The sequence below is a fragment of the Desulforadius tongensis genome, from assembly GCF_016907915.1.
GTDB lineage: Bacteria > Bacillota > Desulfotomaculia > Desulfotomaculales > Desulfohalotomaculaceae > Desulforadius > Desulforadius tongensis.
The window spans coordinates 1-57671 of record NZ_JAFBCW010000011.1; the positions used below are offsets into that span (position 1 = coordinate 1).

The 57671-nt window shown below is 43.7% G+C and carries 57 protein-coding genes, 2 tRNA genes and 1 pseudogene (1 of these 60 running past the window's edge); 18 read left to right on the plus strand and 42 right to left on the minus strand.

Annotation, left to right across the window (positions count from 1 at the left end; genetic code table 11):
- Window positions 1-115 precede the first annotated feature (115 nt).
- The 7 genes from JOC37_RS05795 to JOC37_RS05825 form a co-directional block, all read right to left on the minus strand.
- Window positions 116-1555 carry a TrkH family potassium uptake protein gene (locus JOC37_RS05795; protein ID WP_204617040.1) on the minus strand — a complete coding sequence of 480 codons (1440 nt, stop codon included), beginning with the start codon at window positions 1553-1555 and terminating at the stop codon, window positions 116-118.
- Window positions 1556-1557: 2 nt separating this feature from the next.
- Complete coding sequence (trkA, locus tag JOC37_RS05800; RefSeq protein WP_204617042.1) at window positions 1558-2910, minus strand: Trk system potassium transporter TrkA; 1353 nt, start codon at window positions 2908-2910, stop codon at window positions 1558-1560.
- A gap of 226 nt (window positions 2911-3136) precedes the next feature.
- Window positions 3137-3212 (minus strand) — tRNA-Val (locus tag JOC37_RS05805).
- A gap of 122 nt (window positions 3213-3334) precedes the next feature.
- Complete coding sequence (locus JOC37_RS05810) at window positions 3335-7780, minus strand: FAD-dependent oxidoreductase (RefSeq protein ID WP_204617043.1); 4446 nt, start codon at window positions 7778-7780, stop codon at window positions 3335-3337.
- A gap of 510 nt (window positions 7781-8290) precedes the next feature.
- Window positions 8291-10273: a ferrous iron transport protein B gene (gene feoB, locus JOC37_RS05815; RefSeq protein ID WP_204617045.1), complete on the minus strand. Its 1983-nt coding sequence runs from the start codon at window positions 10271-10273 to the stop codon at window positions 8291-8293.
- 82 nt (window positions 10274-10355) lie between these two features.
- Entirely contained in the window at window positions 10356-10568 is a 213-nt protein-coding gene (locus JOC37_RS05820) for a FeoA family protein (RefSeq protein WP_204617048.1), read from the minus strand.
- Window positions 10569-10762: 194 nt separating this feature from the next.
- Entirely contained in the window at window positions 10763-11482 is a 720-nt protein-coding gene (locus tag JOC37_RS05825) for a polysaccharide deacetylase family protein (protein WP_204617049.1), read from the minus strand.
- Window positions 11483-11717: 235 nt separating this feature from the next.
- On the opposite strand from JOC37_RS05825, the gene JOC37_RS05830 reads away from it, so the two are divergent.
- Window positions 11718-12416, plus strand: a complete 699-nt coding sequence (locus JOC37_RS05830; RefSeq protein WP_204617051.1) for a hypothetical protein — start codon at window positions 11718-11720, stop codon at window positions 12414-12416.
- A gap of 124 nt (window positions 12417-12540) precedes the next feature.
- Here JOC37_RS05830 and JOC37_RS05835 read toward each other — a convergent pair.
- The 7 genes and pseudogenes from JOC37_RS05835 to JOC37_RS13450 form a co-directional block, all read right to left on the minus strand.
- Window positions 12541-13193 (minus strand): annotated as a pseudogene (locus JOC37_RS05835) (IS256 family transposase); the annotation flags it as partial.
- A 163-nt stretch (window positions 13194-13356) separates the two neighbouring features.
- Window positions 13357-15093 carry a phosphoenolpyruvate--protein phosphotransferase gene (gene ptsP / locus JOC37_RS05840; protein ID WP_204617053.1) on the minus strand — a complete coding sequence of 579 codons (1737 nt, stop codon included), beginning with the start codon at window positions 15091-15093 and terminating at the stop codon, window positions 13357-13359.
- Between the two features lie 15 nt (window positions 15094-15108).
- Window positions 15109-15375: an HPr family phosphocarrier protein gene (locus JOC37_RS05845; protein ID WP_204617055.1), complete on the minus strand. Its 267-nt coding sequence runs from the start codon at window positions 15373-15375 to the stop codon at window positions 15109-15111.
- A gap of 27 nt (window positions 15376-15402) precedes the next feature.
- Complete coding sequence (dhaM, locus tag JOC37_RS05850) at window positions 15403-15795, minus strand: dihydroxyacetone kinase phosphoryl donor subunit DhaM (protein WP_204617057.1); 393 nt, start codon at window positions 15793-15795, stop codon at window positions 15403-15405.
- 84 nt (window positions 15796-15879) lie between these two features.
- On the minus strand, window positions 15880-16509 hold the full coding sequence (dhaL, locus tag JOC37_RS05855; RefSeq protein WP_204617058.1) for a dihydroxyacetone kinase subunit DhaL: 630 nt from the start codon (window positions 16507-16509) through the stop codon (window positions 15880-15882).
- A 59-nt stretch (window positions 16510-16568) separates the two neighbouring features.
- Window positions 16569-17567, minus strand: coding sequence for a dihydroxyacetone kinase subunit DhaK (gene dhaK / locus JOC37_RS05860; protein WP_204617060.1), 999 nt, complete (start codon window positions 17565-17567; stop codon window positions 16569-16571).
- A gap of 178 nt (window positions 17568-17745) precedes the next feature.
- Window positions 17746-19773 carry a sigma 54-interacting transcriptional regulator gene (locus JOC37_RS13450; RefSeq protein ID WP_204617062.1) on the minus strand — a complete coding sequence of 676 codons (2028 nt, stop codon included), beginning with the start codon at window positions 19771-19773 and terminating at the stop codon, window positions 17746-17748.
- Between the two features lie 320 nt (window positions 19774-20093).
- Between JOC37_RS13450 and JOC37_RS05870 the strand changes: the two genes are divergently transcribed.
- Together JOC37_RS05870 and thiI are read left to right on the plus strand one after the other, a co-directional pair.
- Entirely contained in the window at window positions 20094-21266 is a 1173-nt protein-coding gene (locus tag JOC37_RS05870) for a cysteine desulfurase family protein (protein WP_204617064.1), read from the plus strand.
- Window positions 21259-22467, plus strand: a complete 1209-nt coding sequence (gene thiI, locus JOC37_RS05875) for a tRNA uracil 4-sulfurtransferase ThiI (protein WP_204617065.1) — start codon at window positions 21259-21261, stop codon at window positions 22465-22467. Before JOC37_RS05870 ends, thiI begins: the two co-directional genes overlap by 8 nt.
- 215 nt (window positions 22468-22682) lie before the next feature.
- Here thiI and JOC37_RS05880 read toward each other — a convergent pair.
- Window positions 22683-22757 (minus strand) — tRNA-Arg (locus JOC37_RS05880).
- A 224-nt stretch (window positions 22758-22981) separates the two neighbouring features.
- Here JOC37_RS05880 and JOC37_RS05885 point away from each other — a divergent pair.
- Window positions 22982-23761, plus strand: a complete 780-nt coding sequence (locus tag JOC37_RS05885) for a cell wall hydrolase (protein WP_204617067.1) — start codon at window positions 22982-22984, stop codon at window positions 23759-23761.
- Window positions 23762-23843: 82 nt separating this feature from the next.
- On the opposite strand, the gene JOC37_RS05890 is transcribed toward JOC37_RS05885, so the two are convergent.
- Window positions 23844-24548, minus strand: a complete 705-nt coding sequence (locus JOC37_RS05890; RefSeq protein ID WP_204617069.1) for an endonuclease/exonuclease/phosphatase family protein — start codon at window positions 24546-24548, stop codon at window positions 23844-23846.
- A gap of 85 nt (window positions 24549-24633) precedes the next feature.
- Window positions 24634-25398 carry an SIR2 family NAD-dependent protein deacylase gene (locus tag JOC37_RS05895; protein ID WP_238480785.1) on the minus strand — a complete coding sequence of 255 codons (765 nt, stop codon included), beginning with the start codon at window positions 25396-25398 and terminating at the stop codon, window positions 24634-24636.
- A 90-nt stretch (window positions 25399-25488) separates the two neighbouring features.
- Between JOC37_RS05895 and JOC37_RS05900 the strand changes: the two genes are divergently transcribed.
- On the plus strand, window positions 25489-25941 hold the full coding sequence (locus tag JOC37_RS05900) for an N-acetyltransferase (RefSeq protein ID WP_204617189.1): 453 nt from the start codon (window positions 25489-25491) through the stop codon (window positions 25939-25941).
- A gap of 65 nt (window positions 25942-26006) precedes the next feature.
- Here JOC37_RS05900 and JOC37_RS05905 read toward each other — a convergent pair whose 3' ends face one another.
- The 7 genes from JOC37_RS05905 to adhE all read right to left on the minus strand — a co-directional run bounded on the left by JOC37_RS05905 (window position 26007) and on the right by adhE (window position 32180).
- The gene (locus tag JOC37_RS05905) at window positions 26007-26429 is read right to left on the minus strand and encodes a zinc ribbon domain-containing protein (protein ID WP_204617071.1); all 423 of its coding nucleotides are present in this window, start codon (window positions 26427-26429) and stop codon (window positions 26007-26009) included.
- A 50-nt stretch (window positions 26430-26479) separates the two neighbouring features.
- A complete protein-coding gene (locus JOC37_RS13455; protein ID WP_204617073.1) occupies window positions 26480-27328 on the minus strand; it encodes a methyl-accepting chemotaxis protein in 849 nt (282 codons plus the stop codon).
- A 233-nt stretch (window positions 27329-27561) separates the two neighbouring features.
- Window positions 27562-28095, minus strand: a complete 534-nt coding sequence (locus JOC37_RS05915) for a rhomboid family intramembrane serine protease (RefSeq protein ID WP_274380923.1) — start codon at window positions 28093-28095, stop codon at window positions 27562-27564.
- Between the two features lie 139 nt (window positions 28096-28234).
- Window positions 28235-28531: a hypothetical protein gene (locus tag JOC37_RS05920; protein WP_204617075.1), complete on the minus strand. Its 297-nt coding sequence runs from the start codon at window positions 28529-28531 to the stop codon at window positions 28235-28237.
- Window positions 28532-28653: 122 nt separating this feature from the next.
- Window positions 28654-28872 carry a hypothetical protein gene (locus JOC37_RS05925; protein WP_204617077.1) on the minus strand — a complete coding sequence of 73 codons (219 nt, stop codon included), beginning with the start codon at window positions 28870-28872 and terminating at the stop codon, window positions 28654-28656.
- A 78-nt stretch (window positions 28873-28950) separates the two neighbouring features.
- The gene (locus JOC37_RS05930; protein ID WP_204617079.1) at window positions 28951-29205 is read right to left on the minus strand and encodes a hypothetical protein; all 255 of its coding nucleotides are present in this window, start codon (window positions 29203-29205) and stop codon (window positions 28951-28953) included.
- Window positions 29206-29570: 365 nt separating this feature from the next.
- Entirely contained in the window at window positions 29571-32180 is a 2610-nt protein-coding gene (gene adhE / locus JOC37_RS05935; RefSeq protein WP_204617081.1) for a bifunctional acetaldehyde-CoA/alcohol dehydrogenase, read from the minus strand.
- A gap of 248 nt (window positions 32181-32428) precedes the next feature.
- Here adhE and JOC37_RS05940 point away from each other — a divergent pair, with 248 nt between their 5' ends.
- Entirely contained in the window at window positions 32429-32704 is a 276-nt protein-coding gene (locus JOC37_RS05940; RefSeq protein WP_204617193.1) for a zinc-ribbon domain containing protein, read from the plus strand.
- A 125-nt stretch (window positions 32705-32829) separates the two neighbouring features.
- Here the strand turns inward: JOC37_RS05940 and JOC37_RS05945 are convergent, their stop codons facing one another.
- The 5 genes from JOC37_RS05945 to JOC37_RS05965 all read right to left on the minus strand — a co-directional run bounded on the left by JOC37_RS05945 (window position 32830) and on the right by JOC37_RS05965 (window position 34708).
- Window positions 32830-33027 (minus strand): hypothetical protein, encoded by a 198-nt coding sequence (locus JOC37_RS05945; RefSeq protein WP_204617083.1) that lies wholly within the window; start codon window positions 33025-33027, stop codon window positions 32830-32832.
- 1 nt (window position 33028) lies between these two features.
- Window positions 33029-33211 (minus strand): cap-binding protein, encoded by a 183-nt coding sequence (locus JOC37_RS05950; RefSeq protein ID WP_238480786.1) that lies wholly within the window; start codon window positions 33209-33211, stop codon window positions 33029-33031.
- A 14-nt stretch (window positions 33212-33225) separates the two neighbouring features.
- Complete coding sequence (locus tag JOC37_RS05955) at window positions 33226-33732, minus strand: hypothetical protein (RefSeq protein ID WP_204617087.1); 507 nt, start codon at window positions 33730-33732, stop codon at window positions 33226-33228.
- Between the two features lie 20 nt (window positions 33733-33752).
- Window positions 33753-34211, minus strand: a complete 459-nt coding sequence (locus JOC37_RS05960) for a hypothetical protein (protein ID WP_204617088.1) — start codon at window positions 34209-34211, stop codon at window positions 33753-33755.
- 149 nt (window positions 34212-34360) lie between these two features.
- The gene (locus JOC37_RS05965; protein WP_338017344.1) at window positions 34361-34708 is read right to left on the minus strand and encodes a hypothetical protein; all 348 of its coding nucleotides are present in this window, start codon (window positions 34706-34708) and stop codon (window positions 34361-34363) included.
- A 194-nt stretch (window positions 34709-34902) separates the two neighbouring features.
- Between JOC37_RS05965 and JOC37_RS05970 the strand changes: the two genes are divergently transcribed.
- The 5 genes from JOC37_RS05970 to JOC37_RS05990 all read left to right on the plus strand — a co-directional run bounded on the left by JOC37_RS05970 (window position 34903) and on the right by JOC37_RS05990 (window position 40563).
- Window positions 34903-35091 (plus strand): indolepyruvate ferredoxin oxidoreductase subunit alpha, encoded by a 189-nt coding sequence (locus JOC37_RS05970; protein ID WP_204617092.1) that lies wholly within the window; start codon window positions 34903-34905, stop codon window positions 35089-35091.
- A 548-nt stretch (window positions 35092-35639) separates the two neighbouring features.
- Window positions 35640-37193 carry a [FeFe] hydrogenase, group A gene (locus JOC37_RS05975; RefSeq protein WP_204617094.1) on the plus strand — a complete coding sequence of 518 codons (1554 nt, stop codon included), beginning with the start codon at window positions 35640-35642 and terminating at the stop codon, window positions 37191-37193.
- Window positions 37194-37219: 26 nt separating this feature from the next.
- The gene (locus JOC37_RS05980; protein ID WP_204617096.1) at window positions 37220-38002 is read left to right on the plus strand and encodes a 4Fe-4S dicluster domain-containing protein; all 783 of its coding nucleotides are present in this window, start codon (window positions 37220-37222) and stop codon (window positions 38000-38002) included.
- 54 nt (window positions 38003-38056) lie between these two features.
- Window positions 38057-39196: an NrfD/PsrC family molybdoenzyme membrane anchor subunit gene (nrfD, locus tag JOC37_RS05985; RefSeq protein ID WP_204617097.1), complete on the plus strand. Its 1140-nt coding sequence runs from the start codon at window positions 38057-38059 to the stop codon at window positions 39194-39196.
- A 113-nt stretch (window positions 39197-39309) separates the two neighbouring features.
- Window positions 39310-40563 (plus strand): BaiN/RdsA family NAD(P)/FAD-dependent oxidoreductase, encoded by a 1254-nt coding sequence (locus tag JOC37_RS05990; RefSeq protein ID WP_204617099.1) that lies wholly within the window; start codon window positions 39310-39312, stop codon window positions 40561-40563.
- On the opposite strand, the gene JOC37_RS05995 is transcribed toward JOC37_RS05990, so the two are convergent.
- A complete protein-coding gene (locus JOC37_RS05995) occupies window positions 40560-40805 on the minus strand; it encodes a hypothetical protein (protein ID WP_204617101.1) in 246 nt (81 codons plus the stop codon). The genes JOC37_RS05990 and JOC37_RS05995 overlap by 4 nt on opposite strands.
- A gap of 24 nt (window positions 40806-40829) precedes the next feature.
- Entirely contained in the window at window positions 40830-40991 is a 162-nt protein-coding gene (locus JOC37_RS06000; RefSeq protein WP_204617103.1) for a hypothetical protein, read from the minus strand.
- Between the two features lie 53 nt (window positions 40992-41044).
- Between JOC37_RS06000 and JOC37_RS06005 the strand changes: the two genes are divergently transcribed.
- Window positions 41045-41422, plus strand: a complete 378-nt coding sequence (locus JOC37_RS06005; protein WP_204617105.1) for a hypothetical protein — start codon at window positions 41045-41047, stop codon at window positions 41420-41422.
- 160 nt (window positions 41423-41582) lie between these two features.
- On the opposite strand, the gene JOC37_RS06010 is transcribed toward JOC37_RS06005, so the two are convergent.
- The 8 genes from JOC37_RS06010 to JOC37_RS06045 form a co-directional block, all read right to left on the minus strand.
- Window positions 41583-42680: an ABC transporter ATP-binding protein gene (locus JOC37_RS06010; RefSeq protein ID WP_238480787.1), complete on the minus strand. Its 1098-nt coding sequence runs from the start codon at window positions 42678-42680 to the stop codon at window positions 41583-41585.
- A 20-nt stretch (window positions 42681-42700) separates the two neighbouring features.
- The gene (locus JOC37_RS06015; RefSeq protein WP_204617109.1) at window positions 42701-43567 is read right to left on the minus strand and encodes a carbohydrate ABC transporter permease; all 867 of its coding nucleotides are present in this window, start codon (window positions 43565-43567) and stop codon (window positions 42701-42703) included.
- A 16-nt stretch (window positions 43568-43583) separates the two neighbouring features.
- The gene (locus JOC37_RS06020; RefSeq protein WP_204617111.1) at window positions 43584-44549 is read right to left on the minus strand and encodes an ABC transporter permease subunit; all 966 of its coding nucleotides are present in this window, start codon (window positions 44547-44549) and stop codon (window positions 43584-43586) included.
- Between the two features lie 61 nt (window positions 44550-44610).
- Window positions 44611-46023 (minus strand): sugar ABC transporter substrate-binding protein, encoded by a 1413-nt coding sequence (locus JOC37_RS06025; protein ID WP_204617113.1) that lies wholly within the window; start codon window positions 46021-46023, stop codon window positions 44611-44613.
- Window positions 46024-46189: 166 nt separating this feature from the next.
- Window positions 46190-47200 carry a CapA family protein gene (locus JOC37_RS06030; protein WP_338017345.1) on the minus strand — a complete coding sequence of 337 codons (1011 nt, stop codon included), beginning with the start codon at window positions 47198-47200 and terminating at the stop codon, window positions 46190-46192.
- 159 nt (window positions 47201-47359) lie between these two features.
- A complete protein-coding gene (locus tag JOC37_RS06035) occupies window positions 47360-47686 on the minus strand; it encodes a rubredoxin-like domain-containing protein (protein ID WP_204617115.1) in 327 nt (108 codons plus the stop codon).
- 14 nt (window positions 47687-47700) lie between these two features.
- Window positions 47701-48234 (minus strand): rubrerythrin, encoded by a 534-nt coding sequence (gene rbr / locus JOC37_RS06040; protein ID WP_204617117.1) that lies wholly within the window; start codon window positions 48232-48234, stop codon window positions 47701-47703.
- A 76-nt stretch (window positions 48235-48310) separates the two neighbouring features.
- Window positions 48311-48739 carry an RrF2 family transcriptional regulator gene (locus tag JOC37_RS06045; RefSeq protein ID WP_204617119.1) on the minus strand — a complete coding sequence of 143 codons (429 nt, stop codon included), beginning with the start codon at window positions 48737-48739 and terminating at the stop codon, window positions 48311-48313.
- A gap of 189 nt (window positions 48740-48928) precedes the next feature.
- Here JOC37_RS06045 and JOC37_RS06050 point away from each other — a divergent pair, with 189 nt between their 5' ends.
- The 3 genes from JOC37_RS06050 (at window position 48929) to JOC37_RS06060 (ending at window position 51185) form a co-directional block, all read left to right on the plus strand.
- Complete coding sequence (locus JOC37_RS06050; RefSeq protein WP_204617121.1) at window positions 48929-49723, plus strand: amidohydrolase family protein; 795 nt, start codon at window positions 48929-48931, stop codon at window positions 49721-49723.
- A 33-nt stretch (window positions 49724-49756) separates the two neighbouring features.
- Window positions 49757-50590, plus strand: coding sequence for a nitrilase family protein (locus JOC37_RS06055; RefSeq protein ID WP_204617123.1), 834 nt, complete (start codon window positions 49757-49759; stop codon window positions 50588-50590).
- 130 nt (window positions 50591-50720) lie between these two features.
- Window positions 50721-51185: a CBS domain-containing protein gene (locus JOC37_RS06060; protein WP_204617125.1), complete on the plus strand. Its 465-nt coding sequence runs from the start codon at window positions 50721-50723 to the stop codon at window positions 51183-51185.
- 57 nt (window positions 51186-51242) lie between these two features.
- Here JOC37_RS06060 and JOC37_RS06065 read toward each other — a convergent pair whose 3' ends face one another.
- Window positions 51243-51578 carry a cupin domain-containing protein gene (locus JOC37_RS06065; RefSeq protein WP_204617127.1) on the minus strand — a complete coding sequence of 112 codons (336 nt, stop codon included), beginning with the start codon at window positions 51576-51578 and terminating at the stop codon, window positions 51243-51245.
- A 201-nt stretch (window positions 51579-51779) separates the two neighbouring features.
- Between JOC37_RS06065 and JOC37_RS06070 the strand changes: the two genes are divergently transcribed.
- Together JOC37_RS06070 and JOC37_RS06075 are read left to right on the plus strand one after the other, a co-directional pair.
- Window positions 51780-52163, plus strand: coding sequence for a 4Fe-4S dicluster domain-containing protein (locus tag JOC37_RS06070; RefSeq protein ID WP_204617129.1), 384 nt, complete (start codon window positions 51780-51782; stop codon window positions 52161-52163).
- Window positions 52160-53887, plus strand: coding sequence for an aldehyde ferredoxin oxidoreductase C-terminal domain-containing protein (locus JOC37_RS06075; protein WP_204617131.1), 1728 nt, complete (start codon window positions 52160-52162; stop codon window positions 53885-53887). Before JOC37_RS06070 ends, JOC37_RS06075 begins: the two co-directional genes overlap by 4 nt.
- Window positions 53888-53936: 49 nt before the next feature.
- Here JOC37_RS06075 and JOC37_RS06080 read toward each other — a convergent pair whose 3' ends face one another.
- On the minus strand, window positions 53937-54419 hold the full coding sequence (locus tag JOC37_RS06080; protein ID WP_204617133.1) for an iron-sulfur cluster assembly scaffold protein: 483 nt from the start codon (window positions 54417-54419) through the stop codon (window positions 53937-53939).
- A gap of 289 nt (window positions 54420-54708) precedes the next feature.
- Here JOC37_RS06080 and JOC37_RS06085 point away from each other — a divergent pair, with 289 nt between their 5' ends.
- A complete protein-coding gene (locus tag JOC37_RS06085; RefSeq protein ID WP_204617135.1) occupies window positions 54709-57096 on the plus strand; it encodes a [Fe-Fe] hydrogenase large subunit C-terminal domain-containing protein in 2388 nt (795 codons plus the stop codon).
- 36 nt (window positions 57097-57132) lie between these two features.
- On the opposite strand, the gene thrC is transcribed toward JOC37_RS06085, so the two are convergent.
- Window positions 57133-57671, minus strand: partial view of a threonine synthase gene (thrC, locus tag JOC37_RS06090; RefSeq protein WP_204617137.1) — the end only. The gene runs 961 nt beyond the window's last position; 539 of the gene's 1500 nt are visible here — the last part of the coding sequence; its start codon lies beyond the right edge, outside the window — the gene reads right to left on this strand; the stop codon is at window positions 57133-57135.

Consider the following 57671-nt stretch of genomic DNA (forward strand, 5'->3'; position numbering starts at 1 on the left):
GGACACCCTTGCCTTAAGCTAACGTTTACTGCTACCTTCAACGTTCGGGACTTTCACCCTATAGACATTGCCCATGCCGGGCACACATAAAAAACGACCCCGCGGGGTCGTTTTTTTATTCCCAGAATTTTACTGTAAATACCACCAGCACAGTATAAATCTCCAACCTGCCGATGAGCATGCAGAACGCCAGCACCACTTTTGCTGCGGCGGGCAGTGCGCTGTAGGTTTCAGCAGGACCCACCAATCCCAAACCGGGGCCGATATTACTTAATGTAGCTATGGTGGCTGAAAAAGCACTGATTATATCCAACCCCAGCAGGGTTAAAAAAGCCGTCACCGCTGCTAAAATAAAAATATGCAGTATAAAAAAGTTCTGCACCGCCTGCACCACTTCTTTGGACATCACCAGCCGCCCCACCCGCAGTGGTATCACCGCCTGGGGATGCACCAGCTTTTTCAATTGATGGGCAGCAGCTTTAAAAAGGATTATAAAACGCACAACCTTGATTCCCCCACCGGTTGAACCGGCACAGGCCCCAACAAACATCAGCATTACCAGCAGGTACCTGCTGAAATCCGGCCAGCGGTCAAAATCTGCCGTGGCATAGCCTGTGCTGGTCATAATAGAGGCCACCTGGAACAATGCCTCGCGGAAGGCTTTCACCATTTCATAATCTGCAGTTTTGACCAAATTTATGCCGATTAAAAATACGGCGATGAAAATTATGCTTAAATAAACCCTGGTTTCCGCATCTTTAAACAGTGCCAGCCTGTCACCCTTAATTAAACTAAAATAAAGTCCGAAATTAATGCCGCAGGCAATCATAAAAACAACTATAATCAATTCTATAATCGGGTCGCCATAGGCACCGATACTGCTGGCCTTTGAAGAAAAACCACCGGTGGCAACGGTACCAAAGGTGTGAATAAAGGAATCAAACCAGGTCATGCCGGCCATTTTAAGCAGCAAAACCAGCATCAGCGAAACACCAAGGTACAGCTTGTAAAGCTGCCTGGAAGTTTGTGCCACCCGGGGCAAAGCCTTGCTTTTAGTGGGGCCGGGAACTTCCGCTTTAAACATCTGCAGCCCGGCAATATTTAAAGACGGTATTAACGCCAGTGTAAGCACGATAATACCCATACCGCCCAACCAGTGGGTTAAGCTGCGCCAAAATAAAAGCCCTTTTGGTAAGGATTCTATATCATCAATCACCGAGGCCCCGGTGGTGGTAAAACCGGACATGGTTTCAAAAAACGCATCCACCGGGTGTACCAATTCACCGCTGATTATAAAGGGCAGTGTACCAAACAGTGCCAGCAGTAACCAGCCAAAGGCAGCAATAACAAAACCTTCTTTGGGACCCGTCTTTGTTGTCTGCGGTCTAATCAATGCCAGCGAAAAACCTATAACTCCAATCACCAATATGCTGTATAAGAAAGCACTTAAATCGCTGCCTGCCCGGGCAGCGGCAATGGCCAAAGAAGGCAGCATGGCCGCCGCCTCACAGCACAGCAGCATCCCCAGTATTTTGGCAACCAGTTTAATATTCAATGCTATAAACCTCCAGAGCCGGCCAATGCTTCAACCTTCTGCAAATAATTACCCAGTGAAAATACTACCAAGCGATCTCCCTCTCGAATTATTTCTTTCCCCTCGGGAATAATGGCTTTGTTTTGGCGCAGTATAGCCCCGATAATAATTCCCCGGGGTATCCCGGCCTTTTCCAACGACTTATCTGCCAGTTTACTGCCTTTCTGCACAATTAATTCCACCACTTCAGCCTGGCCGTTAGGTAATAAAAACATGTTCAGCAGCTTACCGCCGCGAATAAAGCGCAGTATTTTACTGACCGTAATCAAACGAGGGCTGACAGCATTGTCCACCCCTAATCGCTCCACCATGGCAGCATAACTGGGCCTGCTGACCTTTGCCACCACCTGCTTGGCTCCCATCTGCTTGGCCAGCAACGATATTAATAAATTTTCTTCATCAAAACCGGTCACGGCCACAAAACCATCAGTATCTTTAATTCCTTCATTTTGCAAAAAATCAATATCAGTACCGTCTGCATTCAATACCAAGACGTTGGGCAAACGTTCTGCCAGTTCTTCGCATTTATCCTCATCCCGTTCCACCAGTTTTACTTTAATGCCCATACTTTCCAGTTTTGAAGCCAGGTAATAGCCAATGCGGCCGCCGCCAAGTATCATTACATTTTGCACCCGGCGTTTTTTACCCTTTAAACGGTAGCACAGTTGGCTGATACTATCTAAGTTGCCCAGTACGTAAATCCTATCTCCCGGCAGCAAATAATCTTTCCCGCCGGGTATTAACATTTCACCCCTGCGGGAAATCGCCACCACCCTGATGGACTTCGGGAAAAAGCAGTCCAGTTCATGCAATCTTTTTTTAGATATGTCAAATTTAACATCATCCACAGCTATTTCAGCCATCAATATTTTTCCGGCACCAAAAAGCTCTGTATGAGTAGGAAAAAGCAGCGTTAACTGCTGCGCTATTTCTGTCGCCGCAGCATACTCCGGGTTTATCAACAGATCAATACCCCACTCATCTTTACTGGCCAAAAGGTCGTAAGCATAATCGGGGTCCCGAACCCTGGCCACAGTTTTGCCCACACCGTTTTTCTTGGCTTTCATACAGGCAATAATATTTATTTCATCACTGCTTGTCACAGCCACCAGCAGATCGCTCTCTGTCACTACCGGGTTGTTTATAATTTGTGAAGTTCCACCGTTACCTTTAATAGTCAGTACATCCAGCTTTTCCGTAATCGCTTCCAGTTTATCACCATTGCGGTCAATTAATATTACATCATGATTATCTTCAATTACCCGTTTCGCAATTTCCAACCCTACTTTACCGGCTCCAATAATGCATATTTTCACTGTGGAACCCTCCTGACTTTATCCAATGAACTAAAAAAACAAACCCTTTTAAATTTCTACTGTAGAATAAAACAAAAATCAAGTGTTTTAAACAAAAAAAGCAGCCAGATAAATATTCCAGCTGCTAACAAGCCATATTTCAATAATATTGATAATTTTCACGATTACAACAAAAATTTTACTGGCACAGCAAAAAAACCTGCGGCTTTTTAACCACAGGTTTTACTGGTGGGCGGTGAGAGGCTCGAACTCCCGACCCCCTGCTTGTAAGGCAGGTGCTCTCCCAGCTGAGCTAACCGCCCTCAGCTCCTATTCCCTTGCGACGTATAGTAATATAACATAAACACCTGTCACAGTCAATAGTTTTTTATAAAATTATTATCCAAGCCCCTCATATTTATTACGAGGGGCTTGGAACTGCTTACTATCCCAGTGCCGCATCCAACATGGTCAGCAGCTGATCTGTTTCAAAACCTTTCTGTTGAGTGGCACCGCTGGGGCAAACCGATGCACATGCCCCACAACCCTGGCAGAGCACTTCCCGCACCCAAGCCACTTTAGTTTTTTCATCCAGTACCCTGGCACCATAGGGGCAGGCGTCAACACACAACCCACAGCCCTTACACAGTTCCTCATCCACTGTGGCGGTAATTCCCAAGGACTCCAAACCTTCCTTGGATAACAGCGTTACCGCCCGCACCGCCGCGGCATTGGCCTGGCCGATACTTTCTTCAATGGTCTTCGGCCCGTGGGCCATACCGCAGAGATATAAACCATCCGCCGCAAAGTCCACCGGACGCAGTTTCATGTGCGCTTCAGAGAAGAAGCCATCGGCATTAAGCGGTACTTTAAAGTGCTGGCTTAATACCTCGTTATCTTTTCGAGGCTCTATACCGCTGGAAAGAACCAGTAAGTCCGCTTCGATATTAATTTGCTGCCCCAAAACGTGGTCGGTAACCTGTACCGATACCTTATCCCCGCTGGCAGCAACGGCCGGTTTATTGTCCAGGCTGTAGCGAATAAAGATAACACCCTTCTGACGGGCCCGGGTATAGTATTTTTCCTTAAATCCATAAGTTCTAATGTCCCGGTACAGCACAAATACATTGGTACCAGGATTCTGCTCTTTAATCTTCAGGGCATTTTTAATGGCCTGGGTACAACAAATTCTGCTGCAGTAAGGCCTGTTCTCCTGCCGTGAACCCACACACTGGATCATAACCACATTTTGGGCATTTATCCCGGAACCTACTATACGTTCTTCCAGCTCCTGCTGGGTAACAACGGCCGGGTGTTCTCCATACAGGTATTCATCCGGTTTTATTGCCTCAGCACCGGTGGCAATAACCACCGCACCGTGTTCAATTTCTTTAGTGCTGCCGTCTGACAGCTTAAGTTTGGTGCTGTAGTTGCCAAGATAACCGGAAACCTCTGACACTTCAGCATTTAATATTACTTCAATTTGGGAATGGGCATTAACCTTTTCAATTAATTCATTAACCAGTTCCCCAGGATTATTGCCGTTGATTGTATATTTAATATGCCTGGCGTGGCCGCCCAGCTCCCCGGTTTTTTCCACCAGCGAAACTTCAAACCCCTGCTCGGCCAGTGAAAGGGCATTGGTCATGCCGGCTACTCCACCGCCAACCACCAGCGCCCGGCGGTTAATGTCAATGGTGCTGGTTTGTACCGGCTTCAGCAGGCGCACCTTGGCCACCGCCATTCTCACCAGGTCCTTAGCCTTCTCAGTGGCTTTTTCCGGCTGCTCCCGGTGTACCCAGGAAACATGCTCCCTGATATTGGCGTGTTCATACAGGTACGGGTTCAAACCGGACTCCTTCAAACTGGCCTGGAACAGCGGAGCGTGGGTACGGGGAGTACAGGAAGACACCACCACCCGGTTCAGGTTATGTTCAACAATGGCTTCTTTTATTTTGACAATATTATCTTGGGAGCAGGTAAACAGGAACTCCTGGGCGTAAACCACATCTTTTAAGGTTTTGGCATACTCCACAACATCGGGTACGTTTACCACCCCACCGATATTAATACCGCAGTTGCAGACAAACACACCCACCCTTGGTTTCTCATTAGAAACATCCCGCTCCGGGGGGTATTCCTTGGTTCTTATCATCGTACCCCGCACCGGGGCCAGCAGCCTGGATGCATAGGCAGCAGCAGAGCTGGCATCCACCGCCGTTTCCGGAATATCCTTCGGTTCACAAAAAGCACCGCTGGCATATATTCCTTCCCGGGAAGTGCAGCCGGGTTTAAATTCTTCCGTTAAGCAGAAACCGTGTTCATTTAAATCTATATGGGCTGCCTGGGCCAGTTTAACAGCATCACTGTTGGGACTCAAGCCCACAGACAGGATTACCATGTCAAATCTTTCTGTGTTGATTGAGCCATCTTCGGCAGCATAGCGAATAATCAAATCATGACTGCCATCCCCTGCCTCGGTAACTTCATAAATCCTGGAACGAACAAACTTCACCCCGTGCTCCTGGCGGGCCCGGTTGTAGTAACGCTCAAAATCTTTACCGTGGGTACGCATATCCATAAAGAAAATGGTGGTATCCAGCGGATGGTGGCTGTGTTCCTTGGCAATTACCGCTTCTTTAATAGCATACATGCAGCATACCGAAGAACAGTAACCCTTGCCTTCCCTCTCGTTACGGGATCCCACACACTGGATCCAGGCTATCTTCTGCGGTTCTTTATTATCCGAGGGGCGCACCATATGCCCGCTGTAAGGACCGGAGGCAGACAGCACCCTTTCAAACTGCATACTGGTTAAAACATTGGGGTAACGTCCAAAACCGTAGTATTCCAACTTAGAAGCATCATAGGTTTCATAACCGGGACTCAGTATAACAGCCCCCACATCCAACTGTATATCTTCGTCTTCCATGTCGTGATCAATGGCCTTGGCCACACAGGCATCCACACACTGCAGGCACTCGGAACAAACAGCACAATTCAAGCACCGTTCCGCTTCTTTTTGTGCTTCTTCCGGCGTATAACCCAAAGCCACCTCTTCAAAATTTGTCACCCGCTGCTCTGCCGGAGCGTACTGCATAGATACAGCCGGCCGCTTCTCCAGCTCCTCCGGGTTTTGACGCAGCGGAGCAATTTTTTCTTCCGGCACTTTAAATTCCCTGTTGGCCCGCAGGTCTTCACCCTGAATGTAACGGTGAATGCTTTCTGCCGCCCGCTTACCGGCACCGATGGCATCTACCAGCAAACGGGGACCGCTTTGGGCATCACCGCCGGCAAATACACCGGGAACACCGGTGGCCAGTGTATCGGGATCAGCTTCTATACGGTTACCCCTTTCGTTTACCAGCGGCATATCCTTTTCTACAAAGGACAGGTCAAGAGTTTGACCGATGGCCACGATAACATTGTCCACATCCCGGTAGTCGGTTATTTGGTCACCATATTTAGGTGCAAAACGTCCCTCTTCATCAAACAATGATGTTACGTTAACAGCTTTCAGACCCGTCACCCTGCCATCGCGGCCCAAAATTTCTTTCACACCGGTTTGGTAATGGAATTGCACGCCCTCTTCAACGGCCTCTTCAATTTCTTCAGCTGCCGCCGGAAGCGTTCCCTCTGCTTCCAGGCACAATACATGTACTTCAGAACCCAGGCGGCGGGCCGTTCTGGCAGCATCCATGGCTACGTTACCGCCACCGATAACCAGCGTCTTTTTACCCAGCGTTACTTTTTCGCCCAGACCCACTTTACGCAGCATTTCCACCGCGGGAATAACCCCGTCCAAATCCTCACCGGGTACTCTCAACTGCAGACCCTTATGGGCACCAATACCTAAAAATACAGCCTTATAACCCTGGTCAAACAACCCTTTAATGGTGATGTCCCTGCCCAGGGCAGTGTTTAATTTAATTTCCACACCCAGCTTTTTAATCAGTTCCACTTCTAAATCCACCCAGCGCCTGGGCAAACGATACTCCGGAATACCAACCCGCATCATACCGCCGGTAACAGGTAAAGCTTCAAAAACGGTAACTTTGTAACCGCGTTTGGCCAGGTAATGGGCGGCAGTTAAACCGGCAGGACCGGAACCTATAACAGCAACCTTTTCCTCCCGCTCCGCTTCTACTTCCGGAAGTGGTAACGACTCTAAATCCCGGTACGCAACATCACAGGCCGTTCTCTTTAATTTTTGTATTTGAACGGCTTGGTCAATATCCTTACGGTTACATGCCGATTCACAGGGATGGGCGCAAACCCTGCCGCATACGCTGGGCAGCGGGTTATCTTCGTAAATCATCTTCCAGGCTTCTAAAAACTTGCCGGATTTAATTAATTGTACATAACCCTGTACATTAATTCCTGCCGGACAGGCAGCACGACAAGGGGCCACCCCGCGCTTTTCCACCGCAAAGGCGTTTGGTGTTGCCTGGGCATACATTTTATAAATGGCCTTGCGTCCGGCCAGGTTACCGTTAAATGCATCCTTTAAATCCACCGGGCATACCTTGGCACACTCACCGCAGCCGGTACACTTGGCCAGGTCAACATACCGGGCTTTTTTATGTAATTTAACTTTAAAGTTACCGGGCTCGCCGGCTATATCAACCACCTCTGCCCCGGCAATGATGTCAATATCTTTATGCCTGCCGGTATCCACCAGTTTGGGAGACATAATACACATGGAACAGTCGTTGGTGGGGAAGGTTTTATCCAAACGAGCCATTACACCACCAATAGCCGGTTTTTTCTCCACCAGGTAAACCCTGTAACCGGCTTCCGCCAAATCCAGCGACGACTGCATGCCGGAAATACCGCCACCTACAACCATCACTGAACCCACCATATTACTGGTTGCTTGTTCTTTACTCATCAACTAGCCAGCCCCCTTTGTTCTACATAGAGTTTGTTACCAAATGCACAAGTACATTCAAAAAAACACCCTGCCTATAACCATGGGTTAAAAGCATCACCCGCCTTCTAAACCCGCTGAATTTCACTTATTTTATATTTAAATTCAGTTTATCATATATTTCAGCGAAAATCAAAAAGCATTTATAAGGTGTTTTTGTCGAATTATGTAGAATTATTATAAACGTTATTAGACCTTTATTGCGGTGCAATATGCATAACGGTGGAATTTGGTTGTTAAACAGCGAAAAGAAAGTCCAGAGGTGAGCTCTGGACTTTCTGGACCGTTATTTCTTTTTAGAAGCACAACTTCTGCAGTTGCCGCTGCAGGACAAGGCAGGTACCAGTGAAGCATAGCACCGGGGGCACCTTAAATCACTTAATTCTTTAATCACATAACCGCACTTGGGACACGTTATAGCGGGGCAAACTTTATTTTTATCCAATTTTAATCACACCCTGATTTTAAAAACTATTTATTAACCACTGCAGCGGAACGGTTCTTTACAGAACGATTTCTGTTTAATACACGGCATCCAATGATAATAAGTACCGACACCGCAATGATGGCAGCGGTTATCAATGATACCCGGTGGTTTTGGCCCAAAATATCTGATAATTGAGCCACCATACCGCCCACCAGGAAAGCAATTACCCAAGAACCGCACCACATTAAAGCGGCTTCAAACTTACTGCGTTCTTTAAACAGCACCAAAATAGAAGCTATACAGGGAACAAACAAAGTAATGGTAATCAGCGCCACCACCGTTTCCATGGCTCCCATGGACATACCGGCAAGGCCTGCCGCCCCGAAATCCCGTCTTACTATACCCATTATAAAGGCAGTGGATGCTTCCGCCGGCAGCTGCAGCCAGCCCACCGTCAGCGGAGCCAGCAGATTCTGCAGCACTTCCAAAATACCTGTAACCTGAAAGACACTAATAAGAAATGAACCCAGGGCAAAGAGAGGAAAAGCTTCTTTTAAAAACTGGTACGATTTAGTGGCGGTCTTTTTAATTACGTTATCTATACGCGGTAATCTAAGGGGCGGTAAATCAATCAATAAATCAGTGGATTTGCCGGACAAAGCGGTATGCATTAATGTACCCACCACAACCAGCACACTGAAAACAGCCACCGAGTATAAAATGATATACTGTGTACCAAGGGGAGCCAGTAAACCTAAAATTACACCCAATTGGGCAGAACAGGGAATGGTTAAACCCAGTAAAAAGATGGCTATCCGCCGCTCCCGCTCGGACCCCAGCAGCCTGGTTACAATGGTGGCCATTGTTACGCAGCCGAATCCCAAAATTAACGGGATAATGGCCCGGCCGTTCAAACCGATTCCGCTCAGCACCCGGTCAACTAAAGTAGCAATGCGGGGTAAGTACCCGGAATCCTCAAATAACGACAGGAAGAAGTAAAAACCGGCCACCAGGGGCATTAACAATCCCAGGGTATAGGTAAATGTCATGGTCAGCACCCCAAATTCACCGGTCAGGATGGTGCCCAGAACACTGTCCTCAGAAACAAATTGCCCCACCAACCCCCTTACCGCCGGCTCATAAATACCCAGCATGATAGACTCTTCAGTAATACCGACCACTGTACCGGCCACAAATACGCCAATCACTTTAAACATCACATATAAGGCCAGGGCCAAAATCGGTATTCCCGTTGCCGGCCTGATCATTAAACGGCCCAGGCTTTCTGCCAGGCCGGTACTGGAGGATGTTTCCTTCATTACCCGTTTTACCACATCGTTAACCCTTTCCCGGCGTTTTTTATATATTTCTTCCCGCCGGTCACCCGGTTTCAGGCCGTGCCGTTCAGATACCGCCGGATCTCCTTCCAGTATCAGCAGCGCTTCTCCCTGACTGCCAACCCGGTTCAGCATAGTGCCCAACTGCCGCCGCAGTTCAGGATCTATCCACCCGGGCCGGGCTTGGGAAATATTGTTTTTAACTTCTTCCAACCCCTTTTTCTTAACTGCCACTGTGGGTATCACCGGCACTCCCAGCAGTTCTGACAACAGGTCTATATCTATTTCCACTCCTTGTTTTTCAGCTTCATCAATCATATTGAGAGCTACTATCACCGGCACCCCGGTATCTATTACCTGCTGGGTTAAAAATAAATCCCGTTCCAGCTGTACTGCATTGACAACATTAATCACGGTATCTGCGGCTAAGATTACATCCCTGGCCACCTTCTCCTCATCATTAAAAGAGGAAATTCCGTACACCCCGGGTGTATCTACAATCACATTTTTGCCCATTCGACCGTGGGAAATTTCTAACGTGGTGCCGGGGTAATTTGATACATCCACATACATGCCGGTTAAATAGTTAAAGAACACCGATTTACCGGCATTGGGGTTGCCCACCAGCACCACTTTTTTACCCCCGCCGGGAACTTCTATATGCATGCCAACATTATGACAGTGCGCCATTGCTTTCACCTCAATGCTTTTCGTTACTTAAAGTGAGTGTTCGAAAAGGACTTTTCGAACATCCTCTTAAAGATAATTGTTATTACTCTACAATAATGCCGGCCGCCAGCTTACGCCCCACTGCTATCTGCTGCCGTTTTTTTCGCAGTACAATGGGGCCGGCAGGAATCACCTCGTCGCAGGTTACCACTTCACCTTCAGCAATTCCAAAACGAATGGCCTGGGCGCGCACGCCATTATCGGGAATAGATACAATGCGGAACGATTGGCCCCGTTTTACTGTGTCCAGCGTCATATGCTTACCTCCTAATGCGAATATGAAAATCATTATCATTAATTAAGCAAAAATTTACAGATACTGAAAATCATTTTCACTTATTTAAAGTATATTTCTTCCCCTGCTACCTGTCAACAATAAAGTTTTAACTTAAAATATTACCATTAAACCCGCAAATCCTTCACCGAAGGGCCTGCGGGTTTTACCTGCCGTTAATATACATTAATTTTGGGATTCCTTTTGATATATTCTTCAATAAACTCTTTACCTTCCGCAGATGAGGGATCAACAAATGAAAAACCCTGTTTTTGCAGTTTTTTAATTAAGCCGGGCAGAGCCTTCACAGTGGTATTTCTGTTGTGGCGATTAAAAGGAGCGCCATCATGCATTAAAATAATTAATTCCCGGCGTATTCCTATCCTGGAAATTAAATTATCCACCTGGCCGCCAGCCGTTTTAATATTTCTCTTTTCCAGGCCCAAGTCCCACATCAATACTTCTTGTCCCAGCTCATTTAATATTAGGGCTTCTCTTTTTCCATAGGCACCGGTGGGGGGTCTGAAATATTTGGCTGATTGATTGGTTAGTTTATAAATAATTTTTTGGGTAGAAGTAATTTCGTTAATAATCTGTTCTTCATCCATTCCCTTAATTACTTTGTGAGAAAAAGTATGATTGGCCAGCACGTGTCCCTCATCAGCAATTCTCTGTAATAATTCCGGGTGCCTCCGGCATGCTTTTCCCGTTACAAAAAAAATACCTTTAATTTTATGCTCGGCCAGTATGTCCAGTATATCAGGAGTACACCGGGGATCCGGCCCATCATCAAAGGTTAACAGCACCGCTTTAGGCAGTGTATCGGCGGCAGTGGCAGCAGTAAACAAAAAGGCCATCATCACCAATATTATTAAGAAGCTGGGAAAACTCTTCAAACCCCCACCCCCTTTTTGCTCACTACAATATTCTACAAAAAATTCACCGACCCTTTTTTAATGCCAGACATAAATTTACCCGGTTTATGTTTAAACCGGGTCACACTGTCGACAAAGTCGACAGTCTGGAGAACGCTTTAAAAGCGTTCTCTTATTTTTAGAAAGGAACATAGGCAGTATAAATTGAATACCTATATATGGAAGCTTTATAACATTAACTAATTCGAGGTGTATCATGGAAGGAATTAAAATCTTTGCTCTTTGTCTATCTATTATTGGAATATTGATAGTGGTTGTCAGCGTTTTATATAAAAAATACAGAATTCATAATAAAGACGATAGTAAGAACGAATATGCAGACATAGCAATTTTACAGGGATTATTTATTATACTTTATAGTTTGGTAATGTACTTTTATTTACCCAATAAAAGGTTAATGTTTGTTTTTATCAGTGTATTTATTGTATTAGAATCTTTAATTTTAGTATATAGAAAAAACTCTGCCTATTGGCTGACAGCAAGAATAACAGCTTTAAGGGAATCTATCTCTGCTAAAATAAAACGTAAAGAAACTAAGGCAGATGATGGCTATTGGATGTACACCGTATTAATTGTAGTAATAATAGCAATATTATCACTGCCTTTTTGGATTAATCCCAATTACCCTCATAACTATGTAGCTACCATATACATTACCACTGGAATTTTAATGTATATTAGATCTTTTTTGTTTAAAAATGATGAAGGAAGAATTTCCGCGTATGATGTTTTTGCAGGCTTAGCCTGTCTTTGTTTTGGTTTGATTATGTCTACGATAGATGATACGGGATTTACTGCCTTTCATGGCAAAATGTTTGTTAGCGCACTGTTCCTTATATTTAAAAGAAAGCCTCCAAAAAGGAGGGAGTGTAAACTATTTTGTGTAAATGGGTAATTTCGTTGAATAACGGTTAACCTTATAGTGGCTCTTACCCTCTGGGAGGATAGGGCTCTGCTGGAGAGCAACCCGAGCACCCAGACGGGGTTCTGCCGGGGATACGGTGGGGGGTATCTAATTATTCATTACATACACCAAGCCAAAAGCTGGCACTTTCATTTTCCCAATCCAGATACCAAGTATGTCCTTTTGACCGGACATATTTATACCTAATACACTGTAGGCTGCTTTATTGACAATCCTGTTTTCTTTGCGCACTTTAAAGTGAATTGCATCAAGAAATATAAGGGGATAAATGCGTTCTAACGGTCTGGACTGCCATTCAGCAATCATTGGTAATATTTTATCGGTTATTTTACTCACCATAGCAGGGGATACATCAATGCCATAGATATCCCGCATATGGTCTTCGATATCCCGGGTGGACATGCCTTTGGCATACATGGCTATAATTTGATCTTCTATCTGGTTACAGTTTTTTTCGTATTTGCCGATAATTCTAGGTTCAAATTCACCGTTACGATCTCTGGGGATATTAACTTCAGTTTTGCCAAATTTAGTTTGGATAGTTTTTTTACTGCAACCGTTACGACTGTTACCGCTATTATTACCTTGCATGCTGTGCTTCTTATAGCCGAGGTGTTCTTCTAACTCAGCCTCAAGTATACCCTGGAGGGTATCCCTAAAAAGGTTCTTTAGCATCTCGTGTACGTCGTCTACGGTACGGCAATCCTTGGTCAGTTCTCTTATGGTTTTGTCCTGCAAGTTTTGCATAAATGGTCATCTCCTTTATTTGTAATTATTACCATTTACACAAAACTTTTTACATTCTCTTAATAAAACACCGCTTCCAAGCCTTTCGGCCTGAAAGAGGTGTTTGTCTTCAATCTGACCCGGTTTATGTTTAAACCGGGTTCTTAAAATATTAAAAATACAACTAATTTCGTTTTAAAATACTGCCAACCACATCTTTCAAGTAATTCCTGATTTCCTGTGACGATTCCATTTTGAATACCTTCTCCACTATCCCCTTAGCCTCTTCTAATGAAAGTGACCTTATGATCCTTTTAACCTGGGGTATTGATGCAGCACTCATGCTTAGTTCATCTATTCCCATTCCCACAAGGATTGGAGCAGCAAGGGGGTCTCCCGCCATTTCCCCGCACATTCCCGTCCATTTGCCGTTATCATGGGATGAATCGATTACATTTTTAATCAGCCGGAGAACCGCAGGGTGGAAAGGATCATACATGTGGGACAATTTGGCATTCATCCGGTCTACTGCAAGGGTATATTGAACTAAATCATTTGTTCCGATGCTGAAGAAATCCACTTCTTTTGCCAGCAGGTCTGCCGTAACCGCCGCGGAAGGAATTTCTACCATTATACCTACCTGCAGTTTATTATCAAAAGATACACCTTCTCTTCTGAGCTCTTCTTTGGCTTCTTCCAATATTCCATTGGCCTTCCTGATCTCTTCCACACTTGATACCATGGGATACATTATTTTAAAACTGCCATAGCCGCTTGCCCTCAAAATTGCCTTAAGCTGTGTTTTTAGTATTTCGGGCCTATCCAGGCACATACGTATTGCTCTCCATCCGAGGAAGGGATTCAGCTCTTCCGGCATGTCCAGGTAAGGCAGCTTTTTGTCTCCCCCTATATCCAGCGTCCTTATGATAACAGGTTTTCCCTGCATTTTTTCAGCCACTTCTCGATAAGCCTTAAACTGTTCTTCCTCGCTGGGCACTTCATCCCTGTGCATATATAAAAATTCGGTCCTGTATAAGCCTATGCCCTCTGCTCCATTTTGCAGTGCCCCACAAACATCTTCTGGAGTACCTATGTTGGCTGAAAGTTCTACCCTGCAGCCGTCAGTAGTTATTCCCGCCATTTCTTTTAACCTTTTTAGTTCCTCTTTGTACTCCATGTATTTTTGCTTTAAATTTAGGTATTCCTCATAAACTTGCTCATCGGGGTTAACAATTACCACTCCCTCGTTCCCGTCAACTATTATCCTGTCCCCGGTCTTTACATTTGCTGTTATTTTAGAAAGACCCAACACAGCAGGTTTCTCCAGGGAACGGGCCATTATTGCCATGTGGGATGTCCTTCCCCCTACATCAGCGGCAAATGCCAGAACCTTTTTCTTGTCTATTTGGGCCGTTTCTGAAGGGGTAAGATCTTTTGCTACTATTACCACTTCTCTATCCATGTCCGCGAGGGTATTCGCCTGTATCCCTAGTATATTTTTCATTACCCTTGCGCTGACATCTTTAATATCTGACGCCCTTTCTCTTAAATATTCATCTTCCATCTGCATAAATATATTTACATATTCTTCTGTGACTTGGTAAAGAGCATTTTCAGCAGTAATGTACTCTTCTTTTATCTTTTTTTCAACCGCCTCTACCAGGGAAGGGTCTTCCAGTATCATCATGTGGGCTTGAAAAATCTGGGCCTTTTCTTCTCCCATTTCCTCCAGAGTTTTTTGCCGTATTTTATCAATCTGCTCTTTTGAAGCACTTATGGCTCTTCGAAATGTTTCAATTTCCCTTTGAATTTTCTCTTCCGGGATTTTCTCGGTAGAAATCTCTATTTCCTTTTCCTGGATTACATAGGCTTCACCTATGGCTATTCCCGGAGATGCTGCTACCCCTTTGAACACGGCCATTCCTCCCCCAGCAGTCTATTCTTCATCGAAGTTTCCCATTATTAAATTCACCAGGGCATCTACTGCTTCTTTTTCATCATCACCTTCAGCTCTAATAGTTATGACCGTCCCTTTTTTAATCCCCATGGCCACCACATCCATTATGCTTTTTGCATTGGCCTTCCGGCAATCCTTCTCCAAAGTAATTTGGGAATCGTATTTTCCGGCAGTCTGGACAATTTGAGCGGCCGGCCTCATGTGCAACCCTGCTTTGTTTGTAACTTCGACTTCTCGTACAATCATTTTTGCATCCTCCTAAAAACCATTAATTTACAGCTTATTCAAGTTCTTGGCAGCTTCTGCAGCTGATTTTACCTCTTCTAATCCTTTTCCGAAGCTGGATTCCATAACAGCAGAAATAGCTCCCTCCAAAAACGGAGCATCAGCAATTATTACATTTTTTCTTTTTTCTTCTTCCATACTTTCAATAGCCATTTGGGCGCTCATCACTGCACTTCCCAAATCTACAATTACCAACACTCCTGAGGGAGAATAAACCTTTTCTATCTTTTCCATTATTAAATTAACATCGGTACCCAGTCGTGCATCACTGGTTCCACCCGCTACCTCTAACGGAACACTACCTTTTGTCATCTGTTCAATAAGTTCCTGGGCCCCCATTGCTATTTTTTCACTGTGTGAAACGAGCACAATACCAACCACAGTTTTACCTCCCTTATTGTGCAGATAAAATTTTTGCATATAAACATATAATAAAAGGTCAGGGGAGGCTTTGAAAAACTTCTGCTAAGCCTCCTGCGGTTCTAAAGTTTCGGCTAATGCCTCCAGCATCAGGCAGCATGATGTTGCCCCGGGATCCTGGTGACCAATGCTCCGATCCCCCAAATAACTTGCCCTGCCTTTTTTTGCACTTATACTCTTTGTATAATCAACACCTTCTCGCGCAGCTTCCAAAGCCTTTAACAGGGGATTGGGAGATTGAAGATTTTCCCTGAATGCCAAAACGGCAGGTTCTAAGGCATCCACTATAGTTTTGTCCCCCCGTTCAGCTTTACCCCTCATTTTTATACCCTCTAAAGCAGCTTCTAGAATTTCCAGGAAATCTTCCCGGTTTAATTCGTATTTATTGGCACTAACACCGCCTGCCCTCATAAAAGCGGTGCCATATAAAGGTCCCGATGCACCACCAACCGTTGATACCAGGGTTATACCAACAGTTTTTAGAATAGTCCCACAGTCTTTATCAGCTAATGCCGGCAGCTTTTCCTGGACTGCCTGAAAACCTCTATCCATGTTTATGCCGTGGTCTCCATCACCAATGGCTGAATCTAATTCTGTAAGATATTCTTTATTCTCTTTTACCTTGACGGCTATATTTTCAATTATTTTTAACAATACTTTATTGTCAATGGTCATATATACTAATCCTCCTCCTGGTAAGCATTTTAAAAATATTGGTTATGCTGAATTATCTTCTACAATTGCTTGAAGGCTGGAGTATCTGCAGGAGCATCAAGCAGTTCCTTTAACTCCTCATCTAACTTCAGTATAGTTATAGAAAAACCAGCCATTTCTATGGAGGTCATAAATTCACCTACATAGGTTTTGTGGGTTTTTATTCCCTTTTCTTTTAGTATCTGGGATACTTTTCTGTTGATTATAAACTGCTCCATCAAGGGCGTAGCTCCTAAGCCATTGATCATTACAGCCACTTCGTCCCCTTCATTTAGCGAAATATCCCCGAGGATTTTATCCATTAGGTGTTCTACCACCTGGTCCGCAGGTTGAATTTTAGTCCTTTTAGTTCCGGGCTCCCCGTGAATGCCCATACCGATTTCCATCTCATCTTCTGCCAAGGTGAAAGTGGGCTTTCCTGCCGTTGGAACTACACAGGGTGTTAGGGCCATACCCATACTCCTTACATTGGCAATTACCTTCTCCGCCGTCCTTTTGACCTCTGAAAGATCAGCTCCCATGAAGGCTTTAGCACCCGCTATTTTATGCACAAAGACAGTACCAGCTATTCCTCTTCTACCTGTTGTATATGTGCTGTTCTCAACAGCTACATCATCATTTACAATTACACTTGCTACTTTGATACCTTCGGCCTCCGCCATTTCCTTAGCCATTTCGAAATTCATTACATCACCAGTGTAGTTTTTTATTATCAACAGTACGCCTTCGCCACTATCTACAGCCTTGATGGCTTCAAAAACCTGGTCAGGAGTTGGAGAAGTAAATACCGCCCCTGCAACACCCGCATCAAGCATGCCTTTTCCTACAAAACCGGCATGGGCTGGCTCATGACCACTGCCCCCTCCGCTAACAAGAGCTACCTTACCTTCAACGGGAGCATCTGCCCTTACAATTACACTAAAGTTTTCAAGTTTTTTGATGTACCCCGGAAAAGCGGCAACCATCCCTTCCAGCATTTCCTCAACTGCTGCTTCTGGATTATTAATCATTTTTTTCATTTAATCCAACCTCCTCAAATTAAATTCTTATATACCCTAAGATATGCAACTTTCATGCCACAAAAACATACGGTTTTTTACAGGTTTTGAAGGCATCTCTTGGGATTTTCTATCAACAGCCTTAAATCTCTTGGGAATATTTATCAAAATAAAAATGCCCGGCTTTTTACCGGGCGATTTAAACTATACCATATTTCCTGGCCTTAAATGCAACGGTTTTATGGGTAATCCCAAGGGCCTTACCCGCCGCATTGAAGCTCCCGTATTTTTCCAGTGCCATCTTTATTATCTGTTTCTCATATTCTTCAAATGGGGCAATCTCGCCATTCAGGTCAGCAGATACCAGGTGCCTGTTCCCTTCTGTCACTTCACCAGAAATGTATGAAGGCAGGTCATCCACATCTATTATCTCGTCATCCGAAAGGTTGATAGCCCTTTCAATAATATTTTCTAATTCCCTTACATTTCCAGGCCAGTGATAGTTTAAAAAACATATCAATGCCTTCCTGGTAATATATCTGATATTTTTTTTCAAGCGTGTATTAAGCTTTTTCAAAAAATACTCGGCTAAAAGAGGTATATCTTCTTTTTTCTCCCTCAAACTGGGAAGGTTTATGGGAATAACATTTAACCTGTAATACAGGTCTTCTCTAAAGTCTCCCTTTTTCACCATTTCTTCTAAGTTTTTGTTAGTAGCCGCAATTATTCTGACATCTATTTTTATTGTTTGAGTACCACCAACCCGTTCGATTTCTCTTTCCTGTAATACCCGCAGGAGCTTGGCCTGCATATCCTTTTCCATATCGCCAATTTCATCTAAAAATATAGTCCCTCCGTGGGCAAGTTCAAACTTTCCTATTTTTTGATTTACTGCCCCGGTAAAGGCTCCTTTCTCGTAACCGAACAGTTCACTTTCCAGCAGGGTAGTAGGAATTGCAGCACAGTTTACCCTTATAAAAGGTCCCTTTTTCCTCGGGCTGGCAAAATGAATTGACTTGGCAAGAAGTTCCTTGCCTGTACCACTTTCACCCCTAATTAATACAGTTGAACAGGTTTCAGCAGATTTTGCAGCTATTGTAAGGGCATCCCTTAACTTGCCGCTCTTGCCAATGATTGAATCAAAAGCTTTATCAAGTTTCTGCACCCTTTTAAGTTCCTCTTCCAGGTATTGGGCCTTAGCCGTGGCCTTTGACAGCTTTTCAATCAATTCTTCTACCTCGTTGACTTCTTTTGATACAGAAACCGCTCCCTGGATTTGTCCATCCACGTAAATGGGGGCAGCATTTGCAATGAAGGTAGTCCCATCATTCCTCTCACTAACAAACCCTCGAATGGTTTTCTTTTCTTTAAGGGCACGAGCTATAGCACTTTCAGGAAAAAACTTAAAAACATTCTCTTTTTCTAATTCTGCTTTCGATTTTTTGACCATTGCCTCATAAGCAGGATTTACATAGGTAATATTCCCATCTTTGTCAACAGCACATACACCATCGGTAACAGATTTTAAAATCAAATGTAATTTCTCTTTAAGCTCTTTCACTTCATTTAATTCACCGGCCAGCTGCTCGATTTCCGAAATATCCTGGAATACTGCTACGGCTCCAATAACATTACCGTTTACAATAATAGGAGTTCTATTAGTTATTATTGTGGCCCTGCCTATGGTTTGTCTATAACCTAATTCCTGTTCACCCTTTTCCATGACAATATGAAGCCTTGAACCCGGGATAACTTCATCAGCCTTCCGGCCAATCACTTCAAAAGCTTTAATTCCCATGATACGTTCTGCAGATTTATTGAATACCGTAATAACATTGTTTTTATCAACAACAATTAAACCGTTGGCAATTTTTTCAAAAACCTTTGCCGAGGTCAAGCTGGTTTCCTGGATAATGTCATCAACTTCTTCCAGGTTGGTGTTTGTTTTTACTTCAAAATTCCCCTCGATAAAGGCAGCTAATTCATTGACAGCTTTAACAGCATTGTTTCCTTTACCCAAAACGGTGACCTTGTCCTTATATCTGATATTCAGCGAAGTAACAGCCATGATAGTTGTTGCGGGAACATTCCTGTTCATTTCATCAGATAGAAATAATTCCACATTAAACTTGTTTTTAAGTTCATTGGCCCTCTGCACCAGCATTGCTGCAACCCTCACGTGCAAGCCCTTTTGATAATTAATAATTACTTGTTTTTTATAAAGCAAAGAGGACACCCCCGGCTTTAAATAGAGCATTTTTCTACTTTCTTTAAAATATATTCTTGATCTTCCCCTGGTAAATTAAACAGCAGGTTAAGCAAAAAACTCTCCCATTACAGCATTGTCCCAACAGATGCCTTTCCTGCAGTTATTTATACTATACACCCTTAACCGGCTGTCCATCAAACCGGGTTGGTCAGCTGCAAACAGGGGTGGTTTTTACACTAAAAAATTCTTATTAATTTTTCACTGTTGACTTGCCATCTTGGGGCAATATAACATAAAAAATAGTGCTTTAAATATAAAGGCTTTAGGGGGTACGTGCCTTGAAACAAATTATTTACCTGGACAACAGCGCCACCACCAAACCGGCACCAAGTGTGGTACAAGCAATGATGCAATGTTTGGAAAATACATACGGCAATCCGTCTTCCGTTCATCGCCTGGGAGTTGAAGCGGAAAAAATCATCAGCCAGGCCCGGAATGAGGTGGCGGACATATTAAAGGTAAAACCCAAAGAGATAGTTTTTACTTCCGGCGGAAGCGAATCTAATAACCTGGCCATCAAAGGTGCAGCGTACTCTTTATCCAACCGGGGTAAGCATATAATCACCACAGAAATTGAACACCCGGCAGTATTAAATGTATGCCGTCAGCTGGAAGAGGAAGGGTTCAAAATAACATATCTACCCCCGGACAACGAGGGCGTAATTAGAACCCGGGATTTCCAGGACGCTTTACAGGAAGATACCGTACTGGTTTCCACCATGTACGTCAATAATGAAACCGGTGCCATTCAGCCCCTTGAAGAAATTGCTAAAGTAATCAAGCGGGCCAGGTCAGGTAAAAAAACACCCGTCTGGCATGTAGATGCCGTGCAGGCCCTGGGCAAAGTGCCCTTGTACCCAAAAAAGCTGGGTATTGATCTGCTTTCATTAAGCGCCCATAAGGTTCACGGTCCCAAGGGGGTAGGTGCCCTTTTTGTGGCCGAAGGAACTCCCTTAAAACCTCAAATAGCCGGGGGCGGGCAGGAAATGGGCTTGCGTTCCGGAACTGAAAACGTTCCCGCCATAGCCGGTTTTGGCGCGGCGGTTTCCAGATTAAAAAAAGAAGCCGCCCGGAATAGCGAGCATATGGCCGCCCTAAAAAAAATGCTGGTGGAAGGTGTGCTGAAAAATATTCCCGATACCCGTTTAAACGGGCCGCCCGTTGGCAGTAACAGTTCTGCACCGCACATAGCCAATATATCTTTTATCGGTGTACGGGGGGAGGTACTGCTGCACTATCTTGAACAGCAGGGTATATATACTTCCACCGGCTCAGCCTGTTCTTCCCGCAAAACGGAGGAACAGAGGGTATTAAAATCCATGGGCTTAAGCGCCAAAGAAATGGATGGAGCCCTTCGTTTCAGCTTCTGCGCTGAAAATACCGCCGAAGAAGTTAAAATAGTATTAAATAAGTTACAAGAATGTGTAAAGGAGTTGCGCAGCTTTGGTTAGCAAATTGTTATTAATCCGTTACGAAGAAATAGGTTTAAAAGGCAGAAATCGTTACAAATTTGAAAACAAGCTGATTTCTAATATTAAGCATGGGCTGGCTCCTTTGGGCCGTACCAAAATCACAACCCTAAGAAACAGAATGCTGCTGGATATAGGTGAAATTGACCCCGGCGAGGCGGTTGAATGCCTGCGCAGGGTTTTTGGCATTGCCTCTTTCAGCCCGGTTACCCGGGTGGAAGCTGATGAAAAGCTGATTTATGAAACTGCGAAAACAACTTTAATGGAAGCATTGGAAAGGGAAGAAATTACCCCCGGTGAAAACGGAAAAGAGATTTCTTACCGTGTTACCGTCAAAAGGGCAGATAAATCCTTTCCCATCAGCTCCATGGACCTGGCCAGCAGGATAGGGGCTTACCTAATGGATAATATCCCCGGCCTGAAGGTTGACCTGCACAATCCCCGCATGGTGGTATCGGTGGATATACGCCAGGGGCAGGCCTATGTTTTTTCCGAAACAATCCCCGGCCCCGGCGGGCTGCCGGTGGGCGTAAGCGGCAAAGGAATTTTGTTTCTTTCCGGGGGCATAGACAGCCCGGTAGCTGGTTGGCTGGCCATGAAACGGGGAATTGAAATAGAAGCAGTACATTTTCACAGCTTCCCATTCACCGGGGAAAAATCTAAAGAAAAGGTTAAGGATTTATGCCGGGTTCTAACCAATTACGGCGGGCAGGTAAAGTTACATATGGTTCATTTTACCGATATCCAAAAGGCAATACACCAAAACTGCCCACCAAGTTTCAGAATCACAGTAATGAGACGCTTTATGTTCCGCATTGGACAGCGTATAGCAGAAAACAGCGGAGCGCTGGCCCTGGTCACCGGTGAAAGCGTCGGCCAGGTATCCAGCCAAACTTTAGAGAATATGGCCGCTATAAATAAAGTTACTGTCATGCCTGTTTTAAGACCGCTGATTACTTACGATAAATTGGAAATTATTAAAATGGCCCAGAAGATAGGAACATACGATATTTCCATTCAACCCTATGAAGATTGCTGCACCTTATTTCTCCCCAAGGGCCCTATTACTATCAAGCCCAACATGGGTAAAATTCTAAAAACCGAAAGTTTGCTGGACGTGGACGGACTTATAGAAGATGCTTTGGAAAAAACCGAAACTTTTAATTTTACCTGGGAAGGTTAGACCCTCATGCCGCATACGGCACAATCAGAGAAATGAAAAGTGCCGCAGCCATTTGCAGCAGCGAACGTTTTTTGAGTAAGCCGCTGCCGGGCTCAGCCAGCAGGATAACCTTTCAAGGTAGAATTTAAATAAGGCTCCTTTGGGAGCCCTTTTTTTTAATACTTAAAACGCCCGGGAAACCTTTTAAAACTTCCCGGGCGTTCTTTTTCACAATATGGTGCGCCTGGCAGGGATCGAACCTGCGCACCCGGCTCCGGAGGCCGGCGCTCTATCCACTGAGCTACAGGCGCATGTCCACACTAATGTATTATAGTAAACTTCGTTTAAAAAATCAAGTTTTTTAGCATCCGGCTAATTCAGCTTGGATTTTTATTATAACACAATATAATCATTAGTCAATATCATTAACTGCCAATAAAGCCGGGTTAACTTCCATTTTAAGGGTGGAACTTTGAATTTCAATTTAGTAAAATGAGGTACATCATTTACACTTTAGGAGGATTAAAATTAAACCATGAAGATACTGCACAGGCTATTGTGTTCCTTGTTAATGCTGGGGATTATCTGCCTGCCGGTAACCCCTGCTCATGCAGGCATTTACACAGTACAGCCGGGAGACTCTTTATTTTCCATCAGTGTAAAATACGGAACAACAATACACAACCTAATGAAAGTAAACCAGCTGGACAGTACATTAATTAAACCGGGCCAGCAGCTTAAAGTACCGGATAAAAATACCACTGCACAGCCCCGGGGTTACGTGGTAATGCCCGGTGATACCTTATATCAAATCGCTTTGCAATTTCACATCTCCACTCAAACCCTTATCGCTGCCAACAACCTGTCGCAAACTATTATTTATCCCGGCCAGGTACTGAAAGTGCCGGCCAGAACAAGCACGGCCAGCAGGGGCGGTGCAAGACCGGCAATTCCTTACACCAAGGAAGATCTGGATTTACTGGCCAGGTTAATTACAGCAGAGTCCCGGGGTGAGCCGGAACTGGGCAAAATCAGTGTGGGAGCAGTGGTAATTAATCGTGTAAAAAGCCCCAAATATCCCAATACAATAAAAGAAGTAATCTATCAACCGGGACAGTTTGGACCGGTACGCAGCGGGCGTATCAATAATCCCGCCCTGCCCGATTGTATTGAAGCGGCCAAGAAAGCTTTAAACGGTGCTGATCCCACCGGCGGAGCCCTTTACTTTTTCGACAATAAAACCGGAAACAGGTTTCTACGCTCTTTGCCGGTAGCTTTAAAGCAGGGCAACTTAATATTCGCCTACCCCAAATAGTGGACGTAAATCGCGCCCACTATTTTAATTTTATTAACAGCTGCCGGGGTTCATTACCCACTGGCCCGTACGCGGTACGGGATTATCCTGAAAGCACCAGTTCAGCCAAATAGGGCAGGTGATCTGAAGCCCGGCTGGAAATTACCCGCGCCCATTTAACATGCCATTTTTTGTCAGCCAGTATATAATCTATCTTTTCCGTTGGTGAATGTGACGGGTAAGTGTTCACCGTTCTGCTTTTACAAGGCAAACAATCCTTTAAAAAGCCATCCTTCAGCAGAATTTTAACCGCTTTACCCCCTGCCTGCTCATTTAAATCTCCCGTTAATATCACCGGTTCTTTGATATCAATAATTTCTTTAATGTATTTGGCTTGTTTAATGCGGCTGTCTTGATCTAACCCCAGGTGAGTATTAAAAAAACTGATTTTTACATCATTTATTTTTACCTCTGCTTTTAAAAGGCCTCTGCTTTCACCTTTACCGGGTAATTTGTAGTTGCAAAAATCAACAATGGGCCAGCGGCTGAGAACAGCCGTACCATAAAAAGCAATACCGGCCAGGTGAATATTGGGGCCAAAAACATAATCCATCCCGCACAGTTCCGCTATCCTTTTAGCCTGATTGCACATACCGCTGCGGGGATTCCATTTATCCACTTCCTGAATACCGCAAATGTCAGCCCCGGAACTGTATATAACCCAAGCAATACGTTCCAGCGACAGCCTATTGTCCGTCCCTACTCCATGCCTGATATTGTATGTTAAAACTCTTACCGCCTTCGGCATACAACCACCCAAGATATATATATATGCCCCTTATCGACAAATTAAACTTCTTTATAAAGGCCAATCACTACCATAATTATCCAGATTAACCCACAAAATAAGGGCCGGTACTGTCACCCAGCTGTTTTACAACTTCCGCCAGCACCTCACTTGAAGAATGGTGAAATACCACCTGGGCATTATCATCCCACGGGGTGGGGTCATAGTTAATTATAGCTACCTGCCGGGATAGGTAGGGTAAACCGGCCACCGGGTAAACCTGTAAGCTGCTGCCGATTACCAGTAACAGCTGGCATCCCGTCATCACTTTTTCAGCCGTATAATAATCTTCCGGCATGGGATCACCAAACAGCACTACATTGGGCCGCAGCAGCCCACCGCAGTGATGGCACCAGTAATTTTCTGCCAGGCGTTCCATGTCATATTCTTTTTTGCATTTCATGCAGCGGCAGCTTCTCAAATGACCATGTACTTCCCACACCTTTTGCGACCCAGCACGCTGATGCAGCCCATCAATATTTTGAGTTATCACCCCAAAAAGCCATCCTTTCTTCTCCATCTCAGCCAGCGCCTTGTGGGTTTCATTGGGTTGGGCCTGCAGGCATCCCTGCCACCATTTAAAATTATATTTATAAAAGGTGTCGGGGTCCCTTTTTAGCGCATCGATGCTGGCCACTTCCTCCGGTCTGAATTTATTCCACAGCCCGCTGTCCCTGCTGCGGAAGTCAGGAATACCGCTTTCCGTACTGACACCGGCACCGGTTAGGGCAACGGTTTTGGCAGAGTTCTTAATTAATTTCACTAATAGTTCAATTTTATCCCGGTAATCCAACTGCAACATCCTTTCCATTATTATTTTCCCGTTATTTTAAAAGAGGAGTTTACCTTTCAAAAGCGAAGTTATAATTAAATTATAGCAAAGAAGGCGGTTATTTTGGAAATCATATACAGAAAAGCAAAAATATCCGATGTAGAAGAAATTCATCAATTAGTTTCATATTATGCTGCTAAAAATTTAATGCTGGCCAGATCCAGGTCATCATTATATGAAGGAATCAGGGAATTTACCGTGGCAGAATACAATGGCCGGGTAATCGGAGCGGGTTCATTACATATAATATGGAGTGACCTGGCTGAAATCAGAGCACTGGCGGTGCGCCCCGCCCACATCCAAAAAGGCATCGGACGCAATTTGGTAAACTTGTTTCTCAAAGAAGCCCGACAGCTGGAAATTAAAAGAGTTTTTGCCCTCACCTACCAGCAGGAGTTTTTTATTCGCTGCGGTTTTAAGGCCATTGCCAAGGAAGAATTGCCCCATAAGGTTTGGAAGGAATGCGTTAACTGCCCTCTCTTCCCCAATTGTGAAGAAAACGCGGTAATAATAAATATTTAATTATTAAACCCCTACAAGATAGGTTATTGTAGGGGTGGATCATTTATATTAACTGTCTTTATCTTTTATGAAGGATTTTCCTGGCCGCCCTCTTCCTTCGGGGTGCCGCTTTGCTCGGCAGCTACCCGTATACCACATTTATAGCAATAAACACCATCACTGGGCAATTCTATTTCACACCTGGGGCATACCAGCGGCTTGGGCTGCAGCTTTTCAATCTTACGTTCCATTTCCACGATATCTGCTTCCATCTTTTTAGTATTCTGCAGCAGCCTTTCAATTTCCCCTTCCAGCCCCATTTCACCTTTAAACTGACGGTAAACAAGTTCGCCAATGGCTTCCTTGTTATTTTCCATTACTTTACTTAGTTTTGTTACTTCATATCTCAGTTTAGTCAACTCAATCAGTTCTGTGGGCCTGCGGGTTGCTTCTTTAGCCTTATCGCCAAACTCCTTGGCCCTCTCGCCCAGGCGATTAAAAAAATCCATATTTTCTCCCCTCTCAAGTAGACTTACTTATATATTATCACTTTATTTACTTACTGCATAGCAGATAGTTTTTGTGAAAACTTGTTTATATCATCAGCCAGTTGACTTAACTGATTTACAGCATAAACAATTTGTTCGGTGGCAGTAACCTGCCGTTCCGTCAGCTTATTGTTTTCTTCAACGCTATTAATGATGCCCCTCATTGATTCCTCTAAGTTTTTCATAATGGAGGATATCTTTTTAACAGAAACGGCACTGTGTTCCGCCAACTTTCTGACCTCTTCCGCCACCACAGCAAAACCCTTTCCGTGTTCACCGGCCCGGGCCGCCTCTATGGCTGCGTTAAGCCCCAGCAGTTTAGTTTGGTCAGCCACTTTACGGATAAATTGCAGCACCTCGTCTGTATCCTCCAGATGTTTTTCCACATCATTAATGGACCCGCTCAATGTATCGCCATAATTTTTAATAAAGTTAGATACCTCATTGATAATCTCCGGCACCTGCTCCACCGTGGCATTAAGCTGCTCACCCATACCGGCCAGCTGCTGGGCTTGTTCATTTAGTTCCCTCAGCATTTCTTCTTTTTGCTTGGCCAAAAACCACATTAATTTGGCCACTTTAGTTTCCACAAATATACTTTCCGCTGACTTATATTTTTCAATTTTTTCCCGTAATTCCTCAACCCCTGTAACATCAATGATAATTTCCAAGCCGGGCTGTTTTAACAATTCAACAAAATCTGTATAGGTGGGTATGCCGATTTCCCTGGCAAACTGCATCCCTTTGGCATCTTCTTTTATATCCGCAATTCCCATTATATGCACCTGGTCTATGTTTTTAAAAGCCCGCAGCATAGCATAACCACCTCTGCCACCACCAATAATACCTATAGCAGTCAACACTCATCACCCCATTAGCATAAATTACGTAATTTTTCACAAATTCATTTACAGTATTCTTCTTTGTAAAGTAGATTTTTCCTCCCTCAGAACATTTAATATTTCAAATATTCTTGCAAGAAAAAAATTATGCCAAAAGGTAAAGTATTCAGGTTAAACAGGCTGCGGAGCACCCACAGCCCGGTACATATTAAAAAAGCAAAGGGTTTGGCATACCCTTTGCTTTTCTACCTTCATATCCTTTTGCATGACGGGACAAAGAACCGCACTAAAACGGCGCCGGTTAAAAAACCGCCGATATGGGCCCACCAGGCCACACTTTGGGTAGAAGCTGACGAAACCGTAACTTGATTGATCACCTGTAAGAAAAACCAAAAACCTAAAAATAACACCGCCGGTATACGAATGATGTTAATAAATATACCGATGGGCAGCAGTGTTAAAACCCTGGCCCTGGGATACAGTACCAGGTAAGCACCCAGTACACCGGCAATGGCACCGCTGGCCCCAACCATCGGCACTGTGGAATGAGGCATTGAATAAACATGGGTTAATGTAGCTATATATCCTGTAAAGAGGTAGAAAATAAGAAAACGCCCGTGTCCCATGCGATCTTCCACATTATCCCCAAAAATCCACAGGTAAAGCATATTGCCTAACAGGTGAAACCAGCCGCCATGCAAAAACATTGTAGTGGTAAGCCTGCTCACCATTTCCACCGGCCCATAAATATCCAGCAGGTGATAGGGTACCACAGCATAGTTCATAATAAATTCATGGGCATAAAAACCAAGGGACTTTTGATAAAGAAATACCGCAATATTGATAGCTATTAAAATATAGTTAACAACAGGTACCCTTGATGAAGCAATGTCATCCTTCAGCGGAATCGTAAAACATCCCCTCCTACCGGCTGTAACCCTTTTCTTTTAAGAAATCTATGCCCTTCCTGCTTACAACCACCGGAAAACTGGCCACATAACCCGGGCGCAGGAAAAATTTCGGCTTGCATCCACCGGCCACCAGCCAACCCTCCTGCAGCATTCTTTTTAACATGGTGATGACTTGTTCTTCCGTTAAACCGGTACGTTCCATAAATATCTGCATTACCATTTCTTGAAATAAAATTTGTTTCTGGGCTTGATAAAGCTCTGCCAGCAGCTGACCTAGTTTTTCTCTATCGTCAAAATCCACTTGTTTCATCTGCGCCTCCTAATAATATTAAATTATTAATAACTATATATTAAGTATACAGGTATTGTGAAAAAATCGGCAGGTTATCACTGTCATTATTTACAATATATACATAATATCTTTAATCTTACTCATTTGATTAAAAGTTCCAGTACCCGCCCGGTAATAACTAATCCAGAAAGCAGGCAAACCGCGTACGCCGATATTTTGGCCAGATCAGTATCTTCTGCTTCCAACCAAGCAGCCGCCCGGTCGACTAAATTAAGTTTAACCCTGCGTATTTTAATCAAACGTCTGTTGGCTGTGAGCAGCGGCTGTTTGCGTGAAACGGACGAAACGGATTGGATCATACAGCGCCCTCCCAAAACACATGTTTGGTATATATTATACCAAACATGTGTTTTTGTCCAGGGCTTTTTATTAAAAATTTAATTATCTTTATTGTTATTTCGCAGGCTTTCTTCCATCATTTCGGCAGCCAATCTCAGGGTTGAAGTGGTATGGGTAATTAGAATTTCATAAAGCATCAACGGCAAAACCTCCTGTAAATTGGGTTTAACTTCCCCGGTGCTTACCCTCTTGTTTACAATATCCCCCGCCCGGTTGAGAGCAATGTTAACCAGATGCTCAATCTCCTGTTGGTGATCCTTTACAAACTTTTCTACATCAATTGTTGTTGACATATTTTCCACCTTCCTCAATTTGTTTCCAGGTAAAATTCAACAATTTTGATATAGTATCCTGCTTTATCTATAATACAGCATCTAATACAGTATCATATTTTTCCAAAAAATGTTACATTCATTTCGGTACTATTTTTTATTCCTTAAGCATATGATGATAAAGTCTTAAAATTTCGAGGGGGGTGACGCATTCTGAAAACCGGTGACACCATTGACATTTTTGAAATCAATAAAGATCTGCTGGATGAAATTCTTTGTGCCGTGGGGCTGGAAAAAATCCCCTCAATGGAAAAAAATCCCGTCAAGTAAGCGACGGGATTTTTTCTATCCTGAAAAATGGCATCTTACTGAGTATCCTGAAAAGGTTATCCCGCTAAGTCAGGCAGCGGCTGCCCGTAAGCCTTAACGTACAGCTCAGCCAGCTCGCTGATCAAAGGCATGCGCGGGTTGCTGGTGGTGCACTGGTCTTCAAAGGCCCTCTCGGCCAGAACATTTACCACCGGGGCAAATTCATTGGGTTTCACTCCGCATTCAGCAATTGTAGCAGGCATGTCCAGCTGCTGCATTAAATCTTTTACAGCATTGACAAGACTTGTTACCCCTTCGGCGGGGGTGCCGGCGGGTAAACCTAATCTTTTAGCAATCTCCTGGTATTTAATATGTGCCACATAGTGCTCATAATTGGGAAATGATGTAAACTTAGTGGGTAAAGATGCGTTATATTCAATCACGTGGGGCAGCATGATAGCGTTGGCCCGGCCGTGAGAGATATGGAACTGCCCGCCTAATTTGTGGGCCAAACTATGATTAATACCCAGGAAAGCATTGGTAAAGGCCATACCCGCTATTGTTGAAGCATTGTGCATGCGAACGCGTGCTTCTTCATCATCCCCGTTTCTGTAGGCCTTGGGCAGGTATTTAAATACCAATTCTATTGCTTTCATCGCCAGCCCGTCGGTATAATCCGATGCCATGGCTGACACATAGGCTTCAATGGCATGGGTCAGTACATCCATCCCTGTATCAGCGGTTACCTTGGATGGAATTGACATTACAAAATCCGCATCTACTATGGCCACATCAGGAGTTAATTCATAATCTGCCAACGGGTATTTTATTTCCCGGCCCTGGTCGGTAATTACAGTAAATGCCGTTACTTCAGACCCGGTGCCGCTGGTGGTGGGAATGGCCACCATTTTTACCTTGCGTCCCAGCTTAGGATATTTATAAGTACGTTTGCGAATATCTAAAAACTTTAATTTTAAGAACTCAAACTCCACCTCCGGGTGCTCATAAAACAGCCACATACCTTTGGCCGCATCTATGGCCGAACCACCGCCCAGGGCTATTATTGTATCCGGCTTAAACCGGCGCATAAATTCAACGCCATCTTTCACCATCTCCAGCGGTGGGTCCGGTTCCACCCGGTCAAACACTTCTATGGCCACCTGATTGCGCCGTTTGCGCAAATGATAGGCCACTTTATCAACGTAACCTAAATCTACCATTATTTTATCTGTTACAATAAGCGCTCTTTCTATGTCAGGCATTTTAGTAAGATATTGTACCGAACCGGGCATAAAATAAATCCGTTCCGGCACTCTAAACCACTGCATTTTTTCTTTTCGCTTAGCCACTCTTTTTACATTAATCAGGTTTTTCACGCTCACATTGGAGGTAGTGGAATTACGGCCGTAAGAACCACAACCCAAAGTCAACGACGGTACATTAGTATTATAAAGCTCGCCTATAGCCCCGTGGGTGGTGGGAGAATTTACAATTATCCTGCCCACACGAACGGTATCGGAGAATTCTTGAACAACATCTTTATTTTCCGAATGGATGGCCGCGGAATGCCCCAAACCGCCAAACTCCACCACTTGTACACTTCGTTCAATGCCCTGTTTATAATCTTCCACCACATAAAAGGCCAGTATGGGGGAAAGTTTTTCCTGGGATAAGGGATAATCGGGCCCCACCCCATCCAGCGGCGCCACCAGTATCTTTGTACCCTTGGGCACCGTTAAACCGGCCATTTCAGCAATTACCCAGGCCGGCTGACCCACTATTTGCGGGTTAATGTGGCAGCAGTCTTCGCTGGCAGCTATTTTGGTTAACTGTTCTACCTCCTGGGGATTTAAAAAATAGCAATTATTTGCTTTCAGCAGTTGTATCGTTTGGTCAGCAATTTCCCGGTCCACTATCAATGCCTGTTCTGAAGCACAAATTAACCCATTGTCAAAGGTTTTGCTCATTATTACATCAGTAACCGCCCGGCTTAGTTTAGCTGATTTTTCTATGTAACATGGCACATTACCCGGTCCCACCCCCAATGCCGGCTTACCGGCACTGTAAGCAGCACACACCAGTTTAGCACCGCCGGTGGCCAAAATTAGCGAAACGCCAAAATGATGCATTAAAGCCTGGGTAGCTTCAATAGAAGGTTCCTCAATCCAGGCGATAAAATTTTCCGGTGCCCCCGCTTTTAACCCGGCTTCATACATTACCCGTGCAGCTTCGACACTGCACCGCTGTGCACCGGGGTGAAAGCTGAAGATAACTGGGTTCCTGGTTTTAGCACAGATAAGGGCTTTAAACATGGTTGTGGAAGTGGGATTAGTAACCGGCACCACCGCCGCCACCACACCCACCGGCTCCGCCACTTCATAGTAACCCTCTTCTTCATTTTCATTTATAACTCCAACCGTCTTCTCATACTTGATGCTGTGGTAAATATATTCTGTGGCAAAAATGTTCTTGGTTATTTTATCTTCATAAACCCCTCTTTTGGTCTCTTCCACCGCAAGTTTTGCCAGTTTCATATGCTTATCAAGCCCGGCTAAAGCCATGGCTTTAACAATTTTGTCCACCTGCTCTTGATTTAATTTCATAAATTCATCTTTAGCAGCAATAGCTCTATTCACCAAACCATCAATGACGGCATTTACCTGCGGGCTGCCCTGCTGCTCGCTCACACAATCACCTCCAAAGGACTATTTGACATATATTTTCTACAGATCATTCAACAGCTATGTATGGAAAACAATTTTCCACTTTCTTGCAATAATATTTTTATCAAAACAGTTGTATTTCATTGTTAATTAAGATATACTGGTCTTGCCTCTATGAGTAACAGCATACAAACCGCTCTCTCCCATTGGGATGATGAGAAGTGTTTGACGGCTATTATCTCTGGAGAGTACATTCAATGGGAGAGATTCTGGTGTATTCAGACAAAACGTTAACTTGTAAGGATTGTGGGGAGGATTTTGTATTCAGCGCCGGCGAACAGGCTTTCTACGCCGAAAAGGGTTTTGAAAACGAACCGGCACGTTGTCCCCAGTGCAGGGCAGCACGTAAACAAAGAAACAGCGGTGGTTTTCGCCGGGAGCGTGAAATGTACCCTGCAGTTTGTGCACAATGTGGGGCCGAAACCGAAGTTCCTTTCCGCCCCAGCGGCGACCGTCCGGTTTACTGCCGTGACTGCTTCAGACGCTAAAAATTAACCAGCACGTTTTTCGTGCCGGTTTTTGCTTTAAACTGCTTTTTTAAACATTTACTAAAAAATGTTTACCAAGCAAAAAAACTCCAGGGCTCTAAAGTCCCGGAGTTTTTTTATTTTGACTACTTTCTCATTTCATTTACCGTTACCTGCATATTAGTGTTATTTAATTTGGTCCACATTACCACTATCTGCTGGTATTCTTCTCTTTCGGCAAGCTCATTGGCATACTCATTTGCCGCTTCTTCTGTATCAAAAACAGCCACATCATCAATTTCATTATTCACCAATTTAACCACACTGTATACAGATTGGCTCACGTTATTTCCCCTCCCGGCTTATGTAATCAGCACATTCTTTTAAGTAAGACCTAAGGGATGTAAGAGCCGCCTCCAATCCATCGGCAAACCCCTGGTTATACTCGCTGTTTTTCATTTCCCTGCTGTAGTGCAGGTACACAGTGGTGTCTTTTTCCCATTTTTTGATTGCTTCCCATACAGTCATCATTGTCCCTCAATTTACGGTTTTCTTTTGGCTACAACGTGAACTAATCCATCCGGCGCGTCCACTATCTTAACAATGCTGTTTTTAAAACTCCTGTATTCTTCCACTTCCTTAGTTTGCTCTTGTATATCGTATAAAAGGTTCCTAACTTTGGCATCGTAATCCAAGATAATATCTTTTAATGCTTGATCCAATTCCTTACCCTCTAAAACCCGCATCAGCTTATCGCCCATTCTTCCCACTTCAACCACCAGCTTACTTGGTGCACCTTCACCAACATAAATATAAGAGTTGGGCAGCAGCGGGTTTTCATTTTCTTTTTCTATTACTGACCCTTCTGCTTTTAACTGTTCAATTACTTTGCGCACTGTATCTTCGGTTAACCCCAAAGCATAGGCCATTGTTTCTTTATCCTGCGTGCACTCACCGTTAATAGAATTGTCTCTAATATAAAAGCCGATCCTTTTCAACAAACCTTTGCTGATAGATTTTTTTCTTCTTTTAGAATCATCAGTACCCATACCCTACCCTCCGGCATTAATTATTCAGGCCAGGATGCTCCTTTAGCCTTTTTAAATTCAACATCCCACAACACGGTAAATTTCAAATTGCCCTGGTCCCAATTATTGGGCATTACCGGTTGATCTACCACCATCACATCAAATTTTCCTTTGGCTTCGGGATCCGATAACATTTTACCGGCACCTTTTTTATCAAAAGCAATGGGCAAACGCAGGCCGCTGTGCCAAGTAAGCAGCAGGAAGTACAATTCATTTTCACGGTCGTAAGCCCATTTCCAAATGTAATCTCCCTGGGTTAAATCTAAGGCTCCGCTCCATTGAGGATTTCCTATAATCATGGTGGTTCGTTTATATTCCTGACCGTTTTCTTCATAACCCAGATCAGCCCAGGCGCCAAAGTCGGGACTGTAGGCAGAGCCGCCATACTCTTCAATAATTTCTTTAATAGATCTCTGTTTAACGAACGGTTGTTTTTCCATAATGTCCCCCTACTTGTTCATTTTTACTGCATTAAAATTATACCCCACAGCTGGATATAGTACCCTCCGCCATCATAGAGCAGTTTATTAAGTGTAAATTCTTTAACACTGCTTGTAGAATATCAAATTTGAAAAAGCGCTTCAACACTTTAGTTGTCAATTTGTACAGCCTTAACTGTTGTATACTGTTCCTCCCCGGATCCTTTAACAGATAATGTATCACACTGAACATTCCAAGTAATTTTAACAGCTAATTGTCCGGAATATTTACTAATATCAATTTTAGCCTGTCTCATCCAATCCTCAGTTACATGAACCAATATCAGTTCGAATTTATTATTGCGAAACAGCTTAAAACGGGATTCTTCCACTATGTTGTAAAACACGGTAAATTCTTTAACATCCTTATTAAATAGGTCTGCGTCAGCAATGGTAAACTCCACTTCACCTTTCTTATCACTCTTACCCACCAGCAGTTGAGAATAATCTGTAGACACCATTACACCCCCACAATTTAGTAAGCCTTAGCCCTCCCTTTATATTTGGACATTATTCATCAATATCCTTTTAAAAACACAATACTTACCTGCATTAATTGCGCACATTAACTCTTGCCTTTTTCAACATTTTATAGCATAATCATAGTTGATGTCTGTTAATTAGTCATTTACTTAAAGGAGGCTGACTATTTATGTTCATGGTTTCAATTGATGTGGACAAATGTGAAGGCTGCGGCGCATGTGTAGATCCCTGTCCTGCTACCCTGTTAGAGCTGGTAGACGGTAAAGCACAGGTAGCCGGTGACGCTGCAGACTGCATGGGCTGTGAAACCTGTGTAGAAGTTTGCCCCACCGGCGCTGCTACAGTTCAAGAAGTTTAATTAACTAATACAGGTTGATCTTTTATTGCCTTAAAAGGCTGGGGATTGTATCTCCAGCCTTTTACCGTTTCATAGGTTGATAATAATTTTACATGTAATATAAACGTTTTTATGAAATAATATTAAATATATATTAAATATATGTTAAAATTAACTTAAGAGCAATCAATGCTCATTCTGCTGCACAATTAGCTCTTTTATATTTGTCGAATGCATAAATATATTTTCGAATTAGCTTTATAAAATTTTAAATTAATAGCAGAGCTTTTGAAAAGTAAAATTTATTTTAGTTTAATATTCAGAAAAAGAGGATTTTTTCATTCGGTTGTCTAATTAGTTGGATGGTAGCCATGTTATGATGGCGGAACAGCGGGTTTAAGTAATCATAATTATACGCGGGAAGGAATGTGAAATAAATTTCTTTTTCTGAATAAAAATAAAATTTAAAATTAACTTTTAATTATCAGAATCGGACAAAAATTTGCTGCAAAGCAATAATCATTATAATGGCTATGCCATTAAAAATAAAGGCGGAGGTGGAAAATTTTATGGATAAGCAAAAGGCACGCAGTACAGAAATGACCAGGCGCGGCTTTCTCAAAATGTTCGGAAGCCTTGGCCTGGTTGGTGCCACAGCAACCCTGGCCGGCTGTTCCAAAGAGCCCATGGGTGGCAAGGGTTGGCTGCCGCAGCAGTATCAAGCAGCCAGTTCTTATCCGTCACAAGTGCGCGGTCGTGTACCCATCGACCCAAACAATCCATCTATCATGCGGGATGACGAAAAGTGCATCCTTTGCGGCCAATGCCTGGAGGTTTGTGAAAAGGTTCAAACTGTATTTGGCCATTACGAATTACCGGTTAAAGATGAAGTAATATGCGTAAACTGCGGCCAGTGCACTCTATGGTGCCCCACCGCTGCTATCACCGAAAAGGATGATACAGCCCGGGTACTGGAAGCAATTGAAGACCCAGACACTGTAGTGGTTGTTCAAACCGCACCCGCCACCAGGGTAGGTCTTGGTGAAGAGTTCGGCCTGCCGGCAGGCTCATGGGTAGAAGGTAAGCAGGTCGCCGCTCTTAAAAAACTGGGTTTTGACTATGTATTTGACACCAACTTCAGTGCTGACCTAACCATTATGGAGGAAGGTACCGAATTAATTAACCGGATAACCAAGAAGAGCAAGGCACCTCTACCGCAGTTTACCTCCTGCAGTCCCGGCTGGGTTAAATTCTGCGAGTATTATTACCCCGATCTGCTGGAACACATGTCTTCCGCCAAGTCACCCCAGCAAATGCTTGGCGCTTTAATCAAGACATACTTTGCCAAAGAGAAAAATATCGATCCGAAGAAAATCTTCTCGGTATCAATAATGCCCTGTACAGCTAAAAAGTTTGAGTGTTCCCGCCCGGAAATGAATGATGCCGGTTTACACCACGGCGATGAAACAATGCGCGATGTGGATGCAGTTCTCACCGTCAGGGAATTAGCCCGGATGATTAAAAACAAAGGCATTGACCTGAACAAGCTGCCGGAGGAAAAATACGACCAGCTAATGGGCACGGGCTCAGGGGCAGGTTTAATCTTCGGTGCCACGGGCGGTGTTATGGAAGCTGCCGTTCGTACAGCCTATTTTGTACTCACCAAGCAGGATGTACCGGAAGGCCTGCTCAATCTGAAACCGGTACGGGGATTGGAAGGCGTAAAAGAAGCTTCCCTGGACATTCCCGGCGTGGGAACACTGAGAATTGCAGTGGCTCATGGCCTGAGCAATGCTCGTAAACTGATGGATGAAGTTCGCCGCGGCGAATCTCCTTACCACTTTATTGAGATTATGTGCTGTCCCGGCGGGTGTATCAGCGGCGGCGGGCAGCCGCGTACCGCACTGCCCCCAAGCAACGAAGTGCGTGAAAAGCGTATTGCCAGCCTTTACGCCAAGGACGCTTCATATAAGCTGCGTTTAAGCCATGAAAACCCGGAAATTCTCGCTCTTTACGAAAAATATTTGGAACATCCCATCAGCCATTTAGCTCATGAATTACTACATACAGAATATACAAGCCGGGGCGACAAGTTGACAGCCAAAGGTAGTAAATTAGGTTAACAAGCACCACTGGGAGGTGAAATTACATGAGTAAAGGTGTACTGGTTGATTTAACTAAGTGCATCGGCTGTGGTAGCTGTACCGTAGCCTGCAAATTATATAACGATAATAAATTTGAAAAGGATAGTCCCGCTATCGGCGAAAATCCCAAGTTAACCGATGAAAACTGGACTATCGTTACCGCCAAGAAAACAGAGAAGGACGGCCAGCCCGTATGGCGTTATGTAAAACAGCAGTGCCTGCACTGTGAGCATCCAGCATGTGCATCCGCCTGCTTTGCCAAGGCATTCCAAAAAACAGAAGAAGGGCCTGTTATTTACTACCCGCACCTGTGCGTGGGCTGCCGTTACTGCATGCTGGCCTGTCCCTTCGATATTCCCAAGTATCAGTGGGAAAAATCATTCCCGCTGGTTACTAAGTGTCAAATGTGCTCGGGCAAGGTGGCTAAAGGAGAAGCCCCGGCATGTGTCAGCGTTTGTCCTACCAATGTAATGACATTTGGTGAGCGTGATGAAATTCTGGCTTTGGCCAAGAAAACCATCGAAAGTGACAGTAAATACGTTAAGCATATTTACGGTGAAAAAGAAGCCGGCGGTACAGACTGGATTTATATTTCCGACGTGCCCTTTGAGCAGTTAGGCTTCCGTACCGATGTCACCACAACACCGCTGCCCGAATACAGTCACAGTTTCTTGAAATACACCCCGTATGTGATAGTTGGCTGGGGTTCATTGTTAACCGGTATGTATCTGTACACCAAGCGGCGTAATAAGATTGCCCAAGAGGAGAAAAAAGACGTACACCTGTAGTAGCCAACAGTCACAGTTAAATAATAAACCAGTTAATAAAAGGGGGTTATAATTTTGGCGGCTACTAATACTCAAAGTTGGAGTTTTCGCTTAACTCCGACCAGGGTTTTGCTATTTATCCTGGCTGGCATGGCTGCAGCCATTGCCTTATGGCGTTTAATCGTGGGCCTAGGGCCAACAACCAACCTCAATGACCAGTGGCCCTGGGGGTTGTGGATCGGTTTTGACGTGTTGACAGGTGTTGCTTTGGCCGGTGGTGGTTACAGTACAGCACTTATCGTACACATTTTACACATTAATAAGTTTAATGAAATTGGTCGCAGTGCAATGTTAACCTCAATGCTCGGGTACTTACTGGTAATGGCCGGTTTGTTCCTGGATATCGGTCAATGGTTTAACTTCTGGCGTCCCTTCGTATCTTGGGGCTACCACTCTGTGCTGTTCGAAGTATTCTGGTGCGTATCCTTATATACCACCATTCAGGTAATCGAGTTCGGTGAAATTCTTACCGAAAGAGTTGCCAAACCATGGCACAAATTTTTCAGAAAAATCATGCCGTTCCTGTTGATTGTAGGTGTGTTGCTGCCTACTATGCACCAGTCTTCACTGGGCGGACTGTACCTGATTGAAGTTGGTAAACTGCACCCGCTGTGGTGGTCACCATTTATCCCGCTGTTCTTCTTAATGTCTTCGTTCTTTGTGGGTCCGGCTATGGTGGCTGTGGAAACATCACTGGCCGGCAGGGCATACAACCACCAGGTTGACCTTAAGGTTCTGCGCGGGTTGGCTAAAATTGGCGGAACTTTAATGGTGATTTACCTGGCACTAAAAGCCATCGACTTCAGCAACCGCGACGCTTGGCAGTATGTATTTGCCGGCGGGCTGGAATCTAATATGTTCTTACTGGAAACCATCGGTGGCGTAATTATACCCTTGATTATACTCATCAGTCCCTGGGGTAAAACCAGAAGCGGTTTAGTAACCTATGGTGCATTAACAGCTTTAGGTGTAGTTGTAAACCGTCTCAATGTGGTAATTACCGGTATGGTCAACTACTATGGTCCCGGTTATATTCCGGCCTGGACGGAAATTGTGGTTAGTGCCGGTCTGGTAGCAGGTGGTATATTGGCATACTGCTTCATTGTAGAAAACTTTAACATCCTGGGTCATCATGAAGAACACGAAGCGGCGTAAAATATGTTAAAAAATTCCGGGGGTTAAAACCCCGGATTTTTTTTTGTGTATAATATCGGTAATTAAGTCATATTAAGCTATAATAATGTATATTGCTGTATGGAGGAGTATTTATGCATTATGACTTGGTAGTAATCGGCGGCGGCCCGGCAGGTATGATGGCCGCTGCAACAGCAGCTCAAAAAGGTCTGCAGGTACTGTTAATCGAAAAAAACGAAAAACTAGGTAAAAAATTATATATCACCGGTAAGGGCAGATGCAACGTTACCAATTACGGGGATATGGAAGATTTCTTTGACAATATAGTCACTAACAAAAAATTTTTATACAGCGCCCTATACACCTTTAACAACTACCAGCTGGTGGAATTATTAAATAATCTGGGTGTTAAAACAAAGATTGAACGCGGCAGCAGGGTTTTTCCGGAAAGCGATAAATCAAGCGATATAATTAAAGGTTTTGAACGATATTTAAAAAAAAGCAGGGTGGATATAAGGTATAATAACGCAGCCAAAAAAATACTGACCAAGGACAACCGGGTGACCGGGGTGCTGCTAAAAAACAATGAACAGATCAATTGTAACAATGTGCTGATAGCCACCGGCGGAATGTCCTATCAGCACACCGGTTCCACCGGGGACGGGTATCAGCTGGCCGGGGAGCTGGGACATACCGTTATCGAGCCCAAGCCCGCCCTGGTCCCCCTGGTGACCGGGGAAAGTTGGGTAAAAGAGCTGCAGGGATTAACTTTAAAAAATGTTACCGCCACTTTAACCGCCGGTGGAAAAACAGTGGCCAGTAAGTTCGGCGAAATGCTCTTTACTCACTTTGGAGTTTCCGGGCCAATAATTCTTTCCCTCAGCAGTTTGCTAAATAAAAATGCCCGCAGTGAAGTAAAATTGTTTATTGATTTGAAACCAGCCTTATCAGATGAGCAGTTGGACCAGCGTATACAAAGGGATTTCCGCAAATACATAAATAAACAGGTTAAAAACGCTCTCAATGATCTGCTGCCCAAAAGATTAATACCGGTGATAATAAAGCTCACCGGACTCAGCAGCAAAGTGGTAAATCAAGTAACCAAAAAAGAACGTCTTACCCTGGTGCACACCTTAAAGAGTCTGCAGCTGACGGTAACCGGAACCAGGCCGCTAAATGAAGCCATAATTACCAGCGGTGGGATCAGCACCGGTGAAATTAACCCTTCCACCCTGGAGTCAAAACTGGTTCAGGGGTTGTACTTCGCAGGAGAAGTTATTGATGTGGACGCCTTAACAGGAGGATACAACCTACAAATTGCTTTTTCCACCGGTTATTTAAGCGGTAAAAGTGCCGCGGAAAAAACAAAAGGTAAACTTGGCCTCTAACCTACCAACACGTTATATGCCCTGGATAAATTTAAATCTGAGAGATACAGGTTTTCAGCACACTCCCGGAAACCGGATACCGAAAAGTAAGCGTTCCAATCCCTGTGATAGTCAAAGGACTTCTCTGCCCCCATCACAACCCGGTGCCACTTTTCTCTAAAATATTGTCCAAACTGTGCTTGTAAATCTTTCATATCACCTGCTTCCTCCGTCAACAGCCAAACAGCATCCAGGTTGCCCACGGCAACCACTTTTCTTTCATTATCTCAGCCAGTCCGGTAAAAATATACCCGCATATTTTCCTCTCTTACCTGCTCCAGCACGGTTTTATCCATTGTACCAAACACGATAACCGTGCTTTGAGCAGCAATTGCTTTGGCTTCATTTAATTGGCTGCTGCCCATGGCCACCAGTAATGCTTCTGCCAACTGTCACCCTCCAGTGCATCTTTAACTGCTTTATTGGAAATAATATCAATAATATGAAAAAGTCAACAGTTTATTTACTCCCCACAATGGAAGACCGCCGCTGTGCCGAAACGGCACTAACAACCTTTCTAACGGTGCAAAGCAGCACAGCCAGGTCAGCTATGCTGGCAGCTTTAAAAGGTATTTTAAAAAAATACCGCCTGTCTAAACTTAATCTGCATAATTGTACTGCAGAAATTAACCGCTCCGGTTGTATAGCAATAAAGCCTAAAAAATTTATTACCGGCAGCAGCTGTCCCGGTTGTAATGAAAATTTATATTCCGCCGATTCAAAGGTGCGAATACTAAGTATTTGTGAGGGAAATACCTGGGATACTGTAACTTACGGCTGCCGGTGTGGAGAAGTATTCGGCAAAATAGAACGCACTTAATTTAATTAAGTTCTTTACCGCACCACAGGCCCATGTGCTTGGCAAATCATGGGATATATACAGGATTTCCCTGCATTACATCCCATGATTTTAAACAACCGTAAAAAGCAATATAATTAACTACAAAACAACTGCTCCAATAACACGTGCCAGCCCCAACTTATACCCTATTTCTTCTTATTGAACCTTCACTAGTTTTATCAAATAGATGGATTTTAGCAAAGTTTAATGAAATATTGACTTTATCCCCTGTGTCTGCATTAAACTTTGGAGGTGCAATTATTTTATATTTTCTTTCTCCTATAACGACATTAACCAGCTTATCTCTTCCTAAAGGTTCTACAACATAAATTTCCGCCTGCAGTGTATTGCACTTAGATTCAGTTATTGTTAAATCCTCGGGGCGTATACCCAGTACCAGCTGCTTTGAACATGAAGAAAAATCAAACCGCTCCCTTGAACTTTCCGGCAGCTCCAGCTTAATTACTTCATTTTTTACAAAATATTTACCCTCCTCTTCTACAAGTTCCACATCTATAAAGTTCATCGGAGGATTACCTATGAAATTTGCAATAAATAAATTTTTGGGGTTTTCATATAATTCCTCAGGTATATCAAAATCCTGCAATTTTCCGTTATTCATAATTGCAATTCTATCTGCCATAGTTAATGCTTCCGTTTGATCATGTGTTACAAGCACCATATTTATGCCCAAATCTTTCTGCAATTTTTTTATTTCTGCCCTCATATTTATCCTTAACCTGGCATCAAGATTTGACAGCGGCTCATCTAAGAGCATTATTTGCGGTTCTTTAACCAGCGCCCTTGCCAGAGATACCCTCTGCTGCTGTCCCCCTGACAATTGTCCCGGTTTTCTATCCAGTAAATGTCCTATTTCAACTTTATTAGCAGCCTGCATTACCCTTTTCTTAATTTCATCCTTGGACATTTTTTTCAGTTTTAAAGGAAAGGCAATATTTTCAAATACTGTCATATGAGGGTATAATGCATAACTTTGAAAGCACATACCTATATTTCTATTCTTCGGCAGTACATCATTCATCACTTTATCATCGAACATTATTTTCCCTGAACTGGGTTTATATATTCCTGCAATCATCAATAATGTAGTGGTTTTTCCGCATCCACTGGGGCCCAATAAAGCCACAAATTCGCCATCTTTAAATTTCACATTTAAATTATCCACTGCCGTAAAGTTCCCAAATTTTTTAGTAACATTTTCAAAGATAACCTTCAATGATACCACCTCCCATTCTATTAATTCGGGCCTTTTACTCCACCGAATGACACCTTCATAAGTGACTTCTGGGAAAATATGAAGAAAAGGATAGTAGGTATCATATAAAACAAACCTGCCGCACATAAGAGGCCATAATCTAACATTTTGAAATCTCCTATTAAATTTTTAAGGTAAATTGCCAGTGTATAGTTCTCAGGAGAGTATATAAATGTAAAGGCATATATAAATTCAGACCAACCAGACATAAATGCAAAAATTGCCACCGCAGCTATTCCGGGTTTCAGCTGGGGAATTATAATCTTCCACCATGTTTGTAAGCGATTACATCCATCTATATAAGACGCCCATTCAATATCCCAGGGAATACCATCAAAGAACCCCTTCATCATCCATGTTGCCATAGGCAGCTCCAAAGCAACTTTAACTAATATAACTCCTAATAATTTATCAAGTAAATTTAATTTTTGAAGCACAATATATAAAGCAATTAACAGCGCTACTCCCGGGAATGCATGCAAAAATATCGTTAATTTCATTATCAAATCTTTTCCTGCAAATTTCATCCTGGACAATGCAAATCCAGATAAGGCAGCAATCAATATTTCAATAACAGTTATTCCTGCTGCCAGCACAAATGTATTCCATGTTATGGGCCATATACTTTGAAAAGCAGTCGTCCCTATTCTTACTTCACTCCAAAGAAACCTCCAGTTTTGCAATGTAAATTTATTCGGAATTATTCCCCCAAAAGCTCCATCAGACAATGAATTTAAAAACAACCATCCGTAGGCGATAAATAAAGGTAAACTCACTATGACAAGGACTACATACACCATAACCCTGGGGATTATTGTTTCCAGTCTATCTTTTTGGATTAATCCCAACTTTCTCCCTCCCTTTTTAATTACCTAGTTTTGAGGGATTCATCATTCTTTCATATCCAAAGAGCTTAAGCATCAGCAATGTTATGAGCGCACCTATAATAACGAGTACCATCGCACTTGCCGCTCCGTATCCAAATTCAAAATTTGCAAATGCCTTGTGGTAAGCAAATAACGACAGCACTTCACTATCAAATAGAGGTCCCCCGTCAGTGAGCAGGAGTATATATTCATAAGATGTTAATAATGACAGAGTCTGCCAAATTGTTGCAAACATTATTGGCCATTTTAAAAACGGGATTATAATATTTTTTATTATCTGGAAGTCATTTGCTCCATCAACCATTGCCGCCCTAAAATAATCTTCTGGAATTGATTTTATTGCTGCCGAAAAAACAATCATACCGAAAGATGCACCTATCATCCCGTTTGCAAATATGATTACTTTCATTGGATTATCCTGTATCCAGTTATGAGGCTGCATATCAAATAGACTTTTAAAAATAATATTCAGCATGCCATTTTCCGTGGGTTCCAAAAACCATATCCATAACAGAGCATACACAACAGATGGTGTCATCCTAGGCAATAACCATAATGTTCTAAAAAACAGGCCCACGCTTTCATTTTTAATAAAGTAAGCTGTCATTACCGCCAGCAAAAACCCAAAACCCACATTTATGATGCAGGTAAATACCACATATACAAGAGTATTAGCAGCAACCTGAGGTATTACCGGATCCTTAAGAATTCTGATAAAGTTATCCAAACCTACGAAATTCCACTGGAGTTTAAAATCCATTCCCGAGAAGGCTAAAACAGCAGTTAATATTACCGGCACAGCGAAAAATAGAATTATCATAATTAAGAAGGGAGCAAGAAAGGAAGCAGCTTGACAGGTATCTTTAAGTTTCTGAAACAAATTTTTTTCTTCAAGCTGCGCATCCCTTTCTAACATTACTGACCGTTCAGTTACCGGAGCCACTACAACCCCCCCCTTTTTTCATTTTAAAAGTTGGGGGATATCCCCCAACTTTTAATAACTACTACATTATTATCAGTTTATCTCCCAGGTCATTTTTAAGCTGCTCTTCCATCCAGTTTACCGCTTCTTCTGGAGTTTGTCTTCCTAACTCCACAGCCTGTACCGCTTTATATAATACTCCTGTATACTTGTTCCATAAGGAAGTGTTAGGTTGAGTGATAGTATAGTCCAGCATATAAGAAACAGATGCGAGAAATCTATTTTCCTCATATTTGGGCTGTTTAGCTGTAGCAGGACTTATAGCCAGATGCCCGCTTTCCACAGCATGCACTGCATTATATTCAGGCTTTGATGCAATGGCGGCCAGCGCAAAAGCCAAATCAGGATGTTTTGTTTTGCTGTTTATCATATACACATAAGGTTGAGTTAGCGTAATAGGTTCCCCACCTTTTTTAGCAGCCGGAGTTAAAGCATAACCCATATTATCAAACATATATTCTTCGGATAATTTTCCTAATTCGCTGTGATAAGGAACTTTCTGGTATTCGGCCCAGTGCCATGTTCCCCCGAACCAGAATAATACCTTCCCTTCAACCCAATCCTTGTGTATTCCTTTCCACTCTGCTGCAGTCATACCGCTGGGAGTAACCTTAGAGTCCCGGGCGATGTCTTTAAAGAATTTTAATGTTTCTATTACCGCCTTTTTATCAAGTACTATTTTTTCCTCTTTATCATCATAAACTTTTCCTCCAAAGTCCTTAACCATCATTGTAAAAAACGCACCATTAGTGGGCCTGTGATATATCCCCCATTTTACCAGTCCCTTATCCTTCGCTTCTTTAGCCAACGCTACCATATCCTGCAAAGAGAATTCCCCATTTTCTATCTTCTCCGGAAGTTCATTGATTTGCTCTTCCGTCCAGCCCATTTTCCTTAATACATCTTTTCTGAAATATATCGGCCTCGTTTCAGCATCTTGTGGAATTGCATATGTTTTTCCGTTATACTTTGCAGCTTCCCATAAATTTGGATAAATCTCATCCAGATACTTTTTAAATTCTGAATTTGTAATTAAATCGTCCAATTGAAGAACATAACCGCCTTCAGCATATAAGGCAACGTTATTATGTCCCGTTACCAATATATCAGCACCTTTCCCGCTCTGCCAAGCGAGAAAAAATTTTTTATTGAAATCATCATCTCCGCCCGTGGAGTCATGGTTATGTATGACTTCAACCCTTCTATTATCATTCTTTTCTTCTAAGATCTTATTTAACTCCTTAGCAGCTTCAACGATATTTGTCCCTCTTGTTGAGTCAGCAGGTGACCCTTTAGACTCAACCGAAATAATTACCTTTTCGATTTCCCCGGAACCTTCAAGTGCAGATTTTTCTCCTGCATTTTCCCCGCAGCCCGATAACATTAGGCTAAAAATAAATATACAAGCCAAAAAAACACCCATAACTTTTCTCATAAAATACCCTCCCATTACAGATATTTTTTCAACTTGTATCAACGTTAATTATTTAATTATATTGAATTTAAAGCCTGCCCAAACAATAGTATACATAAAACAAGTATTATTTTCAAATCTATACAGGTTTCACCAGTTGAGCCGCACCACATGCCCAAGCCCCCTTTTATTCTACTTTCTTAATCCCGTACTCCAGCGCATTACTATAACTCCTAATTCTGTTCAGCACTCTTTTCGCCTCCGGCCCTTCCAGCACCACCGGCTGGTAATTATTGCGGTACGGCACCGAAGATACAGATGCAGGAATAATTTTTACCACCCCTTTTTTTACTTCCCCTGCGGGAGTGACAATAAATTCCTGCTGGTAGATAAATGTATCCTTATCGCTGGGATTTTTGTTTCCTCCAAATACAAAGTTTGCTAAACTGTAAACAATTATTTTACCCTTGTAATTTTCAATTCCCTGGATCACATGGGGATGGTGGCCCAGTACCAAATCGGCCCCACTGTCTATGGCCCAGCGGCCCAAATTTTTCTGCACGCTGTTGGGATAGTTGGCCCGCTCCTCGCCCCAGTGAAAACTAACTATTACCACCGGGGCCTGCTGTTTCAAACTGGCTATGTCGGTTTTAATTTGTGTTTTTATCCTCTGATTGTCCCACCAACCCCGGTAACCCAGCATACCCACGTTAACACCCTTTACCCGCTTAATTAACTTGATGTTATTTCCAAAATAGCCTATGCCCAGTGCATCAAGAACTGCCACGGTATCTGCATAGCCCTGCTGCAGGTAATCCATGGTGTGATTATTTGCCAGGTTAACTGCATCAATCCCACCGGAAACCAGTATGCCGCCATATTCCGGTTTGCCGGCAAAGGCAAATTTCTTATCTGCCCTCACCACGGCATTGGTTAAAGTGGTTTCCAAGTTGGCAATGGTCAGGTCATCATTTTTAAAGATAGCGGCCACTTTTTTAAAGGGATAATCTATCCCGTTAACATCAATTGCTTGATTAAAGGAACCGTCGTAGCCAAAGTTAACGTCGCAGCCAATGGTGTTGTCACCCACTGCCGTGACAACTATAACAATGTTTTTAGGAAGAGCCGCTGTAACTTGTTCCCCCATCGGCTGCATGGCGGCACTAAAAAAAATCAAAAAGCTCATAATATAAGGCACTGCACTTCCTCCTTTAATGGTAATTTCTTCCTTTTTTATGTATATGCGCGAGAAGGAAATGAATGCCTAAAAAATAACAACATTTTCTGACGGCAGACATGTTAAAGCCCCGTAATCCGCAGCGGATTACGGGGCTTTAACATGTCTGTCACCAGCTGTTTACCACTTGCCTTTATTTACATGTCCCTGCAGTTCAGCTTTAATCATCTGCTTTATGATGACGGCCTGTTCCCGGGCTGTTTGGAATACTTTTACACAGCCTGGATCCAGGTTGTCTTCTTCCCCTTCCTTGGCCACCACCAAAACCTTGTCCATTAAACCGGCCAGTTCCATATGCAGGTCGTTAGTTTTTTGGGATCTCTTTACCAGCTCCGCTTGTTTTTCCTCTAAAACAACCAGCTTATCCTTCGGGGCACCACACTTGGGGCATTTTTCCGGTAAACTTTCACCTTCCATGGTAAAGTTACAGACGGTACATCTCCACATAAAAATTCTCCCCCTTAATAATTTTCCGCTTTCATTTCAAAGAAAGCCTGCGGGTGCAGACAGGTGGGGCATTTTTCCGGTGCTTCCACGCCGGTATGTATATGCCCGCAGTTACGGCATTTCCACACCACTGCTTGATCTTTTTTAAATACTCTGCCCTCTTCTAGATTCCTTAACAGGGCTTTAAATCTTTCCTCATGATCTTTTTCAATTTCAGCCACGTTTTCAAAGAAAACAGCTATTTCTTCAAAGCCTTCAGCCCGGGCAGTTTCGGCAAATTCTTTGTACATTTCCGTCCACTCGTAATTTTCGCCTTCCGCTGCCGCTTTCAGGTTTTCCCTGGTGCTTCCAATACCATTTAAGAATTTTAAAGCCATCTTGGCATGTTCTTTCTCGTTGGCCGCCGTCTCTTCAAAAATTGCGGCAATTTGCTGGTAACCCTCTTTTTTAGCCACGCTGGCAAAGTATGTGTACTTATTGCGGGCCTGGCTTTCACCGGCAAAAGATGCCATTAAGTTTTTCTCGGTTTTGGTTCCTTTTAAATTCATTTTTTAAAACCCCCTTATTGTATATTAATTTAGTACACATTTATAGTGCACTTAATTTTTTGTTCATACTAAGTATTTACCTGTCACTATTGTCATTATTAAATTTTATCAGGTCAAAAAAATTGTACTTTTCCAGTTCTTTATTGGTGGCCTGCTGTACATTTCGCAGCGCCCTGTGAATGGGGCACCAGGCTGTGGCGTTTTTGTTGCATTCTGCGGGGTTAACCAAACACCTGTTTATCTTAACCGGACCTTCAACGGCTTCAGACACATCTTTTAAAGTAATATCCCTGGTGTCTTTGGCTAAAGTGTACCCGCCTTTAAGCCCCCGATAGGACTTTACTATCCCGGCCTTGGTTAATGATCTGATTGTTTTTAAAAGAAACCTGATGGGGATATTTTCCTTTTCGGCAATCTGCCGGGCTTCAATTATCTCTCCAGGCTTCTGCTTGCCGAGGTAATACACTATTCTAAAGGCATAATCTGTGGCCTGGTTAAACCTCATACTGGTCACCTTCTTCTATTGTATACCTATTAGGTATATTTATATTCTAATATAAATATTACCAATGTCAATAGTTTTTTATACCGTTATTTTAATTTTTCCAAATTCCATAATAACCCGCAGCAGGAATGTACGGCCATAAAACGAATAATGTTACTGGGTTATTCAACTTTTTCCGGAGGTATCATCATGTTAATAGATATGCATGTGCACTTTTTCCCCGATAATGTGGCCCCCAAGGTAACCCAGCAGCTGGCCCGGCATTATGGCATGCCGGTTCCCTACCGGGGCACCGTTACCGAGTATCAAACCCTTCGCCGCCGGGCCAATGTGGATGCGGCGGTATTTTTCACTGCAGCCACCAAGCCGGAACAGGTACCGCCGGCCAATCTTTGGGCCATACAAAACAGTAAAGACGGTTTAATTGGTTTTGGTACCCTGCACCCGGATTATGAAAATATTGATGATGAAATAAACAGGCTGAAAAAAGCCGGTATAAAGGGAATAAAGTTTCACCCGGACTTTCAGCAGTTTTTTTTGGATGAAGAAAAGGCATTAATTATGTACGAAAAACTGGCCCGGGACTTTATTTTAATCTTCCACATCGGTGATGATCAAAACAGCAGTAAAATAAATTATACTTCACCGGAAAGACTGGCCCACGTGCTGGAAACCATACCCAATTTAAAGGTTATAGCCGCCCACATGGGGGGTTATCAAATGTGGGACCGGGCATTGCAGTGTTTGGTGGGGAAAAAATTGTATTTTGACACTTCCAGTTGTTATGAATTTTTGCCCAGTGATAAATTCCGTTATATGATTAAAGAACACGGTTATCATAAAATACTGTTGGGCAGTGATTACCCTTATAATGACCCGGGAAGGGAGTGTTCATGCATTGCCAAATTAGGTTTAAAGGATAATGAATATACAGCAGTTATTGGTGAAAATGCTAAAAGATTAATGGCCGAACTGGGCATTTAATTTAACCAGCAGTTTAATATACGGGGTGCAGCAATGAAAAATACCAGAATTGCCTTGGTGCAGATGAACTCTGTCTTTGGCCAAAGGGATCAAAATTTAAATAAAATCAAGCTGTTTGTAAAACAAGCGGCCAAGCAGCAGGTGGATATTATTTGTTTCCCGGAGCTTTCCGTGCAGGGGTACAGCCGGGACAAATCCCACCTTTACTGTGAGCAAATTCCCGGTGACAGCAGTAATTTAATCTCTGCCCTGGCCAGAAATCACAACATCACCATACTGGCCGGTATAGCTGAAAAATGTACGGCAGGTAATAAGCCATATATTACCAGTTTAGCAGCCCTGCCCGACGGCAGCATGGAAAAATATAGAAAAACCCACCTGGGCAGCAGTGAAAAACCTTACTTTACCCCCGGTGACCGGGTCCCGGTTTTCAATACCGCCAAGGCGGTATTCGGCATCCAAATATGCTGGGATTTGCATTTTCCTGAAATGTCCACTGTAATGTCTTTAAAGGGGGCGGAAATAATTTTTGCCCCCCATGCTTCACCATGCACGGCGGGCAGCAGAAAAGAAATCTGGTTAAAGTATTTAACCGCCAGGGCATATGACAATACCGTATATATAGCTGCCTGTAATTTAATTGGCGGCAGCGGAAAAGACCATCGTTTCTCCGGAGGCGCCATGGTCATTGATCCCAAGGGAAATGTCATCGCCGAGGATTTTAATAATCAGGAAAGCATGCTGGTTGTTGACTTGGATGCTGAATTGATAAATAAAATTCGATATCAAAAAACAACTTCCATGCGCAGCATTTTTTACCTGCAGGCCAGAAGACCGGAATTGTATAAAACTTTGATTAAGAATTGAAATGATAACCCCGGCATTGAGCAGCAATTTTTTATTACTCCCGCTTTTACCGGTAATGAATAAATAACTTCATTTATAGAGATTATAAAAAGTACAGGAATATAAACTTTAACCAGGCGGGAGGGATATAATGTCTCAAAAACTGCAAGATATCATGACCCAAAACGTGGCCACTGTAAGCCCGCAGCAAACGGTGGCCGAAGCGGCACAAATTATGAGCCAGTATAATGTGGGTTCCGTACCTGTGGTGCAAAACGGAAAACCGGTGGGTATCATTACCGACCGCGATATTGCTTTACGGGTGGCATCAAAAGGCCAAAGTGCCGGTACGGTCCAGGTGCAGTCAGTTATGTCTACAAATGTTGTAACCGGCAGCCCGGAAATGGACGTCCACCAGGCGGCCAGCATGATGGCCCAAAATCAAATCCGCCGCCTGCCGGTGGTTGAAAACGGCCAGCTGGCCGGCATTGTTTCCCTTGGCGATTTAGCGGTAGAAAATATCTACCAAAACGAAGCCGGCCAGGCACTATCCGATATTTCCAAACCATCACAGCCCCAAGGGCAGCCTTCCCCGCAGCAGCCGCAAATGTACTAAGAACCATTTACCCGGCCTGCCGGGTAAGCACATAAATGCCGGGTATATTACCCGGCATCAGCTTTTAAAATTGGCCAGCAGATAGATGTCTTCTCCGGTGTTGTTTTTAACACCATGCTCCACCCCTGCCGGCGCCACCACCACCGTTCCTTCACCGCAGTCTTTTCTTTCCCCGTTCACCAGCACACTGCCCAGCCCCTTGATAAAGCAGAACACTTCTGCAGTGTCATGGGTATGGGGCAGTATCTCACCGCCGGGAACAATTTTTACATACATATTTTTAAAGCCCAACCCCTCATCCCCGGATAATATGGGCTGCACAAAAACCCCCGGGCTGGTGGGGTGCGGTTTCCAGTCACCCTGTTTTAAATTATATACCGATGTTTCTCTCATTTAATCAGGTCCCCCTTAAATTTTTATTTTGTTACTTCTGCAATTCAATAATCTTTTCCTTCTATTGATTTTAAAACATGAAATTTGAAGAAATTTAGCATATTAAAAAAGGATTGCAGTAATTATGTAGAATATATACCATTAAAGTAATATTTATATAGGGAGGTAATTACCACGGCCAAGATACTGCAAGCCAAAGACATGACCAAGTGCATCGGTTGTTATTCTTGTATGCTGGCCTGTGCCCGGACCATCCGGCGCAGCCTTTCCCCTACCAAGGCAGCCATTCAAATAAGAACAGCCGGCGGTCTGCAGAGTAAGTTTGTCGCTGACATCTGCAGGGGATGTATAGATGCCCCCTGTGCTGCCGCATGCCGCTGCGGTGCACTAATTGCCAGGGAAGGGGGCGGGGTTCGTTTTATTCCCCACAAATGTATTGGCTGTAAAGATTGTGTAGAGGCTTGTATAATTGGTGTACTGGAGTTTGATGAAGATAGCAATAAACCCCTGGTGTGTGTACAGTGCGGAACCTGTGCCCGTTTCTGTCCACACCAAGTATTAACCCTGGAGGAACGGCCAATATGAGTGAACGAACCATTAAAGTGCTGGAAATTAATCTGAGCGAAGAAAAGATAGAAGTACATCATCGAAAGGATTTAAATTACCTGTTGGGCGGCATTGGTGTGGCCAGCAAACTCTTTGCCGAATCCGTCAACCCGCAGCTGGATCCCCTGGCTCCGGAACAACCGGTTGTTTTAGCCAACGGGCCCCTTTCCACCATTTTTCCTGTGGTTACCAAAGTGGTGGCGGTTTTCCGTTCTCCCTTGACCGGGGAATGGGGAGAAAGTTATGCCGGTATGAGGCTGGCACTGGCCATGCGCCTGGCCGGGTTCCAGGCCATTGTCATCCACGGCCGGGCCCATGCCCCCACCTATCTCTCCATTGGCCCCCGGGGGGTAAAATTTAAAAATGCCTCCGCCCTGTGGGGACTGAATGTGGGTGAAACAGGCAGTATTTTACGCCGTTTGGAACCGAACAGGGGGCACCGCAGCACCATCCGCATCGGACCGGCAGGTGAAAAGTGTGTTTCCTTTGCCAGTGTTAATGTGGATACTTACCGCCATTTCGGCCGGCTGGGTTTGGGAGCGGTTTTTGGTGCTAAAAACCTTAAAGCCATTGTTATCCACGGCGATAAAGATGAACCAATACCTGACTCCAAGGCCTACAACAAAGTTTACCGGGATATTTATCAGCGGGTGGTTAAAACTGATATTATGGATAAATATCACGGTGTGGGCACCGCCATAAACATTAACGCTCTAAACAACTTGGGAGGGCTGCCCACCAAAAATCTGCAATCGGGCACCTTTGAGCAGGCAGGTAATATCAGCGGTGAGTCCTTTGCGGAACAAAGTTTAATCCGCAAGATGGCCTGCTCCGGCTGTCCGGTGGGTTGTATTCACATTGCCATGCGCCGGCGGGAGTTCGGCCCCGGATATGAATACGAATCCAAAGCCATATCCTACGACCACGAATTGATATTTGCTCTGGGATCTTTTATCGGCATGACATCCCAGGAAAAGGTGCTGGATTTAATTGATCTGGTGGAAGAACTGGGCATGGATGCCATCACTGCCGGTGTAGCACTGGGTTGGGTAACAGAAGCCTACCAGAGCGGTATTGTGGATGAAGCAACCCTGGGCACCAAAGTGGATTTTGACAACGCAGAGGGTTATATTGAAGTGCTAAAAAATATCGTCTATCCCCCTAACAGTTTTTACGCCACACTGGCCAGGGGAACAGCGGCGGCAGCAGAAAAATATGGCGGCAAAGACTACGCTCTTACGCTGGCCAAAACAGAAATGCCCGGTTATCACACCGGTCACGCTAATGTTTTAGGACTAACTGTAGGCGCCCGCCATTCTCACTTAGATAACGCCGGTTACTCGGTGGACCAAAAGCACCGCGAGCAAAGAGACTTGGAAAAAATGGTAGACGACTTGATAACCGAAGAAAAATGGCGCAATGTTTTAAACTCCCTGTGTATTTGTTTATTTGCCCGGGGAATATACGATCCGGAAACGGTGGTATCTGCACTGGGGTCCATAGGTATTAATACCACCGCCGAAGAGTTAAATGCTTTGGGAGAAGAAATATTTAAAACCAAACACGAAATACGTATCAAGCTGGGTTATAACCTGGACCGGTTAACTTTCCCCAAGCGTTTCTTTGATACCCCATCTTTAACCGGCCGGTTAAGCAGCGAAAACATAAAACGGATGCTGGAGATTTATAAAAGCAGGTTATAATAAAACTTTTTGGTAGGGGCTCAATTAATTGAGCCCTTTCCCCTTATAATTAAAATTCTCCGGCAAACTGCTGAAACAGTTCCGCCCTAATTTGCTCGTGTTCCTCCCGGTTGGTTACCTGGCCGCTTTCCAGCAGCTGCTTGTAAAACCAGTGGTCATAAATGGCCTGCCGCAGTGTTCTGATACCCAGCAGAGAACAGTGTTTTTTCTGCTCCGGTAATCCTCCCAGATACTCCACCACGTCATCATCAGTTAACTGGAGAGCTTCATTACAGGTTTTCCCCTTGGCCAGCTCGGTGGTGGCGCTGGATGTGGCAATGGCACCGGCACAGCCGTGTACCCGGAACTTAATATCTACTATTCTGTCATTTTCAACACGCAGCGTTATTTCACAAACATCACCACAGCCCGCTTCACCAATTTTACCTCTGCCGTTATAATTTTCCACCACCCCCACATTGCGGGGATTTAAAAAATGATCCATGGTTTTTTCAGTGTATTCATCCCCCAGGTTATTTCCTTCATCATGCATACTTTTCTACCTCCTCCCGCCATTCTTTTAAACAAAATCCCTTCATATAAGTTATGTAAAATATTTGATAGTTCCTGCAAAAACATCAAATAAATATTCGCTGCCCAGTATGTTAATTGTTGTCTAAGAGTAAATATTAATTATCCAGGAGATTAAACAGCTGATAAGAAGAACACATTTTGTAAAAAATATATACTAATTTATTTAAAAATAATAAATTTTCACAAGGGTTTTCTCATATATTGCTAGAAATAGTTAGCAGAAACGTTTTTATATGGATGTGTTTAGTATGGATATACTTTATACCGATAACAAGCTTTGTGTGCAGTGTTATGCCTGTGTCAGAGTATGTCCGGTAAATGCCATATCCTTTCAAAACGGTAAAGCAACCATTGCCAAAGAAGACTGTATTTTATGCGGCAGCTGTGCTAAAGTTTGTTCCCAGGGTGCCAAGCTGCTGTTTAATGATGTTCCCATGGTACAAAAATGGTTGGACCGTCAAGAAGAAACGGTAGCCATTGTGGCCCCCTCTTTTGCCGCTTCTTTCACCTGCAAACCCCGCCAATTAATTGGCGGGCTGCGCAGGCTGGGCTTTTCCAAAGTTTATGAAACTGCCTTTGGGGCAGAGATATGCGCCTACCAGTATCAAAAACTTCTGTCCTCCGGCCAATGCAGCACAATCATCACTACCCCCTGCCCTTCCGTTGTTTTAATGGTAGAAAAACACTTTCCACAATTAATCAGCTGTTTGGCCCCGATAAAGTCTCCAATGATGATTACCGGTGAAGCAGCTAAAAAATTATACCCGCACTGCAAAACAGTGTTTATCGGACCCTGTATAGCCAAAAAAGCAGAAAGTGTCAATAAACACGCCGGTACTGCCATTGACGCGGTAATCACCTTTAACCAGTTAAAACAGTGGTTTAAAAGAGAAGAAATTATCCTGGAAAATATGCCCGAAGAAAACTGGGACTCCCCCGGTGCCAATACAGCCAGATTATTTCCCCTGGCGGGAGGGTTATTAAAAACGCTGGGTTTACACCGGGATGTGGGCTCCCTGGATGTCATTGAAGCCAACGGCCCGGCAAAGTGCAAAAGTATTTTGCGATCCATTAACAGCGGTTTTCTTACACCCCGAATCGTAGATTTGCTCTGCTGCGACGGCTGCATCGCCGGCAGGGAAATAGCCAGCAGCGACCTGTGCTTTGTAAAGTCTCAAAGAATAATTAATTACAGCAACGAAGAAAGAAAAAAGGGTGAATACAAATATCCCCGGGATTTTGCCGAACTGGCCCCCGATATAGACACCAGCCGTACCTTTGTCAATAAGCAGCGAATTAAAAAATTTTTTACCCGCCAGGAAATATGGGATGTATTGAAAAAAACCGGTAAGTACAGCCAAAAGGATCTGATAAACTGCGGTGCCTGCGGCTATAACTCATGCTGGGAAAAAGCCATTGCCGTACTGCAGGGTAAAGCAGACATTCAAATGTGTTTACCCTTCTTATTAAAGCAGTACCAGGAAACCAGCAAACACATGGCTGCCATATACATGCTGAGCAGAAACTTAGAGTTCAAAGCGGCCACCGACAGTTTAACCGGCCTGTATAACCACAGAAAGTTTCAAGAAGAGCTGGATAAACAAATTAAAAAGGCCAAGGCAGCCAATCAAAGTTTTGCCCTTTTTATCATTGATATAGACAGCTTTAAACGGGTAAACGACTTGTACGGCCACCAGGTGGGAGATCAAATACTGCTGCAGGTTGCCGTCATGCTGAGGGAACTTTTTCCCAGCGGTTTTGTGGCCCGCTACGGCGGGGAAGAGTTTTCAGCCCTCCAGCCAAATGTGAGCCCCGAAGAGGCCCTGGCAATGGGCAGGCGTTTAAATCAAACGGTAAAAAACCGTTTTTACAAAATACAAAACAATAACATCAATATAAACCTGACTGTGTCAGTGGGGATAGCCTGTTTTCCCTTTAACGCCACCAACAAGGATGATCTGCTCAAGCTGGCGGACTATGCCCTGTATAAAGCCAAACGCACCAAAGATACCGTTATACTTTATTCTTCCGTGCTGGATGAAATTTCACCTGGAGAACCAAGCTATACCGAAAACGATTTCAGCACCATTAAAACATTAAACATAGTAATCAACGCCAAAGATCATTACACCTATAAACATTCCGAGCGGGTGGTTTACTACGCTGAAACTTTAGCCCGAAAGCTGGGCCTACCTGAAGAAGACATAAAGTATTTGAAGTACGGTGCCTTTCTACATGATATCGGAAAAATAAAAATAGATATGTCTATATTACAGAAACCCGGCCGGCTTACCGAGGAAGAATTCGAAAGAATTAAACAGCACCCTTTAATAGGAGCGGATATTGTCAGGGAAATTCCCACCCTGCACAACATCATCCCGGTAATACTCTATCATCACGAGCGTTATGACGGAAAGGGTTATCCCTATGGAAAAAAAGGCAATGACATCCCACTGCTGGGCAGAATTGCATCAATAGCAGACAGTTTTGATGCCATGACCACCAAACGTCCCTATAAAAAAGCGCTTAATTATGACCAAGCGGTTAACGAGTTAATAAGAAACTCTGGATCCCAGTTTGATCCAGAGTTGGTAAAGGGGTTCCTATGCTGTGTCAAAAAGGTGGTGGAAGTATAACCGGTTCAGGGTGCTGTTTTTACAGCACCCTTTTCGCTACACTCCAAGTATCTCCGCCACAGCTTTACCTATCCCGCCTGCCGGTGTTTTTTGATTGTGCAGCACAGGCTTTTGCTCCAAGTTTTTTAAGCCCTGCGGAACTGGCCAGCCTGTATATTCCCACAGCATGTTCAAAAGAATAAACTCGCTTTTTCCTTCCGTTTTGTCAGCTCCCAGCACCGCTTTGGCCACGCTGGCGTTAAACTTGAAGGGACTGGCAGTGGAAACAACAACGGTTTTGGTGGTATCGCCGGTTTGTTCTCTGTACCTCCGGTATACATTAAAGGCCACCGCTGTGTGGGTATCAACCAAATAGTTGTACTCCTCCCACACTGCTTTAATCGTTCTCATTGTATCTTCATCAGAAGCGTAATGTGACCAAAAATGAGACTGCACCTTCACCTTGGTTTCCTCGTCCACCGCATACCTACCCTTTCCCTGCAGTTCATTCATCCATCCCCTTATTCTCCCGTCATCGCAGCCGGTCAGATCAAACAGCAGGCGCTCCAGGTTGCTGGAGATCAAAATATCCATGG

Excerpts from the sequence above, each read along its gene's own strand:
- JOC37_RS05810 (WP_204617043.1), bottom strand. The coding sequence starts at position 7,780 with ATGAGTAAAGAACAAGCAACCAGTAATATGGTGGGTTCAGTGATGGTT.
- feoB (WP_204617045.1), bottom strand. The coding sequence starts at position 10,273 with ATGGCGCACTGTCATAATGTTGGCATGCATATAGAAGTTCCCGGCGGG.
- JOC37_RS05820 (WP_204617048.1), bottom strand. The coding sequence starts at position 10,568 with ATGACGCTGGACACAGTAAAACGGGGCCAATCGTTCCGCATTGTATCT.
- JOC37_RS05830 (WP_204617051.1), top strand. The coding sequence starts at position 11,718 with ATGGAAGGAATTAAAATCTTTGCTCTTTGTCTATCTATTATTGGAATA.
- ptsP (WP_204617053.1), bottom strand. The coding sequence starts at position 15,093 with ATGGCCGTGTTCAAAGGGGTAGCAGCATCTCCGGGAATAGCCATAGGT.
- JOC37_RS05845 (WP_204617055.1), bottom strand. The coding sequence starts at position 15,375 with ATGATTGTACGAGAAGTCGAAGTTACAAACAAAGCAGGGTTGCACATG.
- dhaL (WP_204617058.1), bottom strand. The coding sequence starts at position 16,509 with ATGACCATTGACAATAAAGTATTGTTAAAAATAATTGAAAATATAGCC.
- dhaK (WP_204617060.1), bottom strand. The coding sequence starts at position 17,567 with ATGAAAAAAATGATTAATAATCCAGAAGCAGCAGTTGAGGAAATGCTG.
- JOC37_RS05885 (WP_204617067.1), top strand. The coding sequence starts at position 22,982 with ATGAAGATACTGCACAGGCTATTGTGTTCCTTGTTAATGCTGGGGATT.
- JOC37_RS05890 (WP_204617069.1), bottom strand. The coding sequence starts at position 24,548 with ATGCCGAAGGCGGTAAGAGTTTTAACATACAATATCAGGCATGGAGTA.
- JOC37_RS05895 (WP_238480785.1), bottom strand. The coding sequence starts at position 25,398 with ATGGAAAGGATGTTGCAGTTGGATTACCGGGATAAAATTGAACTATTA.
- JOC37_RS05905 (WP_204617071.1), bottom strand. The coding sequence starts at position 26,429 with ATGGATTTTTTTAATCGCCTGGGCGAGAGGGCCAAGGAGTTTGGCGAT.
- JOC37_RS05915 (WP_274380923.1), bottom strand. The coding sequence starts at position 28,095 with ATGAACTATGCTGTGGTACCCTATCACCTGCTGGATATTTATGGGCCG.
- JOC37_RS05920 (WP_204617075.1), bottom strand. The coding sequence starts at position 28,531 with ATGAAACAAGTGGATTTTGACGATAGAGAAAAACTAGGTCAGCTGCTG.
- JOC37_RS05925 (WP_204617077.1), bottom strand. The coding sequence starts at position 28,872 with ATGATCCAATCCGTTTCGTCCGTTTCACGCAAACAGCCGCTGCTCACA.
- JOC37_RS05930 (WP_204617079.1), bottom strand. The coding sequence starts at position 29,205 with ATGTCAACAACAATTGATGTAGAAAAGTTTGTAAAGGATCACCAACAG.
- JOC37_RS05950 (WP_238480786.1), bottom strand. The coding sequence starts at position 33,211 with ATGACTGTATGGGAAGCAATCAAAAAATGGGAAAAAGACACCACTGTG.
- JOC37_RS05955 (WP_204617087.1), bottom strand. The coding sequence starts at position 33,732 with ATGGGTACTGATGATTCTAAAAGAAGAAAAAAATCTATCAGCAAAGGT.
- JOC37_RS05960 (WP_204617088.1), bottom strand. The coding sequence starts at position 34,211 with ATGGAAAAACAACCGTTCGTTAAACAGAGATCTATTAAAGAAATTATT.
- JOC37_RS05970 (WP_204617092.1), top strand. The coding sequence starts at position 34,903 with ATGTTCATGGTTTCAATTGATGTGGACAAATGTGAAGGCTGCGGCGCA.
- JOC37_RS05975 (WP_204617094.1), top strand. The coding sequence starts at position 35,640 with ATGGATAAGCAAAAGGCACGCAGTACAGAAATGACCAGGCGCGGCTTT.
- JOC37_RS05980 (WP_204617096.1), top strand. The coding sequence starts at position 37,220 with ATGAGTAAAGGTGTACTGGTTGATTTAACTAAGTGCATCGGCTGTGGT.
- JOC37_RS05990 (WP_204617099.1), top strand. The coding sequence starts at position 39,310 with ATGCATTATGACTTGGTAGTAATCGGCGGCGGCCCGGCAGGTATGATG.
- JOC37_RS06005 (WP_204617105.1), top strand. The coding sequence starts at position 41,045 with ATGAAAAAGTCAACAGTTTATTTACTCCCCACAATGGAAGACCGCCGC.
- JOC37_RS06025 (WP_204617113.1), bottom strand. The coding sequence starts at position 46,023 with ATGAGAAAAGTTATGGGTGTTTTTTTGGCTTGTATATTTATTTTTAGC.
- JOC37_RS06035 (WP_204617115.1), bottom strand. The coding sequence starts at position 47,686 with ATGTGGAGATGTACCGTCTGTAACTTTACCATGGAAGGTGAAAGTTTA.
- rbr (WP_204617117.1), bottom strand. The coding sequence starts at position 48,234 with ATGAATTTAAAAGGAACCAAAACCGAGAAAAACTTAATGGCATCTTTT.
- JOC37_RS06045 (WP_204617119.1), bottom strand. The coding sequence starts at position 48,739 with ATGAGGTTTAACCAGGCCACAGATTATGCCTTTAGAATAGTGTATTAC.
- JOC37_RS06050 (WP_204617121.1), top strand. The coding sequence starts at position 48,929 with ATGTTAATAGATATGCATGTGCACTTTTTCCCCGATAATGTGGCCCCC.
- JOC37_RS06055 (WP_204617123.1), top strand. The coding sequence starts at position 49,757 with ATGAAAAATACCAGAATTGCCTTGGTGCAGATGAACTCTGTCTTTGGC.
- JOC37_RS06060 (WP_204617125.1), top strand. The coding sequence starts at position 50,721 with ATGTCTCAAAAACTGCAAGATATCATGACCCAAAACGTGGCCACTGTA.
- JOC37_RS06065 (WP_204617127.1), bottom strand. The coding sequence starts at position 51,578 with ATGAGAGAAACATCGGTATATAATTTAAAACAGGGTGACTGGAAACCG.
- JOC37_RS06070 (WP_204617129.1), top strand. The coding sequence starts at position 51,780 with ATGACCAAGTGCATCGGTTGTTATTCTTGTATGCTGGCCTGTGCCCGG.
- JOC37_RS06075 (WP_204617131.1), top strand. The coding sequence starts at position 52,160 with ATGAGTGAACGAACCATTAAAGTGCTGGAAATTAATCTGAGCGAAGAA.
- JOC37_RS06080 (WP_204617133.1), bottom strand. The coding sequence starts at position 54,419 with ATGCATGATGAAGGAAATAACCTGGGGGATGAATACACTGAAAAAACC.
- JOC37_RS06085 (WP_204617135.1), top strand. The coding sequence starts at position 54,709 with ATGGATATACTTTATACCGATAACAAGCTTTGTGTGCAGTGTTATGCC.